This is a genomic window from Streptomyces sp. NPDC016469 (assembly GCF_040632905.1).
Taxonomy (GTDB): domain Bacteria; phylum Actinomycetota; class Actinomycetes; order Streptomycetales; family Streptomycetaceae; genus Streptomyces.
In genome coordinates this window covers 1-48,908 of record NZ_JBEYCQ010000042.1, presented here as the reverse complement: position 1 = coordinate 48,908, position 48,908 = coordinate 1, and the positions used below count along the sequence as shown (strand labels likewise).

The following is a 48,908-nucleotide window of genomic DNA, read 5'->3' as shown; positions in this document are numbered from 1 at the left end:
GGGCCCGGAGGCATCGACGGACCGCTGATGAGGGGCTTGAGCACCGGCTTCACCCGAGCCGGAAGAGCTCTCCGTAACGTGGATGTGGCAGCTCGGTGCCGAGGCAAGGCCGGACGCAAGCGTGATGGAGGGGCCTGCACGTGATCGATACCGGCGACATCGACGTCTTCCTTGGCCTGGACGTCGGCAAGGGCGAACACCACGCCACCGCCGTCACTCCGGCCGGGAAGAAGGCGTTCGACAAGCGCCTGCCCAACACCGAGCCCAAGCTCCGCGAGCTCTTCGCGAAACTGCAGGCCAAGCACGGAACAGTGCTGGTCGTGGTCGACCAGCCGGCCTCGATCGGAGCCCTGCCGCTGGCGGTCGCCCGGGACATGGGCTGCCCGGTCGCCTATCTCCCGGGACTGACGATGCGGCGGATCGCCGACCTCTACCCGGGCGAGGCGAAGACCGATGCGAAGGACGCGTTCATCATCGCCGACGCGGCCCGCGCGATGCCGCACACGTTGCGGGTGATCGGCGGCGAGGACGAGACGATCGCCGAGCTGGAGATGATCGTGGGGTTCGACGACGACCTGGCCGGCGAGGCCACTCGGGTCGCGAACCGGCTCCACGGCCTGCTGACCCAGATCCACCCGTCCCTGGAGCGGGTGTTGGGGCCGCGGTTGCAGCACCCGGCCGTCCTGACACTGCTGGAACGGTTCGGGTCTCCGGCCCAGATACGCAAGGCGGGGAGGCGGCGGCTGGTCACGCTGCTGCGGCCGAAGGCGCCGCGGATGGCCGAGCGGCTCATCGATGAGATCTTCGCCGCGCTGGACGAGCAGACCGTCACCGTTCCGGGGACCGAAGCAGCCGCCTTGATCGTCCCGAGCCTGGCCGGGTCACTCACCGCCGTGCTTGACCAGCGGAAACTGTTGGCCGGGCGGATCGAGGAACTTCTGGAGGACCACCCTCTTTCGAAGGTCCTGACGTCGATGCCGGGCATCGGGGTCAGGACCGGAGCCCGGATCCTGATCGAGGTCGGCGACGGCAGCACCTTCCCGACCGCCGGCCACCTCGCCGCCTACGCCGGTCTCGCCCCGGCGACCCGAAGCTCAGGCTCATCGATCCGCGGCGAACAGCCGTCGCGGCGAGGAAACAAGCAGCTCAAACGGGCCTTCTTCCTGTCCGCGTTCGCAGCCCTGGGGGATCCGGCATCGCGGGCCTACTACGACAAGAAGATCGCCCAGGGCAAGCACCACACCCAGGCCCTGCTCTGCCTCGCCAGACGCCGGGCCGACGTCCTGTTCGCGATGCTCCGTGACGGAACCTTCTACGAGCCCCCACCGGCTGCGGCCAGGTGAGGAGTCCAGACCGCTCGATCAGCCCTCCGGCCGAAGCCGCTGACGAGCGGCCTCAAGCCGCTGGTCATAGTCAGGCGCGAACAACTCGGGAAGGGTCTTGTCGAGGGTTCCGGCGATTCGATGAATCGGTGCCCAGACCGCCGGATCGTCGACAACGCGGCTGAGGTCCGTCATCTGGAGCTTCTCCAGCCAGTGCGACAGCACCAGCGCCTCGTCACTCGTGAGCTTGATCGTCACCTGGCTATCACTCATGCACACCCCTACCGCTCGGCCCGCCCCTGACCACACGAACCTACTGGCCTCGGACCTTGACCAAACACATAGGGGCACCCCCCCGACACTCGGCCCACGCCGGTACCCCCTGCCAGCCCCCTCCGGATCGCGCGACTCGCCGCCGCATCGACCCCGCCACGCGCAGGTCGTCACCTGCTGGACAGGTGACGACCTTCTGTGCGAGGGTCGCCATGCCCTCGGGGCCCGGCACTTCCGTACGGCAGGTGTGAGCGCCATCGCGGGCAGCGCGAGCCGGACAACGTATGAGCACGTACACGTATGACGGAGGGTTTGACATGATCAACAGGCGCACTTTCAGCAAGGCCGTCGGCCTGGGCGCCGGCGCGACCGCGGTCTCGCTGTCGGGCCTGGGGTCCGATGCGTCCGCCTCCACCAGCTCGCACGGGCGGCCGGGCGGCGGCTCGCAGGTTCCCACCGTCCCGGCGATCACCCCGGGCACCCACACGTCCTTCGGCGAGATCAAGCAGGTCAAGGCGGGCGTTCTGAACGTCGGCTATGCCGAGGCCGGTCCCGCCCACGGCCCGGTGGTCATCCTGCTGCACGGCTGGCCGTACGACATCCACAGCTACGTCGACGTCGCCCCGCTCCTCGCCGGCCTGGGCTATCGCGTCATCGTCCCGTACCTGCGCGGACACGGCAGCACCACTTTCCTGTCCGACCGCACTCCGCGCACGGCCGAGCAGTCGGCCATCGCGCTGGACGTCATCGCCCTGATGGACGCCCTGAAGATCGAGAAGGCCGCGCTGGCCGGATTCGACTGGGGCTCACGCACCGCCGACATCATCGCCGCCCTGTGGCCGGAGCGGGTCACCTCCATGGTCTCCACCAGCGGCTACCTCATCACCGACCGCAAGATGCAGGCCGCACCCGCCGACCCGGCCGTCGAGCGCACCTGGTGGTACCAGTGGTACTTCGCCACCCCTCGCGGCAAGGCGGCCATGGAGGTCGAGGAGAGCCGCCTCGCCCTGTGCCGCTACGTGTGGACCCTGGTCTCCCCCGACTGGGACTTCGACGACGCCACTTACCACCGCACGGCGGAGGCGTTCAAGAACCCGGACTACGCGGCCGTCGTGCTCTTCAACTACCGCTGGCGAATCGGCCTGGTCGACACGGACCCCCGGTACGCGCGCCACGAGAAGCTGCTCGCCGCCCAGCCCGCCATCCACGTGCCCACCGTCACCCTCGACGCCGCGCTCGACCCCTTCACCCCGCCGCCGGGCGACGGTTCGGGCTACCGCCTCCACTTCACCGGCCCCTACGCGCACCGCACGATCGCGGACATCGGCCACAACCTGCCGCAGGAGGCGCCCACCGCCTTCGCCCAGGCCGTGGTCGACGCCGGCCGCCTCTGAGCCCGGGGCGCGGGCCGGCGGCCCTCCCTCAAACCGCTCTCGCGGACCCGGTCAGCCCCTCAGCCGGTGGGGGTGGGCCGGGTAGACGCCCAGGATGCGCACCTCGGAGGAGAAGAACCGCAGTTCCTCCAGGGCCAGGGCGACCCGCTGCTCGTCGGGGTGGCCCTCGGCCTCGACGTAAAAGCGGCTGGCGTTCAGCCCCGCGCCGATCTGGTAGCTCTCGATCCTGGTGAGGTTCACGCCGCCGGTGGCGAAGCCGCCGAGGGCCTTGTGCAGCGCGCTCGGGATGTTGCGCACGCTGAAGAACAGGCTCGTCATGGTCGGCTGCCCCGGGTCCGGGGCGGGAGCGGGCGTGCGGGACAGGACGACGAACCGCTGGTGTTCTCCGGGTCGTCCTCGACGCCGGCGCGCAGGACGTCGAGACCGTGCAGCCCGGCCGCGGCGGGGGGTGCGAGTGCCGCGTGCCGCGCGTCGCCCATCTCGGCGACCTCGCGCGCCGCGCCGGCGGTGTCGTCGCAGACCAGGCGTCGCGGTAGCGGTCCCGGAACTGGGCGATGTCGTCGGTGGTCATGGACTCGGCGAGCTGGACGGCCTGCTCGATCTCCGACTCGTCCACCTCCACCTGCTTCGGCGCGAGGGACTCGGGGCTGCGGACCTCGTCGGGCCAGTGCATCGCATGAAGCACGATCGCACCTTCCTTCACCTGCAGGAGCCCCAGCCGCTCACGGCCATGCCACGCCCATTTCGCGATGGCGTTGTTCTGCGATGCCGCTGGTCGGGGTGGTCAGATGCGCCAGGTGCGGATGCGGGCGGCCACCTGGTAGACGTCGCACTTGCCGTCGCGGATGTCGCGGACGAGATCGACCATGGCGCCGATCTCGCGGCGTGGGTGCTCGACTGCGCGGAGAGGGGAACCATCGGAACGTACAACGCGGTCGGCCCGGTCGTGCCCTTTGGGGAGTGGGCCGCGCTGTCGAGGGAGATCGGCGGCCACACCGGACGACGATTGGCTGCTCGGCCAGAAGGTAGTCCAGGCCATGGGCCCGGAGTCGCTCGCTCTGTGGGTGGCGGACCCGGACTGGGCCGGGTTCAGTGCCCGCAACGGCGCTGCGGCCGGCGCGGCCGGTCTTCGACACCGGCCTCGGACGGAGCTGCTGGCGGACACCCTGCGCTGGGAACGAGAGCAGGGTCTGGATCGGCCCCGCCGGGCCGGCCTGAGCGTTGAGCGCGAACGCGAACTCCTGGGGGCACTGCGCAAGGCTTCGTGAGCGCCCTCGCGATACACAGGCGAGATGACCAAGACCGAGCGCCGCCGCCTCCCCCGCGTCGTCGTGCTCAGGACTGCTCTGCGGCGGTCTTGACCAGATCGAGCCAGCGCGTCAGCTCGGCATGCAGCTTCGCCTTGTTGTAGACGAGGCCGAGCAGCGTGCCGGCCATGGACTCCTCGGTGCGCAGGAGCGTGGTGCCGTCCGCGCACGGTGCGAGGAGGTGGCGGTGGACGGCGCGTGAGCCCATCGCGGTGCCGGTCCAGGTGATCTCGCGCAGCGGTTCGACAACCGCGAACCGTGAGGCGATTTTCGCCTTCCCGTTGACCCAGGTGAACCGCGAGTCCACCGCCGCCGTGCCGGCCCCGGCGATGTGCACGTCATGGATGGCCGGGGCGAACGCCGACCAGCCGGCAGGGTCGGCGAGCAGCGCCCATACCCGCTCGACCGGTGCGTTGATGACCACTTCGTGTGTGGAGCGGATGGGCGCGGCCTCGTCGATCCGGTGCTGCTTGGCGTAGTTCTCGTGGAGCTCGTCGAGCGACGGTCCGCGGTAGCGCATCTCCTGGAACATGGTGCCCCTCCCCATTCATGAGCGTGACTTGTGCTCTCGTTAGAGAACAGTAGTCACGTTCCAGCTCAGCCGTCAAGAACACTGTTCTTGTTTCAGATCGCCGTTCTTGTTCTGTGGCATGCTGGAGGCATGGCAGCCATCCCCAACGCCCGCCAGCGGGCCCGCGCAGCACTGATCGACGACATCAAGGCCGAGGCATTCCGTCAGTTGTCGGAGCATGGCTCCGCCGGCTTGACGCTTCGGGCCGTCGCCCGTGAGCTCGGGATGGTGCCCTCGGCGCTCTACCGCTACTTCCCCGGCCGGGAGCAACTGCTCACCGCTCTGATCATCGACTCCTACGGCGACCTCGCCGACCACCTGGACGCCGCGGCGGCTACCAAGGAGGTGCACCGGGAGCGCTGGCTGGCAGTGTGCCGGGGCGTAAGGGACTGGGCGCTGGCCCACCCCCACCAGTACGCACTGCTGTACGGCACGACTGTGCCCGGCTACCAGGCACCCCAGGACACGATCACCCCCGCCGCCAGGATCCCGCTGTTGCTACTGGGCATCGCGTGCGACGCCTGGCGCACCGGACAGCTCACCCAACCTGCCGACGAACCCTGGTCGGACGAGGTTGCCGCGAACGCCGCGACCCTCGCCGAGGCAACAGGCTTCCCCGATGTCCCGCCCTCACTGCTCATGCGCGCCGTCAGCGCCTACACCCAACTCTTCGGAACCATTAGCATGGAACTTTTCGGCCACCTCCACGGCGCGTTCGACAACGACACCGTCTTCTTTGACCACAGCACCACTCTGCTCGCCGGTCTCGTCGGATTCCGCACCTTCTGACCGCAGGAGAGGCGCATGGGTAGCAGAACTGGACATGGGAACAGAGCCGAAGCTGCGCACCGCTATGGGTTCCGACCGCTGGTAGGTGTGGTGGCAGAGCCCGTTCGAGTCCGCAGGCTGACCGATCAGGAGGGGCAGCGGCTGCAGCAGATCGTGCGCCGGGGCAGTACCAGTTCGGTGCGCTATCGGCGGGCGATGATGCTGCTGGCCGCGGCCGGCGGGAACCGCGTGCCGGTGATCGCCCAGCTGGTCCAGGCGGACGAGGACACCGTCCGCCACGTGATCCACCGGTTCAACGAGATCGGCCTGGCCTGGCTGGACCCTCGGTGGGCGGGAGGCCGTCCCCGCCAGCTCAGCGATGACGACGAGGACTTCGTCATCCAGACGGCTACCACCCGCCCGCGCAAGCTCGGCCAGCCCTTCACCCGCTGATCGTTACGCAAACTCGCCGCCTACCTGCGCAAAGTCCACGGCCGGGTGATCCGGATCGGCCGCGAAGCCCTGCGCTGCCTGCTCGCCCGCCAGGGCATCACCTTCCAGCGCACCAAGACCTGGAAGGAGTCCACCGACCCCGCGCGCGACGCCAAGCTCGGCCGCATCGAACACGTCCTGGAGCACTTCCCCGACCGCGATTCGCCTTCGACGAGTTCGATCCGCTGGGCATCCACCCCACCGCCGGGTCCTGCTGGGCGAAGCAGAACCGGCCCGACCGCACCCCGGCGACCTACCACCGCACCCAGGGCGTCACCTACTCCCACGGCTGCTACTCGATCGGCGACGACACCCTGTGGGGCGTCAACCACCGCCACAAAGGCGCCGCGAACTCCCTGGCCGCCCTGAAGTCGAGCTGTGCTTCACCCCGACCAACGCCTCCTGGGCCAACCCCATCGAGGCCCACTTCGGGCCACTGCGGCAGTTCACCCTTGCCAACTCCCACCATGCGAACCACACCGTCCAGACCCGCGAACTGCATGCCTATCTGCGCTGGCGCAACGCCAACGCCCGCCACCTCGACATCCTGGCCGCCCAGCGCAAAGAGCGTGCCCGAATCCGCAGCGAGAAAGGCATCCGCTGGGGCGGCCGATCCATCGCCCCTGCAGCCTGAGGGACAGGTAGACATCACGGACGAGCGGCTACCAGCAGATCAACGACGTAGATCTCTTCTACCACCTCAGCAGGGAAATCTCCCCGCAGTCGGCTGCGCTCCTCGGCAAGAAAGGCACGGCATGCGGCCTGGCCGAGGACGAGGAACGCCGAGCGACTGCTGATATTGGCGAGGTGCGTGTCGAGGGAGACTTCGCGCTGCCAGCGGATCTGTCGGCGCGTGACCTGCAGTCCGCTCAGCCCCGAAAGCCGGACGGCGTCGTTATCGTCGGGACGCACCGCGGAACGCGCGGGAACTCCGCAGTGATGCGCGATGCGCTCGTGCTGGGCATGGATCCACGGCACGTCGAAGGCGGTGGTGTTCCACCAGATTGCCAGCGCACCGCCCGGGCGCAGAACACGCAGCGCCTCAGGGACGGAACGGCTGGTATCGGTCCACTGCCATGACTGCGCGTACGTGATGAGGTCGTGCGAGGAATCGGCAAGCGGCAGGGCGTTGCCGTCACCCCGGACGACCGGCACAGCCGGGAGCACCCGACGAAACTCGACAGCCATCGCGTCCCCAGGCTCGACGGCGATCACGTCAGCACCCCGCTCGCGCAGGAGCCTGGTCAAAATTCCAGTGCCCGCACCGACGTCCGCGACGCGGACACCCGCCAGCGAACGGCTCAGGAACTCCTCAACGACGTCGAAAAGCGCGGGCGGATACGAAGGACGACTCGCCTCATACTGGGCGGGCGCCGAGTTGAACGAAAGAGCACGTGAGCTGGCGGTCATCTCCTCATCATCGTTCCCTGACCCAGCGTTGGGCACCGAGCACCCATGCCGGTGATCGTTTCCGGTCAGAGCACTAAAGGGTGTTGCAGAAGGTCGGGTTTGGGCAGGTCGGAGTGGGGGCTGACCTGCTGTTTCACCGTGTCATGGCGAGGTTGTGCATGGTGGCGACGGCCTGGACCGCGTGGTGGAGGCCGTCTCCTTTCTGGTGGCAGTCGCGGAGGATCTTCCGGTTCTTCATCCGGGCGAAGGTGTGTTCGACGCGGGCTCGGACGCGCCGGTGTTCGGCGTTGTCTTCCTCCTGGCCGCGCAGGAGGGGGCGTCCGGCTCTCTTGCGGTGCGGGACGATCAGGCCGGTGCCGAGGTAGGCGCCGTCCGCGATCACCGTCGTCCCGGCCGCGGTGGCCGGCAGGCCCGACTCCCGCCAGACGTGGGCGTCGGCCTTGTTGCCCGGTGCGGGCCGGGCCGAGGCGATGACCAGGCGGGTGTCCGCGTCGATGATGACCTGCACGTTCGCCGAGAACCGGTAGTTGCGGGACGAGGCGCCCACCTTGCGGTCGCGGACCGGGATCAAGGTTCCGTCCACGATCCACAGCCGGTCCACGTCAGCAACCGGCCGCGGGGCCGCCTCCAGGGCCAGCAGCGGCCGCAGGCGGTGGATGACCCGGCAGACGGTGGCAGCGGAGATCCCGAAGAGCGGGGCGAGCTGCCGCATGGTGAGGTTGGTGCGGTAGTAGACGGCCACCAGCAGGACCCGGTCTGCCAGAGGCAGGCACCACGGCCGGCCACCACCGGGACCGTTCCCGCCCCGCTCCTTCACCACTTTCACGAGCTTCGCGAACCGGTCGATCCGCAAGCCTGTGAACGTCTCGACCCACACCGGCTCAGCCCGCAACACCCCACCCATACAAGGGAAATGCCCGGAACCGAGCCTTCTGCAACACCCTTTAGGCCGTGTATCGGAAGTGCTCTTCGTAGCTGCTGGGGAGGATGGTCCCTGTCGTGTGATGCTGGCGTCATGACTGATCATCGCGAGGTTGTCGTAGTTCGCTGGCGGGGTCAGACCGCTTCGGTTGAGGATGGTTTGGCCGCGTTGCTGGCGGCGTACCACCTTCGGACCGAAGCAGAGAAGGGGGAGGCGGTTGCCGAGGCGAGCGATCTGCCAGACCGGTACCGGGCGGAGATCACCGACCCGTGGACGGCGTTCGCCGACGACGCCGTACTGGTGGCTCTCCGGGGCGACACCGCCGTCGGGTGCCTGGTGGTGGCCTCCCCGTCCGAGGGACGGTCGGAGATCAAACGGCTCTGGACCGACCCTGGCTTCCGCGGCCGGGGCGTCGCCTCCGCCCTGCTCGGCGCCGCGTTCGCCCATGCCGCCGAGAACGGAGTGGAGACCGTCCGACTCTCGGTGTGGGAATGGCGGAGCGATGCCATTGCCCTGTACGAACGGCTCGGCTTCACGGTCACCAAGTCGTGGGAGGAGCGAAAGCAGTTGGTGTGCATGCACCGCGCTGTCTGAGTCGTCACAGCCACTCGTTGATGGCCGCGACAAGGACGGTCGCCTCGTATCGGACCGCGAGTTTGTCGTATCGCGTAGCGACGGCGCGGTGCCTCTTGAGGCGGTTGATCCCGCACTCGACCGCATGACGCTCACGGTGGTCAGCCTTATCGAACTTCGGCGGCCGACCGCCGCAGGAGCCGAGCTTGCGCCGGTTGCGCGCCTGGTCGGTCTTGTCCGGGATGGTGCAGCGGATCCCGCGGCGGCGCAGGTAGGCGCGATTCTGGCGGGAGGCGTACGCCTTGTCGGCCCGCACGCGATCGGGGCGGACGCGTGGCCGGCCCGGCCCGATGCGGGGCACGCGGACTTTCTCCAGCACTGGTTCGAACTGCGGCGAGTCCCCGCGCTGCCCGGCCGTGATCACGATCGACATGGGCTTTTGGCCCTGCTCGACGGCCAGGTGCAGCTTGGTGGTGAACCCGCCGCGCGAACGTCCCAGCCCGTGATCACCGGGCTCGGTGAACACGCCGCCTGGCGGTTCCTTCTGCAAGTCGCCCTGTCTGCGGGCCCCGGCCGCGTGCCGGTGGGCGCGGCACACCGTGGAGTCGACACTCAGGTCCCACACGATCGTGCCCTTTGCGGCGGCCAGGGACTGGAGCCGGGTGAGAATCCGCTGCCAGGTACCGTTCCGCTGCCACCGGCGGAACAGGTCGTAGACCCGGCCCCACGGCCCGTACTCGACGGGCACGTCCCGCCACGACACACCGGTCCGGACCCGGAACCGTATGCCTTCGATCAACTGCCGCCGGGACCAGACCGGTGGCCGCCCCGGCTTCCTCCCCTCCGGCAACAACTGCGCCAGCACCGCCCACTGCTCGTCCGTGAGATCTCCGCGCGCCATGAACCGTGATCATCCACAGCCCAAGATCCACTTTCGATACACGGCCCAGGGCGCGTATCGAGTCGTGATCAATCTGCGGTAATCGCCCTCATTGCAGCCTGGATCGGCAGATCTCCTACATCACGCAACGTAACTGTCCAATCGAGTGGGAGAGCTCAGCGAGTCGTAGCATCCGACGCTGTGGGGTCGGCCGGAAACGGCGGCCCGGACAAGCCGCCTTCCGGTCGCTATAACCACGACCACCTGCATAAACGCCGCACCTCGGGGGCTGGGGCGGGGATCGATGGGGAACCCATGTGAGTAGAGTGGTGTTTGATCGATCATCGATCATTTATTTATCCAGCTCAGAGGAGCGGACATGGTGGAACAGGGAGAGCGGCAGCAGGTGACCGTGGTCACCGGTGGCAGCCGGGGCATCGGCGCGGCGATCTGCCTGCGGCTGGCGGCCGAGGGACACGACGTCGCCGTCGGCTACCGGTCGGACGCCGAGACGGCCAAGAACGTGGCCGAAGGAGTGCGCGCGCTGGGCCGGGCAGCCGTCACGGTCGCGGTCGACACCGCCGACGCGGCGGACGTGGACCGTCTGTTCGACACCGCTGCCGCGCAGCTCGGCCCGGTCACCGGACTGGTGAACAACGCCGGGGTGAGTGGGCCGGTCGGACCACTGGCCAGTGCCGACCCGGAGGGGATGCGGCAGGCCCTGGAGGTCAACATCCTGGGCTACCTGCTGTGCGCCCGCCGGGCCATCGGCGATATGACGGCGGGCGGGGCGATCGTGAACATCTCCTCCGCCGCCGCGACCCTCGGCAGCCCCGGCACCTACGTCCACTACGCGGCAGCGAAGGCCGCCGTGGACGCCATGACGGTCGGACTGTCCAAGGAGGTGGCGGCCGACGGCATCCGGGTCAACTGCGTTGCCCCCGGTACGATCTGGACCGACTTCCACGCCGACCCGCAGCGCCCCGCCAAGATCGCGGCACTCGTCCCCATGGGCCGCGCCGGCCAGCCCGAGGAGATCGCTGGAGCGGTCGCCTGGCTGCTCTCGGACGACGCCTCGTACGCCACCGGCACGGTGATGAGGATCGCCGGCGGAATGTGAGCGCAGGCGGCTCCCCCGTTCGGGGGGCGAGACAGGCATCCGGTCTCGACGGCGGACGGCGACCAGAGGGCAGCGCGCGCTCAGCGGCGGTCAAGGAGGGAATCCCACGAGGTCCCTGATCCGGATCGTCGAGGCGCGAAGGTAGAGCCCGGCCAGGTAACTGCCCGGGGTCTTGTCGTAGCGCGTGGCGATGCCCCGCCACGCAGTGGCCTCTACCATGCCACTGCCACCAGCTGATCCAGCACAGGCAATCGCCGTTGACCCGTAGCGCCGGTACTGGCGGATGGCGGCAGCTCGCGCTGTGGTCCGTGCCCTCACACTGGTCTGCTGAAACCCAGCTACGCATCATGGCGGACCGATCCGACGAGGGCTGCGGCTTCGTGTGCAAGTTCGCCGGCTGCTCAGAGCCGCACCTCGCTCAGGCCACCGCAGCCTCTCGTCGCCACCGGTGTCAACAGCCGGCATGCGTTCCCGCCCAGACGGCGAAGCCAGACCTGGCCCCCCGTGTGGTCGTTCATGGCGCCGCCCCAGGCACGGGGCGAGCGCCAGTTGCCGCGTTGTCAGGCATCACGTCGGTGCATTGCCCACCAACCGGCCACGAGCGCGGCTGCCGCCCACAGCGCAGTCACGGCGAGACCTGTCCAAGGGCCAAGGCCTCCTGCCGGGTCCTGGTGGAGAACTTGCTGTCCGGCACGGTCGGGAAGATAGGACGCGGCGCCCTCGGCGATGCCTCCGACCACGAAGGACACGATCAGGATGAAGGGGATGAGCAGGCTGAGCACTGCGGTGGCGCTGCGCAGCAGGAAAGTGAGTCCTGTAGCGAACAAGGCCATCAGAGCGAGGTAGATCCCCCCGCCGATGCAGGCCCGCAGGGCGCCCGGCTCACCGAGGCCGATCGCGTAGCTTCCTAGGAACGCCTGGCCCGCGAAGAAGGCGGCGAACGCGGTGGCGATTCCTACGGCGAGGGCGGCGGTGGCCACGATTGCCGTCTTGGCCGCGTAGAAGAGACCCCGGCGTGGCAACGCCGACAGGGAGATCTGTAGGGCACCGCTCGTGTACTCGGAGGAGACAGCTGTGGCCCCGAAGGCGATCGCGGCGATCTGCGCGAAGTTGATCGCGTAGAAGGCTCCGAAGACGGGATCCTCGCCGTTTTCCGCCTCCGCGCGGCCTACGGTGGCGTACACGAGCAGGGTGATGGCCAGCGTGGCGGCGAAGACCGCGAGGAGTGATCCGAAGCTCGCCCGGACCGACCTGATTTTGATCCACTCGGAGTGGAGTACCGCGGGGACGGACATGGTCAGGCCTCCTGCGGGGTCGGAAACGCGGGGGCCTCGGCGGCGAATTCCGCGTCGGCGGCCGTGAGAGCGAGGTATGCCTGCTCCAGGGAGGCACGTTCGTCGGTGAGTTCGAGGACGGGGATGCTCTCGCGGGCTGCTGCGGCTCCGATCTGTTCGGCTGTGGCGCCGTCGACGATCCATCGGCCGTCATCGTCTTGCGCGACTGTGTGTCCCTGAGCCAGCAGTGCGGCCCGCAGTCGGCTGGGGGCACTGGTGCGTACGCGTACGCGTGGGTGGCTGTGCTGTTCGATGAAGTCCTGTGTCGGGATGTCGGCGAGGAGTCGTCCCTTGCCGAGGATGACGAGATGGTCGGCGAAGGCTGCGGTCTCGTTCATCAGGTGGCTGGAGACCAGGACTGTGCGGCCTTCGCGGGCGAGCCGGCGCAGCAAGTGGCGGATCCAGATGATCCCTTCCGGGTCGAGGCCGTTGGTGGGCTCGTCCAGCATGAGCACGGGTGGATCCCCGAGGAGTGCGGCGGCGATGCCGAGCCGCTGGCGCATGCCGAGCGAGAAGGTTTTGATACGGCGGTGTGCGACAGCGGTGAGACCGGTGTTCTGAAGGACGTCGTCCACGCGGCGTGCCGGGAGGCGGTTGCTGACGGCGAGGAAGCGTAGATGGTCCCGTGCGGTTCGGGAACCGTGGGCGGCCTGCGCGTCCAGTAGGGAGCCGACGGTGCGCAGGGGTTCGCGCAGCGTCGCATAGGGGTGGCCGCCGACCGTGGTGGTGCCGGAGGTGGGGCGGTCCAGGCCGAGGACGAGGCGCATGGTGGTGGACTTGCCGGCACCGTTGGGCCCGAGGAACCCGGTGACCCGGCCCGGTTCGATGCTGCACGTCAGACGGTCGACAGCCCGGGTACCGCGGTACTCCTTGGTGAGTTCTTTTACGTCGATGCTGGTCATGGCCTCAGCGTGGTCGGGCAAGCGCGGGCAGGCATCCCCCGCCCGGGGGGCACGTCTCCCCCGCACGGGGGAGACGGCGATCCCTGCTGCTCTGTCACGATGTCGGTATGCCTGGCCTCCTGCTGCCGCTGACACGTGCGGTGACCTACACCCGCTGGCTGCACATGCTGGTGGGTGCGATCGTGCCGTTCGCCTGCGCCACGGTCTATCCGGGGCTGAGCAACCCGTCACCGCACCACTTGTTGCTGGTCGCGGTCCTTCCCATCCCCCTGGCTCTGGCCGCCGGCATGGTGCCCTCGGTCCGTCATGCGGAGGGGCTGCAGGCGCGGCTGATGTTGTTTCCCGGGCCGCACGCCCGCGTGAGGCATGACGAGGACCCTGGCGTCTCCACCATTTTCTCCGCCTCGTGGACCGACCGGGCGAGAACCGGTGCCTGGCTGATCCTGCGTCTGGAAACAGGGCTTGCCCTCGCACTGGTGACCAACACCTTGCTGACACTCGCGCTGTCGCTTGCCGGGGCGGCCGCCGGGGAGCCGGGCCTCGCCAACCCGCTGCTGAACGTTTCGGGCGCGGGCTGGGTGTATGTCTTGCTGGCACCGCTGCCCGTGCTGGTGCTGGTCATGGTGGCCGCGGGGGCGGGAGCGCTCATGGCCCAGGCCGCGCGCCGGCTGCTTGGGCCGTCGGTCACGGAGCGGCTGGCCGAGTTGGAGAAGCGTACCGAGCGGCTGCTGGAACGCAACGAAATTGCACGGGAGCTGCACGACACTCTCGGTCACGCGCTGACCTTGGCGGTAGTGCAGGCGGGCGCCGCCCGGGCGGCAGGTGACCCGGATTTCACCGACCGGGCGCTGGAGGCCATCGAGGAGACGGGACGGGCCGCGCTGGAGGATTTGGACCGTGTCCTGCTCGTACTGCGCGATACAGGCCAGCCGGCCGGCGCACGTCCGGCTCTCGACGAGGCGGGCCGCCTGCTGGATTCCGCGCGGTCCTCGGGTGCGCAGGTCGAAGCTGAAGTGACCGGGCCGTTGGAGCACCTTCCGGGACCGGTCTCCCGCGAGGCCTACCGGATGCTTCAGGAAGCGCTCACCAACGTGCTGCGGCACGCCGGCCCTGTCCGCATCGGCGTGCGCATCACCGTCGAGGCAACGCGGCTGCGGCTTGAGGTGCGCAATCCGGCGCCCGATCCGGCAACGGTTGCCAGCACGGGTGGTGGCAGAGGGCTGCGCGGGATCCGTGAGCGTGCCGCGCTGCTCGGGGGCAAGGCCCGGGCGGGACAGCACGGCGGCCACTGGCTGCTGCACGTCGATCTGCCGCTGTAGTTGATCTAGGCTGACCGGATGCCGCTCACCGTTCTCCTGGTCGACGACGAGCCGCTCGTACGGGCCGGACTGCGCGCCGTGCTGGGGGCTCAGCCGGACATCGAAGTGGTTGGCGAGGCCGCCGATGGGGCCGCCGTGATCCCCTTGGTACGGCAACTGCGCCCCAACGTCATCGTCATGGACGTACGTATGCCGCTGATGGACGGCATCGAGGCCACGCGGACGGTGCTGCGCACCGTAGCGGACCCGCCGAAGATCGTGGTGGTGACGACCTTCGAGAACGACGAGTACGTGTACGGGGCGCTGCGCGCGGGAGCCGACGGCTTCCTACTCAAGCGGGCACGACCGGCGGAGATCGTGCACGCCGTACGGCTGGTGGCCGAGGGCGACTCCCTTCTGTTCCCGGCGGCGGTGCGGCAGATGGCTTCCTCCTACGGCCGGGACCACGGCAATACCGCCGCCCGGGCCGCCATGGAACGTGCCGCACTGACCGAGCGCGAAGGGGAGGTGCTGCGTCTCATGGCGCGAGGCCTGTCGAACGCAGAGATCGCCGCGCGCCTGGTCGTGGGGACCGAAACCGTCAAGTCGCACGTCAGCTCCGTACTGGCGAAAGTTGGCGCACGGGACCGCACCCAGGCGGTCATCGCGGCATACGAGTCCGGCTTCGTCTTTCCGGGCTGAAGATCGGGCAGGGCCGCTGACTGTATCGTCCGTGCGTTCGGGGTTGCGGGCGCCGAGCGGGTTGAACACCAGGAGCACCGGTGGGTACGGGTTGCCGCCCCACGTCCTGGGTGGGGTGTTCCAGCGGGTGCGCCACATCGGCTGCGCCTTGCCTGCGGTGTCTTTCACCTTGCGGTGGTAGAAGCGGGCGTACTTCTCCAGCTTGTCCGCGAGCTCTTCCGCAGTGCGAAGTCGTGTGGCAGGTATCGCCATGGGATCCCGATCCGGTCGACGTAGAGGATGGCGTCCATGATCCGGCGCAGGTCGTGTTCGGGTGGCCGCCCGATGCCCAGGCCTCCGTACGGTCAGCACCGCTGCGGCCCTGCCCGCCGCCGACGCCGTGATCGGCACAGCTGCCCGCATCGCCGTCGACGCCCTTAGGAAGCAGGGAGCCATACGCAAGAGGTGGACAGCCGGAGTCGAGACGCGTAAGGCACACCGCCGTTCCGCACGATCCTGGGCCTGTGCTGCGACTGGTCACTCTCAGCAGCGCCTGTGTACTCTCGGCCTCGCGCAACAGCACGTCGCGTCCGCCGGCCAGCGCGGAAACGCCGACGCCTTCCTACACATGTGCCAGCCCGTCCAAGTGCGGGCAGCACGCCGGCGACAGAAGATCCGCACCGCCAAACCTTGCCCCCGCCAAGATTCGGCAGCTCCTGCGGCCCGCGGTCTCGGTCCGGCCCACACTGCGGCCGGAGGATGCGCGTTTCACGTCTCACTATTCTTCTGCAGCAGACAGTCGTACCCCAGTTGGAGCGTGTCGGAGATCGCGAGGACGGTCAGTCCACCGGTCACAGTCCGCGTGGCACGCGGCCACAGCAGGTGGGCTCCGGTCAGGGTGGTCGTCAGCCAGACACTGAGGCAGAAGGGGCAAGTCATCAGTTCACCCACAGTCGACCTGATGGCCCCTCCGCGGGGACTCTCGCTGACCTCGGCCGGGCCCGTCGCAGACTCGTATTGTGTGAACGGTGTTCTGAGTGGGCTGGTAACGGAGCCCTTGCTCAACAGTCGGCTCAGCCGGAATACACTCGCGGCCGTCATCACGAGGTCCCACGGTTCGTGGCGCGCCGGCAGACGCGGCTTCCGCTGCTTGATCACCGCGCCCCAGGCAATCGTGTACGCACCGTATGCGGCCAAGGCGCCGAGATGGCCACCGAGCCGGCGGTCCTCTTGCGGGGCGTACGCTGCGCCAATCCGCCGGATCGCCTTTCGCAGCGTTGAATGGCGCTCTTCCTCAGGCCTATGGTGATTCACGCTGCCTCCGATGGCTAGGTCCCATGATGCAGCTGCTTCTGCACCAAAACGGGTTACGTCTCGTCGTGGCGCGTACGGCGGACTTCTTCAGTCCGTCCCGCGAGCTTGGGGTGATCACGGGATCCACACGCCAGGTTGCTCCGCATGCCTGCCTGCCCAACACGGAAGCGTCCACCGCAGTCTCGCGACAGGTCCGGGCCATTGGGACCGCTGACGCTCGACGCCCCGATAGTCCCCCCCTGATGGATCAGTCGTCCCCCTTACGCAGGAGCCGGCGCCGTAGCGCCCGCCACCCCCGCAATCACCGAACCGCTCGTTCCCCTACCAGGGCGTTGAGGGCAAGCGACGCCGGCCTCCGGGCACCAGCTGCTGCCCGACCGTGTCGGCAGTAGCGGCTGGTCCCTCATCGGAGCCTCCAGAGCGCGAACAAGCATGTGCCCCTCCGGTATCGGCCGCACGACGGCTGTGGATTGCTCCGCTTCTCCACCCATGAGCTCGGTCTCGCGCCAGCCCCGCATCAGGGCTTCGGCTCCAGTCCGCTGCTCGGGGTCGGGGGCATCGGAGTGGTGGTGATCGTCACGACGTGCCGTGGCCTGACTCAGGGCTGATCTGCGGTAACGGCGCCGGGGGGCGTCCGACCCTCGCGGTCGGCTTCGCTGGTCGGCCGGAGGCGGAAGACCTGGTCGAGGCCGACGATACGCAGGACGCGCAGGGTGTGGTCAGGGAGGGTCGTAAGGGCTATGTCGGCTTGGGCGGCGTGGGCGTGGTTGCGGGCGGCGAGAAAGGTGGCGATGCCGCTGGAGTCGCAGAAGGTCATGCCCCCCAGGTCGAGGACCAGGAGCTGGCCCGGCTGCAGGGCAAGGGTGGTGAGGCGGTGTCGCAGTTGACTGACGGTTTCGTAGTCGAGGTCGCCGGTGATCTCCAGAACGGGGCCGTTGGATGTGCTTCGAGTGGTGATCGTGAGCGGGATCATGCGGTGCTCTTCGGCTGGGATCCGGTAGCCGGTACGCCAAGGGCGAGGAGGGCTGTGTCGTCGTCGAGTCCCTCGCCGAAGTCGTCCAGCAGGTGGCTGAGGGCCTCGATGACTGCGTGCGGTGGCTTGCCCGCGTAGCCGGTGGCGAAGGTGCGGAGGGCCTCTTCACCGAACAATGCCGTGCGATCGGCGCCGGTGCGCGCTTCGGTGAGGCCGTCGGTGTAGAGCAACAACGTGTCTCCGGGCGCGAGCGTGGTGGTGGCGGTGGTGAAGGGTGCATCGGGAAGGATGCCGACAAGTAGTCCGCCGGGGGTCGGCAGGAAGTCGGCTGTGCCGTCGGCCCGCAGGACGAGGGCAGGGGGGTGGCCGCCGGAGGCAAGGCACACGAAGGTGTGGCCGGTGGAGAGGTCGGGTTCCAGGGTGCCGAACAGGGCTGTGCAGTAGCGGGGGTCGCCGCCGGTGTAGCTCTCGTGGAGCACCGTGTTGAGGGTGGTCAGGGCGGAGACCGGATCGGGGTGGTGCAGGGCCGCTGCGCGCAGGGTGTAGCGGGTGAGAGAGGTGACGGCGGCCGCCTGGGGACCCTTTCCGCACACGTCGCCGAGGAAGAAGCCGAAGCGTTTGCCCTCAATAGGGAAGAGGTCGTAGAAGTCTCCGCCGAGGCGGTCGGGGGAGGCGGTGCGGTAGTGGGCGCTCGCCTCCACTCCCGGCACGAGGGGCAGCGTGGTGGGTAGCAGCGACTGCTGGAGCACGGCCAGTGCGTCCTGGAGCCGATGCCGGTGGGTCTCTGCCTCCTTGCGGGCTTCCTCGGCCGCCTTGCGGGCGCGTAGGAGTTCGACCTCGTAAGCACGACGGTCACGGGCGTCGAAGACGGTCGTGCGGATGAGCAGCGGTTCTCCGTTGGCGCCATGCTTGACGACGGAAGAGACCAGCACCGGTGCCCGTCCGCCGTCGGCCTGCTTGATGTCCAGGGCTATGCCGCTGATCTTGCCCTGCATCTGCAGCAGAGGCGCGAAGTGTGTTTCGTGGTACAGCTTGCCGCCGATGGTCAGGAAGTCGGTGAACCGCATCCGGCCCACCACTGCCTCGCGCTCCAGACCGAGCCAATCCAGCAGGGTGGTATTGATCTTTGCGATGGTGCCATCCATCAGGGTGGACAGGTATCCGCACGGTGCGCTCTCGTAGAGTTCCTCGGCGCTGTCCTCCAGCAGCGCGGCGAATGCCGCTTCCGTGTTCTTCTCGGAGCCGGTGTCGTGGGGACCGGGCTGCTGTCCGGAGCGGCACATCACCGCAGACTCCTCAGGAACGCGGTGATGGCTTCGTTGGTGGCTTCCGGCGCCGAGAGGTGCGGGCAGTGTCCCGTGGCGTTGAGGGTGACGAGCGACGAACCGGGAATCGCCTGGTGGACGTAGGCGCCGACCTCCCGCGGGGCGATAACGTCGTGGGTGCACTCCAACACAAGTGTCGGCACGCTCACGCCCTTGAGGTCGGTCCGGGAGTCGGACAGGAATGTGGCCCGCGCGAACACCTGCGCCATATCCGGGTCGGTGGCGCAGAAGCTGTTCGTCAGTTCCTCACCGAGCTCAGGCCGATCGGCGTTCCCCATGATCACCGGCGCCATTGCGGCCGACCACCCCAGGTAGTTCGACTCCAGAGACGCCAGGAGCTCGTCGATGTCCTCGGCGCTGAAGCCGCCCCGGTAGTCCTCATCGTCGATGTAGCGCGGAGAAGGCGCGACCATGACCAGCGCCCCGATTCTCTCCGGAGCCGCCTCAGCTGTCAGCACGCCGATCATCGCACTGACGGAATGGCCCACGAACGTAGCATTGCGCAGATCGAATTCTTCGCATACGTCCACTACATCCTGTGCATACCCTCCCAAGGTGCCGTAGCGTTCCACCGAGAAAGCCGCCAAATCCGACGCCCCCGACCCTACGTAATCAAATAGGACCACACGGTAATCATTCGCCAGGGCAGGCACCGTGAGACGCCACATGTTCTGGTCACAACCGAATCCATGAGCCAGCACCACGGCCGGCCCCTGCGGGTTCCCGGTCACAGTGACGTTGTTCCTACGCTCTACAGTCATGCCCCTACCTTCGCAGCTCCCGAGCCCGGTTCGACCACCGACTCCGGCTGTCGCATCCCTCACCCACTGCCCTCACGCCATGCACATACATGCAGGCTCTGCAATTCCCGTTCAGAGCCGCCTTGCAGGGAAGGCCCAGGAGAAGGGCAGGGGTGGAAAATGACGGATAACACCTGTTGACCCTGCGTATTCAGACGGCCATCCATTCAGGCCGCAGACGTCGGCAACCTGTTGCCCGATGCACTGACCGACAAGTCAGCCTCCGTGCGGACCGGGAAGCGATCGAAGGCTTGTTCTGGAGCCACAAAGGGGAATCCTGCGAGCGTTCGGAGCCGACGGCCGAAAGCCCGGGCGCCCGCCCCCGGGCACCACAGCACCTCCGCTCGCCACCGCTGCGCTCGGACCTCACCCGGGCCCGCGTCTGACAGGCCGCGGACGCATTGGCCGAGGCGTACCCGGCTCCATCCAGAGAGCGGAATCACTCCGGTGGTGTGCCCGCCGTACGGCGGGCACGTCCGGTTAGTTTGTCAGGGTGGGCGGCAGGGCGGGCGGGGGCAGCAGCCGGCTCCGGCGGCGCGACCATACGCGGTGGGACCACCGCACGGCGAAGCAGGCACCGCCGGTGATGGTTCCGGCAGCGACCGCCATCCCACTGTGATGCTGGAGGAACTGCCTCACGGCGTCCGCCGCGGCGGCGATCATCACGAGCCACAGGAAGCAGTGCGCGGTCCAGAACACGATCGTGATCACGAGGTCGACGCGTCGCATACGGGCGAGCTGCGAGCGCACGTAGCGTGTGCTCACGTCGTCGAGGACCACAGTGGACATGGCAACTCCCTGTTCAGCGCGCACATGTGGCGGCAGGTGACCGGCCGGGCCGGTGTGCCGGGGATCCGGCTTGCGCACTGTAGGAAGCTCTGGCGTGGTGGTCTGCCTTTTTCCGGCGGGATGTTTTGCCTTTCGCGCTCTGACCTGCGGCATCGGCCGGGCCGAGCGGGAGCGCTTACCCTTTATCCCAGGATAAGTCGCCGGGCGCGGCACGGGAGGGGGAGGCGGTGGGCGATCGTTCGCCGGGTAGGCCGGGTCGTCCGTTCAAGGAGCTGGCGCCCCAGCCCGACGCGAAGCCGCATGTGGTGGATTTCCTCCGCAAGCTGCTCATCGAGTTCGGGCTGCACCAGCAGGACTTGATCGAGCCGCTGGGCATGAGCAGGAACAAACTGTCCGACCGGTTCAACGGCCGCGGCCTGAACAGAAAGTTCGTGCTGAAGGTTGTAGAGGTGTGCACCAAGGACCTCGACTCTCACACGCGGCGCAGGCGGCTCGCCACCGCCGAGCGGCTGTGGGACAGGCCGTCCCCCGGCCTGGACCCGAGGCTGTCGGCCGACGCCAGGAACACAGTCCTCACCGCCACCGCCGTCATCGCCCGCGCCGAGGCCAGCCGGGCCGAGGCGCTGCAGGAGTTGGTGGACAAGCAGCGGCAGCTCGATGAGGCCGAAGCTGCGAGGGTGCTGGCCGAGGAGACACTGCGGGCCGCTAGCGCACTGTCCGCGGTGCTGGCTGTGTGGGTTGTCATTTTGGCCGACGAAGTGCAGCGCCGACACGTGGACCGCAGCGCCATCGCCAGCCGTGCCCCTGTGGATCGCGACGAGCTCATGCGGGTGGAGACTCTGCTGCATCTGACCGTCCGCCAGCACGAGCGCGTGATACGCGGCAAGGAGAAGGCCAGCGGCGACTTCGACCGGGCCTCGTCGGTGCTCGCGGGGCTGATCATCACCGCGCGCCATCTGCACGAGGAGATCGCGCGGCTGCGCGGGGACGAGCCGCCCGGCCCACACGCCCACAGTCCCGGCGCCGGCGCGATCGCCATGGTTCCCTTCGATGCCACACACGAGTTCAGCGCCAACATCGACCAGGCCATCTCCCGCGCGGAGGAGTTCAGCCGCACTATCGGCCGGCAGGTCCAGCAAGCCGCAGGCGTCCTGGCCGGACTCGACCCGCAGGCGGTCCCCGGCAGCACCGCCCAGCCTCAGACACCCGGTGCGCACCACGACGGGTATCTGCCCGGATCCTTCCTCGCCCTCCTCACCCCCAACGACCACGACGACCTGCTGCACATCGGGCGACCGCACCGCACACAGGAACTCGACGGGCTGTCCCACCGACAAGGTGTGGTCCTGGTGCTGTCCGGCACGCTGCTGCGGAAGATCCGCACCAGCGCCGGATCGTTCAACGTCGGCGTGTGCAACGCCGGCGACATCGTGGGCGACGCCTACGCGCTGACGGGCAGGCTCAGCAACGAGTACATGGCGTACTGGAGCAACGGCGACACCGTCGTTGTCCCCCACCAGGAGTTCATCCGGTACATCAACGACCGGCCCTCGGCCGTACGCGCGCTGCTCGCCTCGACCGCACACACCAGCGCCGAGCAGAGCAGGCGCACCGGCAGGGGACCACGCGCCACACTCATCAGAGCTCTCGTCCGCCTCGCGGAGTCCTACAGCGCCACGCTGTCCGGCCCCATCACCCTGGCCGTCTCCGAGGGAACCTTTCACGAGCTCGTACCCCAGGGCCGAGAACAACTCAACGCCCTGGCCGACGAGGGCCTCGTCCGCACCACGAACGACGACCAGATGATCATCCCCGACCTGCGCTCCCTGCGTCTCAGGCTACCGGCAGCCGACGGGGAACCGCCCGACGCAGAGTCCGAAGACGCCAGCACGAACCAGCACGGTCAGCAGAATCAGCAACCGGGCACAGTCAAAGCCCAGACCAACCACTCCCCCACCCCTCACACGCAGGGATGACGCCTACCCGTGTCTGCTATAGGCGCTCTGGTCAACAGCCGTCCCGCACATCCATGGCACAGTCTGCTCCATACGTTGGCACCTGGATCCGGTGCGGGCAGTCGGGGTCCGACAGCGTGGTCCCGCCCGCAGGGGAGTCGAGTCGTGACAACGACTGGCCCGATTGACCCCCATCAAGTACGAGACCATCATGGCCCCACCCGCAGCCCTGGCTGCGTACCACTGTCACCTATCCGTGCAGCAGTCCCGTACACGTACCCAGGACCTTGGCGCGGCAGCCCTCGATAGGCGAGATGCCGTTCAGTGCACGGCAACTGACGTGACGTTTCCCGCTGACCTGCCCCAGTGGCCGGGGTGCCCGGGACGGCTCAGAGGCCGTACGCACATCCCGGCCCTGTCAGAGCCGGCCCGTCCGCGCCTGGTCGGCCTGCGGGGCAGCCCGACGGCGTCGGTAGTAGGCATAGGTCAGGGCAAGCACGATCGGTCCCCACAGCATCACCGGGCTGATACACACCCGCGCCAGGAGCAGCCACCATCCGTTGGTGAAGGCAACTTCGTGAAACCCCAGCAGGCCGAACCAGCCGAGGGGCATGGTGTCCCACAGTGCCACCAGGCCCACGCCGCCCAGGGCAGCCGGGATGATCGCTGCGGGCGGCGGGACCTGCCGTCCGCGGATCAGAGGGACCCACTCCGGGACCCGTTCGCCCCACGCACTCACCAGTCCGGTACACATCAGGGCCAGTGCCTCGGTCAGCACGCTCAGCCCGAGAACGTAAGCCGCCCCCCACCACGGCATGGGTGGTGCCGCCGGGTCATCGACGCCCATGGAGAAGTCGAAGGCGAACGGCAACCGCCAGAGACAGTGCGGCAGGACAACGAACGGCAGGGCCTTTGCGAGCCTCAACGCCCAGTACGGAACCGGACGTTCGGTGCTACCCAGGGAAAGATTGATCAACATGCCTCCACCATCGCCGGGACGCGACGACACGCCATCGACCGTACGTACGATCCCGCTCCCCCACGCGGGGGAGCCGCAGCCGAGACGCCGAGCCAACCCGCCGCAGGTCCTCGCAGTCGCCGTCAGGACGCCGCTCGTACGTCTGCGACAACCAGCCGAGGTAGCCGAGTCGTCCCCCTCCTCGCCGGCCCGGACGGTCGCTGGACCCGCCAGAACCTTCGGATCGCAGGCAGGCCGGACGGGGATCTACCTGAGACACATCGGCGGTGACAAGGCCGGTCGCGAACAGGTTGAGCCAGCAGTCCGCGCGGCAGCATGAAGGGATCCGGTTCTGGGAACCTTGCCGCTTACGCCCACGGGCTGCCCGTTCGAAAATGACTCGGATGTTGAGGGCTGCGACCTCGGCGGCGAGCGCCTGGCTCATGCCCTTGACCAGCCACGAAGTCATGCTCCAGACCATCGCTGCGACCACCAGCCGCACCGGCCGCACCGTCCAAGCCGAACTCGACAGCGGCGAGTACCCCACCAGCATCCGACCGCGTCAGCGACAACGAGATCGCCGCCCTGCCCATCACCCGCCACCGCTTCCACGGCGACTGGAACTACACCCTCCACCCCCAGCGCCCGACGGACACGGCGACCACCACCAGCACACCGGACGAGACCCTGACGAACAGACCGGCCCGCCTCACGCGGCGTTCACTCCACAACCCGGCACTCACCGGGATGACCCACCAGCAGCTCAACGAACTCATCGACATGCTGACTCCAGCAATGGACGTTCAACGCGAGCAAGTGCTCCGCACCCGCAGAGACCACGAGCGCCTAGTGGCCCCTGGCACAGGAGCCAAACCCAAGCTCACCTCAGCCGACCGGGTCCTGGCCACCGTGCTCCACCTGCGGAAACTCGCGACCATGGCCCTCTTGGGCCAGCTCTTCAACACCACCGCCATGACCGTCAGCCGCGCAGCGAAAGACGTCCGCCCGCTCCTGGAAGCCCACGGCATTCACATCCCTGCCTCGACCGCCCGTTTCCGCACACCGACTGACATCGCGAGATACCTCGACCTCGACGAAAACAAGATCAAACCGACGTGTTGATTTCCGGCAAGCCCTGCGGAGTGCTAAAGAATGCGACCCAGGTGATGGGCTGTCGGTTAGCCCGCCTTGGCGGCGGCGGGGATGCATGTACGGTCCAGGACAACCGTATTGCCGAAGTAGGAGCTCTTGCATGCCTGCTGCCTTCACCTCGACTGACGCCCATGACCGCGGCATGTTGGACACCGGGGGCGGCAATCTCGTGTACTGGGAGGTGCGCGGCAATCCAGACGCAAGCCCGCGCTCATCGTCCACGGCGGACCGGGGGCGGGAGTCCGTCCGGCACCCCAAAGGCATTCGACCCGGAGCGCTACCGGATCATCCTGTTCGACCAGCGAGGGTGCGGACGCAGCACGCCGCATGCGAGCGATCCTGCGCCCAACATGCGTCTCAACCCAGCTGAGCTGCTGCTACGCGACATGGAGCAGTTGCGTGCGCACCTGGGGGTTGAACGGTGGTTGCTCTTCGGCGGGTCGTGGGGCTCGGCACTGTCGGTCGCCTACGCCGAACGGCATCCGGAACGAGTGTCTGAGATGGTGCTTCCCGCCTTTTGGATGATGGGCCGTTCAGACGTGGACTGGCTGTACCGCGGAGGGGTCGCGCGGCTCTTTCCCGAGGCGTGGACGCGGTTCAGGAACGGCGTACCCGAAGGCGAGCGCGATGGTGACCTGGTCGCTGCCTATGTGAAACTCTTGGAAGACCCTGACGCGGCGATACGGGCGCAGGCGGCCCTCAACTGGGCAGCCTGGGAGGACGCCGTCCTCTCCTTGGAGCCCAATGGCAAACCAGCTCCCTACAGCGACCACGCCTCGGACGTCGTGCAGGCATTCGCGCGGATCTGTGCCCATTACGCCGCCAGCCACGGAGGGTTGGAAGACGGCGCGCCGTTGCGGGGTGCCGGGCGTTTGGCCGCGATCTCCGGTGTGATCATCCATGGCCGGCACGATCTGAGCTGCCCGCTCGGTGCCGCCTGGGAATTCGCGCGCGCCTGGCCAGGCGCAAAACTGGTGGTCTTCGACGACGCCGGGCACAAGGGCAGCGCCGCCATGAACAGGCACGTGCGTGCTGTGCTCGAGCGATTCGACGGGCGGTGATGGCAGTGATCAGCCTAGGGTCGTCATCGCTGGGCGCCGTACCGACTACACACGCCTACATTGCTCGGTTTGTGTCGGATTTCGCAGGAGAATCGGGTGGGGGCGTCACTGAAACGACGGCTTCAGGCGTCGCCAGCAGATGATCGCGCAGCCCAGGGTGAGGACGGCTTGGTGGATGTCGGCGCGGATCTCCCACCGGATACGCAGTCGGCGAAACCAGTACAGGAGGGCGAATGCTGCTTCCACGCCCCAGCGGTTCTTGCCCAGGCCGCTGCCATGCTCGGTGCCGCGACGGGCGATGAGCGGGCGGATACCGAGCTCGCGAATCCGGCGTCGGTAGATGTCGTGGTCGTAGCCGCGGTCGGCGTAGAGCACGTAAGGGCGGCGGCGGGGTCGTCCGCGCTTGCCGCGAATCGGCGGCACGCGTGGATCAGCGGCTGGAACTGGGTGACGTCGTTGCGGTTGCCGCCGGTCACGGTGGCGGCCAGCGGGATGCCGTTGGCGTCGACGATGACGTGGTGCTTGCTGCCTGTCTTGCCTCGGTCCACCGGCGAGGGCCCGGTGGCGTCTCCGCCCTTCAAGGCCCGCAGGTGGGAGCCGTCGACGGAGACCCGGGACAGGTCGAGCATGTTGTGGCCGCGCAGTTCGGCGAGCAGGAGTTCGTGCAGCTGCTGCCACACGCCCGCCTGGTTCCAGTCACGCAGCCGTCGCCAGCACGTCATCCCCGAGCCGAAGCCCAGCTCCTGCGGCAGGAACTCCCAGGGGATGCCGGTGTACAGCACGAACAGGATCCCGTTGAGCACCCGCCGGTCATCCAGCCGTTTGCGCCCCGGATAACGGGTGCGACGCTCTATCACCGGGGCAGCAGCGGAGCGATCCGCTCCCCACAGCCCGTCATCAACCTCCCACGGCCTTCGCTGGCCCGTGCCCACCCCGATCCATCGGATGTAGGCGCAACTCCGGATGCCGTCCTGTCATTCCAAGGAGCAACCGTTCATTTTGCCAGGGGTCCTTACCGTGCCCGGCATGGGTCCCGCCATCGGCGCCGAGCGCCTCGCCGGCCTGGCCCCCGTCCCCTGGGGCTCCGGAAAAGTCAGCGGCAGCCTGCGCCGCTAACACCACCGCGGCCTTCAACGCGCCCTCTACCTCTCCACCCAGGCCAGCGTGTTCTTCTGCCCGGTCACGAAGGCGTATTACGACCGAAAAGGAAGGAAGGCAAGGGGCACAAGCGGTCGGCAGCCGATGGCGCCGGTTGAGCGCCGGCCGACGGGCACTGCCCGCCCTCCCCCACCTCCGCAACAAGCACCGCTTCAACGGTGTCGTGAGCTGGAACCTGGATACCCGGGAGATCTCCAACGGCGCCGGAAGCGTCGGCGAGGAGAGCCCCTACGTACGCCCGCGGTGGTGGTGGCGCGACTGAGTGGCCCTCCTCGCCGGGGCGGCATCCGGTGTCAGCCGCTGACGCTGGGCAGGCCGTTCTCCAGGTGGCCGACGAACCGCTGCGACCAGGTGGTGTCCGAGGACACGGTGACGGTGTGGTCGTACCAGCCGGAACCGTAGGTGAGCGCCGAGAAGTCGTCCGTCACGGTGCTGCCAGCGGGCACGGTGTACGTCCAGGGCCCGCCGGTGCGGTACCCGTTCGCCTTGATGGTGAACGTCACGGCGGACGCGCCGCGGTTGGTCAGGGTGAAACGGAGCTTGACGGTCCCCGAGACGCTGACGATGGAGGCGGCCACGAGGAGATCCTTGCCCGCCTTGGTGGCGTTGCCCTTGAACCGGCGCATGAACCGATTGGGGCCGAGGACGGTGAGGTCGTACAGGCCGTCGCCGTAGCCGGCACCGCAGTTGTAGAAGTCGCCGGCACTGCCGCCCGCGGCGACCGTGTACTGCCAGGGGCCTCCCGAGCGCTGTGTGCCGTTGGTGTAGACGGCGAAGTGGCAGGCCGCACTGCCCGCGTTGGTCATCTTGATGTTGGCCTGGACGGAACTCCCGGAGGTGGTGAAGGCGGCCAGGTCGGCGGCGGGCTGGTAGGGCAGGGCCCGTGCCTTACGGGTCCCCGATTCCTGGGCGGGCAACTTGTTGGCGACCGGTGCGGGGTTGGGCAGGCCGGTGCACTGCCCCATGTCGACGGCGGTCGCGGTGGCTGGAAGGGCGGGCAGTCCGTAGACCGGGCTGGTGAAGTCGAACATGCTGGTGAGGTCGCCGCAGACCGCGCGTCGCCAGGCGCTGATGTTGGGGCAGGTCGCCGGTTTGCCGATCGCGGCCGTCCACTTCTCCAGGAAGCGGAGTACCGATGTGTGGTCGCTGGTCTGCGAGTTGACGTAACCACCCCGGCTCCACGGGGAGATCGCGATCATCGGTACGCGGAAGCCGAGGCCAATGCTCGTCCCGCCGATGAACTCGTCGGCTGTGCCGGCCGCCGGTGCGGGCGGCGGGACGTGGTCGAAGTAGCCGTCGTTCTCGTCGTAGTTGAGGAAGAGGATGGTGGAGTTGAAGACGTCCGGGTCGGCGTTGAGGGCGTCGATGACCTTGTGGACGAAGTGGGCACCGTTGGCCGGCGTCGCCATGGGGTGCTCGGAGTAGTTCTGGTCGGGGACGATCCACGACACCTGGGGCAGCGTGCCCGCCCGTACGTCGGCGGCGATCGCGTCACAGATGTCGGCGGCCACATCGCCGGGCTCGGTGGTGCCCCGGGGGACCGTCGACATGCCCTTGCTCCGCAGCGGGCTGCCGGCCGGGGCCGAGGTGAACTTGGCGAAGTAAGCGAGCCCGTTGTCGCCGTAGTTGTCCGTCGACTGGTAGATCTTCCAGCTGACAGTGGCCTTCTCCAGCGCTTCCGCGTACGTCTCCCAGGTCAGCCCGGACTCACTGCCGCCGTCCTTGGACGACTCGCTGATCCGTCCGCTCCACAGATAGGTGCGGTTGGGGCCGGTCGCGCTCATCCCGGAGGCGTGGTACGCGTCGCAGACGGTCCAGGTGTCGGCCAGGGCGTAGTGGAAGGGGATGTCCTCGCGGGTCAGGTAGCCCAGGGAGCGCAGACCCTTGGCGGAGACCCAGGAGTCCATCCTTCCGTTGTTCCACGCCGCGTGCTGGCTGGCCCAGTCATGGGCGAGGTCCCCGCTGCACTGGGCGAGCCGTTCGGGGTCGGCGCCGCCGGAGGCCTGAGTGGCGCTGAGTTGCCAGGGGTAGTGGCTGCCGGTGCCGTTCGGCTGGTCGAAGACGCCGTGGCCGCCCGGCAGTTCGACGGTGCTGCGGTCGGAGAAGCCCCGTACGCCCTTGAGCAGCCCGAAGTAGTGGTCGAAGCTGCGGTTCTCCTGCATGAGGATGACGATGTGCTTCGCGTCCTTCAGCGTCCCGGTCGCGGCGGCCTCCCCGGCGGGGGCGTTCCGTGCCTCGGCGGCTGCCGCACGGTCCGCCTGGGGTCCGCTCATCCCGACCGCTGCCGCCGCCGTCGCCGCGGTGAGGGCGATGAAGTCACGTCGATTTGGCTTGCGCATGACACTCCTGAAACGTCGGTATCGGCCGTTGGCTACAGACCCGGGCCCTGGTAGGCGCCACGGTTGGGCTTGGTGGTCGACGAGACCGCGTTGCCCCAGTAGTCGCGGCCACCGTTGTCGGTGACGACGGCACCGTTGCCGAGGGCGGGCGAGGTGGACTTGAGCTTGTAGCCGTCGACCTCGTGGATCGAGCTGCCGCCGGTGCCGGGGGCGACGAACTGCGGGTCTCCGGCGATGCCGTTGGAGGTGGGCCGGGGCACGCCCTGGAAGACGTTCCAGTACCACTGGATACCGGACTTGGCGGGCAACTGGGAGTCGGACGTACCGACGAAGATGTTGTTCTCGACGACACTCGTGCCGGGGAGTGTGACGTTGAACTTCTTGTCCGTGCAGTAGAGGACGTTGTTGTACATGTGCAGCGCCGACCGGCCCGCGCTGTTGCTGCTCATACGGCAGTCGTTCTCGGAGATGTTGTAGCGGATGACCTGCTTGGCGCCGCCGATCGTGCCGCAGCCGTCGCAGTCGAGGAAGAAGCCGCCGATGTTGTCACGGCTGTAGTTGTACTGGATCGTGCAGTAGCCGGTATTCCCCCAGTCGCAGTCGAACGCCTGGCTGTCGGCGGCGGACATCTTGGTGGTGTCATACACGGCGTTCTTCTGGATGGTCGGGTTGTGGTCGCCGAGCACCCAGATCCCGGCGAAGTTGCCGCCCGAGAAGGGGTAGGCGCCGTTGCCGATGCCGGACGCGTCGTTGTACTGGATCATCGGGGAGTCGGCGTAGCTGACGATGACGCCGTCACCGCCGACGTCCTTGACGGTGTTGTACTCCACGAGGACGCCGTTGCCCTTGGTGGCCATGGATCCGGTACGGATCTTCAGGCCGCCGCCACCGGTGTTGCTCACGGTGTTGTGGTGCACGTGTACGTCGTTGAGCGTGGAGTTCGCCCCGGAGGCGCCGGTGACGACGCTTCCCGACTGGACGTAGTCCTCGGTGACCGAACCGGTCTTGTTGGTCTGGCCGGCCACACGCTCGATAACCAAGTTGCCCACGTCGAACCCGGTGTGGGCCTTGCCGTCGGTGGCGGAGATCCGCAGGCCGGTGCGCCGGGCGAGGGAGCCGGCCGGGTTGGTGATCCTGAGGTGACTGATCGTCCAGTGGTCCTGGTCGGTCAGCGAGACGGCGTCCGCGGCTCCGTCGCCGTTCAGGACCGGCAGTTCGCCCGAGCCGTAGCGAGTGAGGGTGATGGGCTGACTCGCGGTGCCGCTGCCCTTGGGGGCGAGCGCGCCCTTGCAGGTGGTGTCGGACGCGAAGGCGAGGGTGTCGCCGGCCGCGTAAGTCTTGCCGTTGGCCTGGGCGATGCTGTTGAAGGGGCTGGCCTCGGTGCCGGTCCCCGCGATGGATCGCGAGCAGTCGACGTAAGTGCTGGAGCCGGCCGCAAGGGCCGACTGGCCGGGCATGACAGCGGTGCCGACGAGGGCGACGGACACGGCGAAGAGCACACGACTGGCTCTGATGCTCATGCGAGAACCTCCTGGGTGGGTGGCCCGAAAGTAGAGGTCACGATTGATCAGGTCAAGAGATTCGCTCAACACTATGACCTATTGATCGAATGATCGATTCGAGGGAGTGAACGATGCATGAACGCTCAAGGCGCGGCCGGTTGTCGGCCCGTTCCGGACGCCACGGGCTGTCAGGCGGAGCGGGCCCGGACACCGATCCATGGCGCAGAGGCTCGCTTCGCGAAGTTCGACGACCGGAAGTCGAGTACATCCGACGCGGTCAGGGCGTCCGAAGAGCCGCCGCCCGGGTGGAGCGCCTCACGGAAAGCAACCGGCCCCGTCTCGCCGGCCGTCATCCCCTCGCGCGTCGCCGTCTCGAAGATCGCCGCGTCGCTCACACCAGTCGTGGACGGCCGCCGTGTAGTCCGGGCGGTCCATCGGGCGCCGGTCGCGGCTGGGGTCCTCGACCTCCACCACGCGGTACGGGCCCTGCGCGTGCTCCTCGATCATCCGGTGGCGCAGGCCGGTCAGGGACGCCTTGTGGGGACCCTTGCCCACGATGAAGAGGGCGTCGGCACGCCGGATCGGCCGCTGTTCCGTACTCATGCGGACAGTCTTCCGAGAACCTTTCCCCGGGCCCGGCCCGGTCCCGCCCATGGGACACACCCGGTCACCGGATCAGGCAGCAGTCACCGCCCTTCGAGCCGGCACACCCTCGAAGCTGCCGAACGGGACCTCTCCGCCGCTGCCGGCTTGAACGCCCTGCCGATCTGACCTGCCCATCACGTGAACCGCACCACCTGACATCGCCCACGGGGCGCATCCGACCGTTCCTGCTCGGGGGCGAGGCGCTCGATGACCAGCAGCCTGCGTCGGACTTGATCCAGAAGGAGATGTGCTCGAAGCCGGGAATGGATCACCGAAGAGCCGAGCAGCTACCAGCTCCTGATGAGCGGATGGCGTTACATGGTGCCTACATCGGGACTGGGTCGCTGGGGGGCGCCGGTGGCGGCCACGGTCGGCGCGCATCCTTGCGTGACACGGGTCAGCGAGCGTAGACGGTGTCGTGCTGGTCGGGGATCACGCTGCCGTCGTTTCGGTGCACCGGCCCCGCGGTCCCGTTGGATGCGATGTAGCCCTCGGTGGCGCACGGGTAGGCGCCTTGCTTGCGGTCTTTCGGCCCGATGAACATGGGGTTGACCAGCCACTTGCCGTCCGCGTCATCGTACGAGCGGCACATCAGCTCGGTCTTGTTGCGGTTCAGGGCCAGCCGCAGCCCTGTCGCGTCTCGCAGCATCGACACATCGGTGTCGGAGTCCCCCGCCGCGAACACCGGTCGCTGGGTGTGCGGTTGTACTCTCGACGCGGCCGCGCCCCGGACGTCGAAGATCTCCTTGTTGATCCAGCAGCGCTTGCCGTCGATGTACGTGATCTGCGTGTCGTCGCCCGTACGCGCGGTGCCGCAGCCGCAGAGGTGTGAGGTGTAGCGGCCCCGTTCGGTGGTGGACCGGATCCCGATCACGTTCCCCGGTGCGATGTCGGCTCCCTGGGCCCAGACTTCGACGACGGGCTGCGGTGATGCTGAGACGATCCACACGTCGAAGCCGGCCCGGCGCAGGGTGTGGATCAGGTCGCGTTGCTGGTCGTAGTAGCGGACGTAACCGGTGGCGTCCGTGGTGCTGCCGACGTTCTGTGTGGCCCCGAGCGGTGCCGCGAGGTTCTCGGTGCGGGCCGCCGCCGCGAAGGAGCGCACCTGCGCGGTCGTCCAGCCGTGTGTCAGCTGCGCCAGCCAGGCGTACGAGGGCTCCATGGTGCGCCGGTCGTGCCCGGCGAAGGCGGCATCGCCGGAGGTGGTCGCCGCCTCGCCGTAGACGGACAGGATCTCGTCGGCGCAGGCCGTGTCTGTCGCGGTCGGCAGGGTGCGGTCCCGTCCGGTGCCGGCCGGGCAGGCGGCGCGCAGTGCTCTCGCGGCGGCGGTGGTGAGGTAGCGGCTGGTGGTGCGCCAGTCGCCGTGGTCGGGTTCGTGTATCCGGGAGTTGCGCAGCAGCCAGTACATGGTGGCGTCGCCGATGTCGTTCTTGATGACGGTGTTGTCCCAGTCGAGCACCGCGACGGGCTTGTTGCGGTCGTGGTGCCGTTGCGGGGCGCACGTGCCGTAGCGGTCGATGAGTTGCTGGATGCGTGCCTGGTTGTTTCCGTACCAGCCTTCGGAGACGGTCAGCCGGGGACAGGAGCGGTCCGGTCCGTGACGGTCGTGGGCCCCGGCGGGCTGGGTCGCAGTGGTGAGGGCCGTCGCCAGGGCGAGCGCGGTGACGGAGAGGCGTACCGCAGGCGGGCGGGAGAGGCGAGAGGGAACAGGCACGTTGGTGGACCTCCTCGGTCTGGACGATCGTCGTGGAGCTCAGGGGCAGTCCGGCGGATCGTGGCCGGGTCCACCGCAGCTGACAGGCACCTCGCCGTGGTGCCGGAACGTCCTGACAGCTCGGCTGTCCAGGCGCTCCGGCACCTTGCGGGGGCACCGCACCGGTACGGCGTCCTCGTCGGCGCCGTTGGCCGCCCGGTGAATGGGCGGCGCGGCCGCCGGCCCGGCTGTGGCGGCCGGTTCGGTCGCCGTGGCGGTGTCCCGCCGGGCTTTGTGCCGGTCGGCTTTACAGAGGCGTGACGTACGCGCCGGAGATTCCGCCGTCGACCAGGAAGTCGGTGGCGTTGACGAAGGACGAGTCGTCGCTCGCGAGGAAGGCGACGGCGGCCGCCATCTCGGTGGGCTCGGCGAACCGGCCGAGCGGGATGTGCACCAGCCGGCGCGCGGCCCGCTCGGGGTCCTTGGCGAACAGTTCCTGGAGCAGCGGGGTGTTGACCGGCCCCGGGCACAGGGCGTTGACGCGGATGCCTTCCCGGGCGAACTGCACTCCCAGTTCCCGTGACATGGCCAGGACGCCGCCCTTGGACGCGGTGTACGAGATCTGCGAGGTCGCCGCCCCCATCCGGGCCACGAAGGACGCGGTGTTGATGATGGAGCCCCTGCCCTGGCGGCGCATGTATGGGATGGCGGCCTTGCAGCACAGGTAGACGGAGGTGAGGTTGACGTCCTGCACCCGGCGCCAGGCGTCGAGGCCGGTCTCCAGGATCGAGTCGTCGTCGGGCGGCGAGATTCCCGCGTTGTTGAAAGCGATGTCGACCGAGCCGTACGTGTCGAACGCGGCCTTGAAAAGCGCCTCGACCTGGTCGGAGTCGGTGACGTCGGTGCGTACGAAGAGTCCTGCGACTTCTTCGGCGGCGGCCTTGCCGTGCTCCTCGTCCACGTCTGCGCAGACGACGTGGGCGCCCTCGGCAGCCAGCCGCCGCACGGTGGCGAGGCCGATGCCGCTGCCGGCTCCGGTGATGACGGCGGTGCGGCCGACCAAGCGGCGGCAGACAGGGGTGGTGTCGGTCATGGTGTTCAGGCCTCCGTGCTGATGAAGACGTTCTTGGTTTCGGTGAAAGCGGTGAGGGCGTCCGGGCCCAGTTCGCGGCCCAGGCCGGACTGTTTGAATCCGCCGAACGGGGTGAAGTACCGGACGCTGGAGTGCGAGTTGACCGAGAGGTTCCCGGCCCGCAGGCCCTGGCTGACCCGTAGCGCGCGGCCCACGTCACGGGTCCAGACGGAGCCGGCCAGACCGTATTGCGTGGCGTTCGCCAGGCGTACGGCGTCCGCTTCGTCGTCGAAGGGAAGCACCACGGCGACCGGGCCGAAGACCTCGTCGACGGCCACCGGCGCGTCCGGCGACACCCCGGCGAGGACTGTCGGCGGGTACCAGAACCCGGGCCCGTCGGGGGCGGAGCCGAGGAGGGTGATGGCTCCCGCCGTCTCGCGGTGCTCGGCCGCACCGTCCACGAAGCCGCGTACCCGGTCGCGCTGGACGGCCGAGATCAGGGGCCCCATCTGAGTCTTCTCGTCCGACGGGTCCCCCACCACGACGGCGGCGAGCGCTGGGGCGAGCAGGTCGAGGAAGCGGTCGTACACGGAGCGTTCGACTAGGATGCGGGTGCGTGCGCAGCAGTCTTGGCCCGCATTGTCCAGGAAGGACATCGGGGTGCTCGCGGCAGCGGCCTCCAGATCGGCGTCGGCGAAGACGACGTTGGGGCTCTTGCCGCCCAGTTCCAGGGTGAGGCGCTTCACGCGTTCGGCGCACCGGGTCATGATCTGCTTGCCGGTCCGGGTCGAGCCAGTGAACACGATCTTGGCCACGCCCGGGTGCTCCACCAGGGCGTTGCCCGCGACCGGTCCCTCGCCGGGCAGTACCTGGAACAGTCCCTCGGGCAGCCCGGCCGCGAGTGCCAGTTCGGCGAGGCGCAGTGCGGTCAGCGGTGTCGTCTCGGCGGGCTTGAGCAGCACGGCGTTGCCGGCGGCGAGCGCGGGTGCCAGGCCCCATGCGGCGATCGGCATCGGGAAGTTCCACGGGGCGATGATCCCGATCACGCCGAGGGGTTCCAGGACGGTGAAGTCGATGCCGCCCGCGACCGGGATCTGCCGGCCCAAGAGGCGTTCGGCTCCGCCGGCGCTGTAGTCGAGGAGGTCGCGCACGTTGCCCGCCTCCCAGCGGGCGTTGCCCAGGGTGTGTCCGGCCTCGCGGACCTCCAGCCGGGCCAGTTCCTCGACGTGGTCGTCGACGACGGCGGCGAAGCGGCGCAGCAGCCGGGCGCGGTCGGCGGGGGCCGCCGCTGCCCAGCCGGGCTGGGCCGCGGTGGCCCGGGTGACGGCTGCGTCGACGTCGCCTGCGGTGGCGGCCGGCACGGTGGCGACGACCTCGGCCGTCGCCGGGTTCAGGACATCCAGGGTGTGCGGTGCGGACTGGTGTGACACGTACGGGCCTCGATCGGGAGTGGGGGCGGGGTGGGAGGTCACAGGCGTTCGAAGGACCGGCGCAGTTCCCAGTCGGTCACGGCGGCGTCGTACGCGGCGAGTTCGACACGTGCCATGTTCAGGTAGTGCGCCACGACCTCCTCGCCGAACGCCTCCTTTGCGATGGGGCTGGCCTCCCACAGGTCCGCCGCCTCGCGCAGGGTGGTCGGCACCTGCTCGTACTCCGAGGTGTAGGCGTTGCCCGTACAGGACTGGGGGAGGCGCAGCTTGTGTCCCACGCCGTACAGTCCGGCGGCGACCAGGCCGGCGGTGGCGAGGTACGGGTTGACGTCGCCGCCGGGCAGCCTGTTCTCGAACCGGCGTGACCGGCCGTGGCCGACCACGCGCAGGGCGCAGGTGCGGTTGTCGTGGCCCCAGGCGACGGCCGTCGGAGCGAAGGAACCGGGCTGGAACCGCTTGTAGGAGTTGATGTTGGGTGCGTACAGCAATGAGAAGTCGCGCAGTGCGGCGAGCTGACCGGCCAGGAAGTGACTCATCAGCTCCGACATGCCTTCGGGGCCGTCGCCCGCCATCGCGTTGTCACCGTTCTCGTCGGTGAGCGAGAGATGGATGTGGCAGGAGTTGCCCTCGCGCTCGTCGTACTTCGCCATGAAGGTGAGCGAGACACCCTCCTGTGCGGCGATCTCCTTGGCACCTGTTTTGTAGATGGCGTGCTGGTCGCAGGTGACGAGCGCCTCGTCGTAGCGGAAGGCGATCTCGTGCTGGCCGAGGTTGCACTCGCCCTTGGCCGACTCGACGGTCAGCCCGGCGGCCTGCATCTCGTTGCGGATGCGGCGCAGCAGGGGCTCGACCCGGCCGGTGCCGAGGATGGAGTAGTCGATGTTGTACTGGTTGGCGGGGGTAAGCCCGCGGTAGTCGCGGTCCCACGCCTCCTCGTAGCTGTCCTTGAAGACGATGAACTCCAACTCGGTACCGACCTGTGCGGTGTAGCCGAGGGAGGCCAGCCGGTCCAGCTGGCGGCGCAGCACCTGGCGCGGTGCGGCGACGACCGGCCGGCCGTCGTTCCACGCGAGATCCGCGACCAGCAGCGCGGTGCCCTCGTGCCAGGGCAGCAGTCGCAGGGTCGCCAGGTCGGGGTGCATGGCGAAGTCGCCGTAGCCGTGTTCCCAGGAGGACATAGCGTAGCCGTCGACCGTGTTCATGTCGGTGTCCACGGCGAGGAGGTAGTTACAGCCCTCGGTACCGTGCTCCAGCACCTCGTCGAGGAAGAATCCGGCGGCGAACCGCTTGCCCTGGAGTCTGCCCTGCATGTCGGGAAAGGCCAGAACGACGGTGTCGATCGAACCGCTCGCCACGAGGGAGCGAAGCTCCTCGACGGCCAGCGGGGGTGTGCGGTCTGCCACGGGATTCCTCCTTGGGTGCACCGGAAGCCATAAGGTATGGCAGAGAACCATTGCTTGGGAAGGGGAAACATCCAGTGGCGAGCAAGAACCCGACCGGCGCCGGCCCGGTAGCCGGGGAGGCGGACGTGGGGGTGCCGGATGCGAGTGCCGCGGAAGAGGCCCCGGCGGACCGGCTGACGCCCGTACTGCGCCCCGTACGCGCCGGAAACGGATTTGAGGAGGCACTGGAGCAGACCCTGCAACTGTTGCGTCTCGGCCTCGTCCCGCCCGGCGAACGACTGCCCTCCGAGCGCGACCTGTCCCACCGCATGCGGATCAGCCGGGTGACCCTGCGCGAGGTCCTCAAGGTGCTCCAGGACCAAGGCATGGTGGAGAGCCGGCGGGGCCGCTACGGCGGTACGTTCGTCCTGCCGCGCGCCGCCGTTCCGGCGGGCGAGCAGGAGCTGCGGCGCCGGGTGGCTGCCGTCGACGTGGAGGACACCCTGCGCTTCCGCGAGGTGCTGGAGGTCGGCGCCGCCGGGCTCTGCGCGCACGGCCTCGAACCCGACGGCGCCGCCCGGCTGCGTTCGGCCCTGGACGCGACGCAGGACGCCCGGTTCGACGACTACCGCCGCCAGGACACCCTGCTCCACCTCACCCTCGCCGAGCTCTCCGGCTCCCGCTCGCTGGCCGCCCAGTACGCCGGCGTGCGCGCGACCCTGAACGACCTCCTGGACTGCATTCCGCTGCTGGTGCGCAACCTGGAACACTCGCAGCAGCAGCACACAGCCCTTGTGGAAGCGGTCCTCGACCGGGACGCGGAGGCGGCGTCGGAGGTCATGCGCGAACACTGCTGCGGCACGGCCGCACTGCTGCGCGGCTTCCTGGCATGACGCGTGGCACGACACGGGCGCCCGCGCACCGCGGTGACCTCCGCCCATCACGCACGAGGGTCCGACCCGTAACCACTGTTTAACGTACGCCCCTTGTATTTCCTCGGACGATCCACAAAGGTGTGGCGACGAACCTTTGATGTAGGCCCCTCTTGCCTCTCACCCCTCGACGCTGCGCCGTCGACACACCTTCGGAGCGCCCCATGGCCCAGGGAACCGACACACACGCCCACCCACCAGGCGACGCGAGCGGGACGGACGCGTACCTGCACCGCCGTACGCTGCGTCGGGGCAGCGCGGGCTGGCTCCTGCTCACCGGACTCGGCGTCGCCTACGTTGTCTCCGGCGACTACTCCGGCTGGAACATCGGACTCTCCAAGGGCGGCTTCGGCGGCCTGGCGGCGGCCACCGTCCTGATGGGAGTGATGTACGCCTGTCTGGTCTTCGCTCTGGCCGAGCTCTCCGCCATCCTGCCCACCGCGGGCGGCGGTTACGGCTTCGCGCGACGCGCGCTCGGCACCTGGGGCGGATTCCTGACCGGCACGGCGATCCTCATCGAGTACATCATCGCCCCCGCCGCCATCGCCCTGTTCATCGGTGACTACGTCGAATCGCTCGGCCTGTTCGGCCTGACCTCCGGCTGGCCCGTCTACCTCGCCTGCTTCGTGATCTTCATCGGCATCCACCTGTGGGGCGTCGGCGAGGCGCTGCGGTTCAGCCTGGTGGTGACGGCGATCGCCGTCGCCGCACTGCTGGTCTTCGCCGTAGGCGCGCTCACCGATTTCGACGCGAACCGTCTCAACGACATCCCGGTGGACACCGGCGCGGTCGGCTCATCCTCCTGGCTGCCCTTCGGCCTGCTCGGCATCTGGGCCGCCTTCCCCTTCGGCATGTGGTTCTTCCTCGGCGTCGAGGGCGTGCCGCTGGCCGCCGAGGAGGCCAAGGACCCGGTCCGCTCCATGCCGAAGGCGCTGGCCATCGCGCTCACCGTGCTCGTCGGCCTCGCGGTCCTCACCTTCCTCGCCGCCACCGGCGCCCAGGGCGCAAAGGCCATCCAGGAAGCGGGCAACCCCCTGGTCGTGGCGTTGGAGGGCAAGGGCGGCCACACCGGGCTGAGCCGGTTCGTCAACTACGCCGGCCTGGCCGGTCTGGTGGCGTCCTTCTTCTCGCTCATCTTCGCCGGTTCCCGCCAGCTCTTCGCCCTGTCCCGGGCCGGCTATCTGCCGCGCTTCCTCTCCCTCACCAACCGGCGCAAGTCCCCCTACCTCGGCCTGCTGATCCCCGGCGCGATCGGCTTCACGCTGGCCGCCTGGGTCGGCAACGGCGGCCGGATGCTCAACGTCGCCGTCTTCGGCGCCACGATCAGCTACGCCCTGATGGCGCTGTCCCACATCGTGCTGCGCCGCCGCGAGCCCGCCCTGGAACGCCCGTACCGCACCCCCGGCGGCGCGGTCACCTCGTCCGTCGCCTTCGTGCTGGCATGCTCGGCACTGGTGGCCACCTTCCTGGTGGACCGCGACGCGGCATTCATCGCACTCGGCGTGTACGTGGTGGCGTTGGCGTACTTCGCCTTCTACAGCCGCCACCACCTCGTGGCGGGCGCCCCGGAAGAGGAGTTCGCCGCGCTCGCCGCGGCGGAGGCCGAACTGTCCAGGGACTGAATGCAGCCCCGCCCCCGAACCCGGGCCCCCTGCCGCACCGTATGCGGCGGGGGGCAGCACCACGACCGCAGCGAATCCGGACGACGAAGACGTGAGGAGGGCCCATGAGCCGGCCCGTCATCGGCATCAGCACCTACCAGGACCCGGCCCGCTGGGGCGTATGGGAGATGCAGTCGGTCCTGCTGCCCGCCGCCTACCCCCGCCTGGTCAGGGCGTCCGGCGGCCTCGCGGTCATGCTGCCGCCGGACGACACCGCCGATGCGGCCCGGGAGACCGTCGCCGCACTGGACGCGGTGGTCATCGCGGGTGGCGCCGACGTCGAGCCCGCCCGCTACGGCACCGTACCCGACCCCCGCACCGGACCACCCGCCCGCGAACGCGACACCTGGGAGCTTGCCCTGATCCACGCCGCGATCGAGGAACACGTACCGCTGCTGGGCATCTGCCGGGGCATGCAACTGCTCAACGTCGCCCTCGGCGGCACCCTGCACCAGCACCTCGACGGCCACACCGGCGGCCACGGCGTCTTCGGCGACCATCCGGTGACACCCGTACCCGGCACCGCGTACGCAACGGCCGTCCCGGAGCCCATCGTCGTACCCGCCTACCACCACCAGGCCGTCGACCGCCTGGGCACGGGCCTGACGGCCAGCGCCCACGCACCCGACGGCACGGTGGAAGCCCTCGAACTCACAGGTCACGACAGCCTGGTGCTGGGCGTCCAGTGGCACCCCGAGATGGGCACGGACACACGCGTGATGACCGCTCTGGTACGGGCGGTGGCCCGGCGCCGCACGACGCGCGCTAACGCGGCGCCCCGCTCGCGGCCGCCGTCCCGCGCGACTCGCTAAGAAGCCATCTCATTTGGCGAGCCTGCGGTAGCAGATGGGGGTGCGGGCGATGCTGGTGAAGGCTAGGAAGTGGTCGGCCTTGCGTTCGTAGCGCCGGTGGAGTCGTCGGCAGCCGGCGAGCCAGGACATGGTGCGTTCGACGGTCCAGCGGTGACGGCCCAGCCGCTGCGAGGACTCGACTCCCTTGCGCGCGATGCGGCGGGTGATGCCACGCTCGCGTCATCACCCGCCGCAGGTGGGCCTATTCGTAGCCCTTCTGGGCGTGGACCTTGCCGGGCTTGCGTCGACGAGGTCCTCGACGGGAGCGGATCGGCGGGATCCCCTTCACGAGCGGGATCAGGGCCTGGCTGTCGTGCAGGTTGGCCCCGCGAATGCCGACGGATATGGGCAGACCGGTTCGTTCGTTGATCAGGTGGATCTTCGAGCCGTACTTACCCCGGTCGGCAGGATTCGGACCTGTCAGGTCCCCCTTTTCAGGGCCCGCACATTCACCGAGTCGATCGCACATCGCGACCAGTCCAGCTCGCCGCGGGCACCGAGTTCGTCGAGGACCAGGCGGTGCAGCTTGGCCCATACCCGAGCCTTCGACCACTCCGAGAACCGCCGGTGGGCGGTCGCTCCCGACGGGCCGAACGACGCCGAAGGCGGCTGCGGCCAGGTACAACCCGACGTAGCCACGAAGCCGATCGCGGCCAACACCTCCCGGTCGCCGTGCCGACGCCGCCCACCACCCTGCGGACGCGACGGCGCCTCCGGCACCACCCGCTGGAACAACTCCCCCAACTCATCCGGCACCAGCCGCTCAACGATCCCCACCAGGACGCACAGAATACCGAAGCATCCAAATGGGATTGCGAACCAGCGGCTGGGTCCAGGCTCTTGGTCCTCGTCCTGGTCGTGGCGCTCGGGACGATGGTGAGTGTCTGGGCCAGCTGTAAGGCAACGAGAGCACGCCGCTTGCACCGGTCGCAGAAGGTGGGGTGGCTCTCCGCCGGAGTTCCCCAGTCCGTGGCCTGGGTCGCCTTCCAGCGTTCGTCGGTGAACTTCGCCGAACAGCGCGCACACGCCGGGCGCACGTTCAGTGGGTGGTGTAGCCACCGTCGACGGGCAGGGCGGCACCGATCACGAAGCTGGCGCCGGGGCTGCACAGCCACAGGGCGGCGGCGACTTCCTCGGCCTGGCCGAAGCGCCCGATGGGCTGGTCGCTCGTGATCGCGGCCATGGCGTCGGCCTGGCCCTTTAGCATGTCGGCGACCAGCTCACTGCCCCATGACGTACGCGACGGTCGGGCCCGTGGTCCAGCCGCCGTCGACTGCGAGTTCAGCCCCGGTGACATAGGACGCGGCGTCCGAGAGCAGGAAGAGGACCGCGCCTGCGATCTCGTCGGCCTCGCCGACCCGGCCCATCGGCGTATTGGGGTACTTGCCCTCGCCCCGCTCGATGCCGGTGGCCGCGGTCATCGGGGTGTATGTCATCCCCGGGTGCACGGAGTTCACGCGGATGCGGGCGGTGCCCAGCTCCACGGCGCCGATCTTCGTGAGCCCGCGGACACCCCACTTGGAGGCGCCGTAACCGGCCGTGAGGGCGAGGCCCATCATGCCCGCCGCGGACGAGATGTTGACTATCGATCCGCCGCCGGCCTCCTTCAGTGCGGGAATCACGGTCTTCATGCCGATGAAGACGCCCGTGAGGTTGATGTCGAGCACCTTGCGGAAGTACTCGACGGACTCGGACTCCAGCAGGCTGCCGGTCGAGATGCCGGCGTTGTTCACCAGGCCGTGCAGCACCCCGAACTCGGCGACGGCGAAGTCGGCGACCCGCCGCCACTCCTCCTGCGAGGTCACGTCGTGGTGCAGGAAGCGGGCGCGGTCGCCGAGTTCGCGGGCCGTACGCTCCCCGTCCTCGTCCAGGACGTCAGCGATCAGGACGTGGGCCCCGGCGGCCACCGCCTGCCGGGCTGTCTCCGCGCCCAGGCCCCGGGCGCCGCCGGTGATGATCAGGTTCTTGCCGGTCAGGTCGTGGTGGGGGGACTCGTACATGGTGTGCTCCATTCCAGGGGCCGGTGGGGTCGCGGGGATCAGAAGTGGGTGCCGCCGTCGACGCGGACCTCGGTGCCGGTGATGAACCGGCCGTCTTCCGACGCCAGCATCGCGACAACCGACGCCACCGTCTCCGGACCGGCGAATCCCTGGCCGAGCGCCGGGGAGAGCTTCGCGAACAGGCTCATGTCGGCGTCCTCAGGCAGGCCCGGGCCGACGCTCTGGCCGCTGGCCCCGCTGCCGTCCGTCATGCCCGAGGAGATGGAGCCGGGCTGCACGGCGGTGAAGCGGATGCCGCGGCTCGCGTATTCGGAGGCCAGCGCGTGGGTCATCGACTGGATGCCGCCCTTGCTCGCGGCGTAGGCCGCCATATAGGGGTGCGCGAAAGCCGCCGAGGTCGAGCTGAAGTTGACGACGGCCGCGCCCTCGCCCTCCAGGAGCGCCGGGATCGCCTCACGGATCACCAAGAACGTGCCGACGAGGTTCACCGTCAGGACACGGGTGAAGTCCGCCAGGCTGGTCTCCTCGGTATGCGAGGAGCGCAGGATGCCGGCCGCGTTGACGAGGACGTCCAGCCCGCCGAGAGCGTCGGTCGCGGCCCGGACGCCCTCACGCACCGATGTCTCGTCCGCGATGTCGACGACGAGCGTGGTGAGCCGGTCCGCGTGGCCCCCGGCCTTCTCCAGGGTGTCCTTCAGGCCCGACTCGCTGACGTCCACCGCAACGACGGTGCCGCCCTCAGCGAGCAGGCGCAGCACGGTGGCCTGGCCTATGCCCGAGCCACCACCGGTGACCAGGGCGCGACGGCCGTCGTAGCGGAGGGAACGGTTCTCGTAACTCATGTGTGCTCTCCTACTCGGCCCGCCGACGACGTCGGCCAGGCCCTTTTCGGCGCCTGTCTCGGCCTGTCCTGGCCGTCGGCGCCCTTGCCTTCCACGTCACCGTACGCCTGGGTGGCACGTTTTGCCAGTACGTCACGACGTGCCTCCGGGTGGTCGCAGGCCGTACGCTTCTGGGGTGAGTACCAAGCCACCGCCCCCGTCGCTGACCGAACGCCGCAAGGCCGCCACACAGCTCGACATCGCGCATGCAGCGGCCGAGCTCTTCGCCACCCTGGGCCCGGAGGCCACGACGGCGGAGGAGATCGCCCGGCGGGCAGGGGTCGCGCTGCGGACCTTCTACCGGTACTTCCGCTCCAAGCAGGACGCCGTCGGCCCACTGCTCACGGTCGGCGCCGACGAGTGGCGCGCGCTGCTGGCCGAGACGCCGCCGGGCACCGCGCTGGGACCGGCTCTGCGCGACGCGGTCGAACAGGCGCTGGCCACACCGGACCCCCTGGCCACGGAGGCGCTCCTGCGCACACGGGGCCTGCTGCGCGCCGCGGCGGACGATCCCGCACTGCGCGCCGTCTGGTACCGCGTGAACCAGGAGTCGGAGGAGTTGCTCGTCCCAGTCATCGCCCGGCTGACGGACGACCGCCGCGACCCGTTGGACGTGCGCCTGGTCGCCGCCGCGGCCACCGATGCCATCCGGATCGCCCTGGAGATCTGGTCCGGCACCGAGGCGGCGACCGAGGGCCCCGGCTCCCCCGCCGACCTGGCGGTGCACTGCCTGCGGCGCCTCCTGGGCGGCACGGTCACGGCGGAGGACGAGGACGACGCCGCCCAGCGGCACTGATCAGGGCAGGCGGGGCGGGCAGGGCCCGGTCACGACCTCCCAGGGCGGCTGCCGCCCCGCATGTGCCCTCGCTGCGGCAAAGGGCGGAGTCCGTTCTACCGGGCTGCGATCGGCGCCGGAAGAGCGAGGGGCGGGAGGCCCCGGACCAGGTCGCGCACCTCATGGGGCCGGTCGCGCAGCGGCGTGCTTCGACCCAGCACCTGCTGTCCAAGCGGCCGGCCACGCAGTTCGCGCACGTGGCGCTCGAAGACCTGCGGGTGAAGAACATGACCCGCACCGCGCGCGGCACCGTTGAGGGGCCGGGGCGGAACGTCGCGGCGAAGGCGGGGCCGAACCGGGCGATCCTGGATGTGGGGTTCGGGGAGATCCGGCGTCAGGTCGAGTACAAGGCGAAGTGGCACGGCGTAACCGTCACCGCGGTCGACCCCGCCCAACCCCGTGAGAGCCGCAGGAGCGGATGGGGCGCGCCGTATGGTCCGGGTGACGGGCCGCGGGGAGGTGACGAAGCGTGCCCGGGTTACCGGACGGCGATCGGGACGACGGTGGCTGCGGGGACGGCCGCGCCGCACGGGGCGAGGGTGAGCGGGGCAACCGTCCGCGGGCGACGGTGCGCGAGGTAGGCCAATGCACCAAGGACCAGAACGGCAACAGGCACCAGGAGCGGCACGACGAGCAGGGCCAGCGAGAACATGGTGGATCTCCGGATTCAAGCGGGGTGGAACGCCCCGGCCGGGCGATGACCACACCACGCGATGGCCGAGGGCCAGCGATGCAACCCTCGGAGCCGAGCAGCGGCCCACGCCCTCGCAACCCCTCGTTCGAGAACGACGGGCGCTGGCCCGAACCCCGTCACCATCACCCTCACCCCATTGGCCCCCCCCGCCCGGACGCGGCGCCAGAGCCTGTCACCCCCGCACACTGCCCAGTTGCACGGCGCTCTCGTCAGTGGCGTGCGTGGCGAGGGAGACGGGTGCGCGCCGCGCATTCGTTGAGGCCGAGGCGAACGCCGGTGCGCACGCCTGTATGTACATGCCATTACATCTGCAGGTGGTGACTCCCTGGTCCGGTCCCGTCAGTCCCGCGAAGCTGATCCCTCGCCCACTGACCTGGTAGTTCTTCGCACGGGTGCTCGGCGTTGGGCTAAAGCTCCCAGGCACCCGTAACGGGGGCACTTCAGGGGCGCGGTCATCCCAGAAGGCTGCTCGGTCAGCGACGCCGGCCCCCGCCGATGCGGCGGTCGTCGGCCAGTGCGGTAAGAGGGCCGAACTCGCAGGCAAGCTGGTTCCACGTCAGCACCTCGCCACAGCGGGCCGGGAACTCCTTCGGGTTGAACTCGGGCATGGTCCAGGTGCCAGTACCCCGGTCCCGCAGCCACAGGTCCCCGTCACCGTCGACCACAGTCGGCGGGACCGGCACGGGCTCGGCCTGATCGGTGGGCTCCCAGGTGATCCGGCCCGGGTGGGAAACGCGGCGCAGCTCGGTGGTGGCCAGCCGAGCGGCCAAGTCACGGGTGGACTCTTCGGCGTCCTTGACCGACGTGAGTCGGAATGCGTCGTCAAGTACGGGCAGGGCTGGATTCTTGCTGCGCTTTGAACTCATACGCTGACTACCTCCGGCGGGGGGGGCATCACATCTGTTATGGCGCCCCGTAGAGGAACACGGTATCCGAGGCGGGAGCCGGGCCGGCTACGACCACTGTCCAGGTGGAGGCGCCGGCACACCGGGCGGTGGGGCTAAAGGGTGTTGTAGAAGGCTGAGTTCCGGGCATTTTGCCTGTATGGGTGGGGCGTTGAGGGCTGAGCCGTTGTGGGTGGAGACGTTCACCGGCTTGCGGATGGACCGGTTCGCGAAGCTGGTGAAGGCGGTACGCGAACGGGGCGGGAACGGGCCCAGCGGTGGCCGGCCGTGGTGTCTGCCGCTACCGGACCGGGTGCTGCTGGTGGCCGTGTACTACCGCACGAACCTCACGATGCGGCAGCTCGCGCCGCTGTTCGGCATCTCGCCGGCGACGGTGTGCCGGGTCATCCAGAGGCTTCGTCCGCTGCTGGCGCTCGAGCGGGCTCCGCGGCCGGTGGCGGACACCGAGCGGCTGTGGATCGTGGACGGCACCCTCATTCCGGTCCGTGACCGCAAGGTCGGTGTCTCGTCCCGCAACTACCGCTTCTCGGCGAACGTGCAGGTCATCATCGACGCGGACACCCGCCTGGTCATCGCGGCGGCCCGGCCGGCGCCAGGTAACAAGGCCGACGCGCATGTCTGGCGGGAGTCGGGCCTGCCCGCTCTGGCGGCGGGCATGACAGTCATCGCGGACGGCGCCTACCTCGGCACCGGCCTGATCGTCCCGCACCGCGAGAGAGCCGGCCGCCCCTCCTGCGCGGGCAGGAGGAGGACAACGCCGAGCACCGAAGGGTGCGAGCCCGTGTCGAGCACACCTTCGCCCGGATGAAGAACTGGAAAGTCCTGCGCGACTGCCGCCAGAAAGGAGACGGCCTTCACCACGCGGTCCAGGCCGTCGCCACCATGCACAACCTCGCCATGACACGGTGAAACAGCAGGTCAGCCACCACTCCGACCTGCCCAAACCCGACCTTCTGCAACACCCTTTAGCAGCCGCTCGCCGTGCCTGCACCGAGGCCGTCAGCCCTTATTACGACGAGACCCTGCAGGAAGGGACGCGAGCCGGCTTCGCGCTCCTGCGGGCACAGGTTCTCCTGGCCAGCTGACCACAGCCACCCATAAGGTGACGGGGACGAGAGAAGAGCATGATGGATCCCCGCATACCCCGCCTGCGTCGCAAGCTGGCCGCGATCCCTTTCCAACCACAGCGCAGCCACTCCTTCGGAGAAGAGCAACACAAGTTCCGCCTCGGTCCGAAGCTGGCAGAAGCACGCATCGCTGCGTTCGAGGCCGAGCACGACATCGCCCTGCCCGACGCCTACCGGCAGTTCCTCACGCACATCGGCGGCTCAGGCGCGGCGCCGTTCTATGGCCTCATGCCGCTGGAGCGGTGTTCCCTGCTGGTCATGAACCCGCGGGAGGAACCGGGGGCACCCCGCGGATTCGGCGACGCAGAACCCAGGGGTTACGAACGCGACCTCTTCCTCCACGTCATCGAAATGGGCTGCACGGACGTCTGTGTCATCGCGGTGACCGGTCCCCTCACCGGCCGCGTCCTCATCGGCAACAGCGACGGATTTTGGGGCCCCAACGCCTCCTCCGCCACCGACTTCCTCGACTGGTACGAACGCTGGCTCAACCACATGAGTGCCGGACGCGACAACCGGACCCTCGAACTCACCTCACCCCAACTTCGTGCCCATCCAAACCGCCATCGCATGACCCCGAAGATCTGACTCTCCGTAACCAGTCCACGGAAAGTGAGCCAGAACCGTCTCGGGTTCTGGCTCAACTTCTGTGGACTTGTTGCGGAGCGTTACTGGTGACGGCCCCGGTGGCGTGCACCGGAGAGCGATCGTGCAAGCTCGACACATGGCCAGTCGCGTTGAGAAGTACCTCGCCCACCTTGATCGACTTTCCGGAGGAAGGGAGCCCCGTTTCTTCCCTGTCGAGTCGACCAAGCAGGGGCTGCGGGGTGTGACGGAGATCGTTTACGACGACCTGCCGGACGGGCTGCTCACCACGCTTACTTACGGCTTGTCGCTGGCAGAACATCCGGATTGGCAGCACGGCTCGCCGGAACTCTGCCTCAGCGTGAACTCGACCAACGTGATCTGGGCCCACGCGGTGGGCTTCCTTGCCGAGCAGCTCCGCGGGACCTGCCCATTCAGCTATGGCAGCACCATCAACTTCGGTGAGCGAATCGTGCCCGAGTCGGAGATGACGGCATTCTGCGTGTTCGCGCCGCTGGTCCTCGACGGAGCCGACTACCTGGGCATCGACGTTGGCGTTCCAGGACACGAGGGTCACGACGTGATCAACATCCAGGGGATGTACCCCATCCACGAGGTGGAGCGGCAGTTCATCAACGAGCACGGGCTTGAAGCCTTCTGGATGAGCGGGTGGGAGCCCACTGACGTGCTGCGTAGCCCCGCGATCTGATTTGGATGCCTTGATGGGCGACATCACGCGAGCAGCACTCGTTTGCGTAGATGTGGGAACCCACCACGGTGGGTCGTCGAACAGACCGACGGAATCTTGATACTGCACCGGCGCCTGGTCCGCGACTACGAGCACCGCCCGTCCTCGTCCGTCTCCCGCGCCTACTGGGCCATGACCCATGTCATGGCCCGCCGTCGCACCGACGCGAACACCCCTACGTGGCGCGACCCGTAGACGGCGGCCGCGTGAACATCCAGCCCCTGCTCGAGGCACTCAGCATCCAGGAGGACGCCGCCCGGGCCCTGGCCGACGACCTCCCCACGCAGATCGGCAAACTGCAGACCCGCCTACGGGAGGCCGAAACCCGTCTCGAGCACCTCGCGATCACTCGGAAGACCGTCACCGGCCTCACCGACCTGCTCCCAGCCGGCCCGCCGGACCTGCCCGAGCACCCGGACTACCCCCGCATCCTCGCCGTCTTCAACGACACGACCGGACCGCTGCAGGCCAAGGACGTCTGCGAATCCCTCGACCACGAACTGCTGCCGAAGAACATCGAAGGCACCCGGGCCAAGCTGAAACACCTGGTCAAGCTCGGCATCCTCACCGAAGCCGACACTGGCATCTTCACCAGGAAGCAGTAGCCGACACCAGCAGCCTTGGCCCAGCCTCGCCCAGAAGCGGACATCAATCCACGAACCTCCTCTCGGGTATCTGTTCTCGGAGTGCAAGGGCACCGGCAGGGGGAGGACGGGCTCGAGTACAGCCTCCTGCCGAGGGCTGCTTGAACCGAGAAGAGCTTTGCGCTGATCGCCCGGATGGGTGCGAGGTCGTGCTCCACAATGTCTCCCTGTGACGAGCACCTGGATGACCACGGCCATTGCGATTGTCGGCACGCTGCTGGGCAGCGCACTGACGGCGTTTGTAACCGCT

At 68.7% G+C, this 48,908-nt stretch carries 41 protein-coding genes and 13 pseudogenes; 24 read left to right on the top strand and 30 right to left on the bottom strand.

Features of this window, described 5'->3' with window-relative positions:
• Positions 1–143 precede the first annotated feature (143 nt).
• Positions 144–1,343 carry an IS110 family transposase gene (locus ABZ565_RS32135; protein ID WP_361034786.1) on the top strand — a complete coding sequence of 400 codons (1,200 nt, stop codon included), beginning with the start codon at positions 144–146 and terminating at the stop codon, positions 1,341–1,343.
• An 18-nt stretch (positions 1,344–1,361) separates the two neighbouring features.
• On the opposite strand, the gene ABZ565_RS32130 is transcribed toward ABZ565_RS32135, so the two are convergent.
• Positions 1,362–1,595: a hypothetical protein gene (locus tag ABZ565_RS32130; protein ID WP_361034768.1), complete on the bottom strand. Its 234-nt coding sequence runs from the start codon at positions 1,593–1,595 to the stop codon at positions 1,362–1,364.
• Between the two features lie 317 nt (positions 1,596–1,912).
• Here ABZ565_RS32130 and ABZ565_RS32125 point away from each other — a divergent pair, with 317 nt between their 5' ends.
• Entirely contained in the window at positions 1,913–2,989 is a 1,077-nt protein-coding gene (locus ABZ565_RS32125) for an alpha/beta hydrolase (RefSeq protein ID WP_361034765.1), read from the top strand.
• 51 nt (positions 2,990–3,040) lie between these two features.
• Here the strand turns inward: ABZ565_RS32125 and ABZ565_RS32120 are convergent.
• Positions 3,041–3,513: pseudogene (locus ABZ565_RS32120) on the bottom strand (prephenate dehydratase domain-containing protein); the annotation flags it as partial.
• Positions 3,513–3,743: pseudogene (locus ABZ565_RS32115) on the bottom strand (Ku protein); the annotation flags it as partial. The pseudogenes ABZ565_RS32115 and ABZ565_RS32120, both read right to left, overlap by 1 nt.
• A 120-nt stretch (positions 3,744–3,863) precedes the next feature.
• Here ABZ565_RS32115 and ABZ565_RS32110 point away from each other — a divergent pair.
• Positions 3,864–4,257 (top strand): annotated as a pseudogene (locus tag ABZ565_RS32110) (oxidoreductase); the annotation flags it as partial.
• A 67-nt stretch (positions 4,258–4,324) separates the two neighbouring features.
• Here the strand turns inward: ABZ565_RS32110 and ABZ565_RS32105 are convergent.
• Positions 4,325–4,828, bottom strand: coding sequence for an SRPBCC family protein (locus tag ABZ565_RS32105; protein ID WP_361034762.1), 504 nt, complete (start codon positions 4,826–4,828; stop codon positions 4,325–4,327).
• Between the two features lie 129 nt (positions 4,829–4,957).
• Between ABZ565_RS32105 and ABZ565_RS32100 the strand changes: the two genes are divergently transcribed.
• The gene (locus ABZ565_RS32100; protein WP_361034759.1) at positions 4,958–5,656 is read left to right on the top strand and encodes a TetR/AcrR family transcriptional regulator; all 699 of its coding nucleotides are present in this window, start codon (positions 4,958–4,960) and stop codon (positions 5,654–5,656) included.
• Positions 5,657–5,746: 90 nt separating this feature from the next.
• Positions 5,747–6,761: pseudogene (locus ABZ565_RS32095) on the top strand (helix-turn-helix domain-containing protein).
• A 14-nt stretch (positions 6,762–6,775) separates the two neighbouring features.
• On the opposite strand, the gene ABZ565_RS32090 reads toward ABZ565_RS32095, so the two are convergent.
• Both ABZ565_RS32090 and ABZ565_RS32085 read right to left on the bottom strand, forming a co-directional pair.
• Complete coding sequence (locus ABZ565_RS32090; RefSeq protein ID WP_361034756.1) at positions 6,776–7,537, bottom strand: class I SAM-dependent methyltransferase; 762 nt, start codon at positions 7,535–7,537, stop codon at positions 6,776–6,778.
• 133 nt (positions 7,538–7,670) lie between these two features.
• Complete coding sequence (locus tag ABZ565_RS32085) at positions 7,671–8,441, bottom strand: transposase (RefSeq protein ID WP_361034753.1); 771 nt, start codon at positions 8,439–8,441, stop codon at positions 7,671–7,673.
• A gap of 111 nt (positions 8,442–8,552) precedes the next feature.
• Here ABZ565_RS32085 and ABZ565_RS32080 point away from each other — a divergent pair, with 111 nt between their 5' ends.
• Positions 8,553–9,053 (top strand): GNAT family N-acetyltransferase, encoded by a 501-nt coding sequence (locus tag ABZ565_RS32080; protein ID WP_361034750.1) that lies wholly within the window; start codon positions 8,553–8,555, stop codon positions 9,051–9,053.
• 4 nt (positions 9,054–9,057) lie between these two features.
• On the opposite strand, the gene ABZ565_RS32075 is transcribed toward ABZ565_RS32080, so the two are convergent.
• The gene (locus ABZ565_RS32075) at positions 9,058–9,933 is read right to left on the bottom strand and encodes an IS5 family transposase (RefSeq protein ID WP_361034747.1); all 876 of its coding nucleotides are present in this window, start codon (positions 9,931–9,933) and stop codon (positions 9,058–9,060) included.
• A 358-nt stretch (positions 9,934–10,291) separates the two neighbouring features.
• On the opposite strand from ABZ565_RS32075, the gene ABZ565_RS32070 reads away from it, so the two are divergent.
• A complete protein-coding gene (locus ABZ565_RS32070; protein WP_361034745.1) occupies positions 10,292–11,032 on the top strand; it encodes an SDR family oxidoreductase in 741 nt (246 codons plus the stop codon).
• Positions 11,033–11,122: 90 nt separating this feature from the next.
• Here the strand turns inward: ABZ565_RS32070 and ABZ565_RS32065 are convergent.
• The 3 genes and pseudogenes from ABZ565_RS32065 to ABZ565_RS32055 form a co-directional block, all read right to left on the bottom strand.
• Positions 11,123–11,251, bottom strand: a pseudogene (locus ABZ565_RS32065) (hypothetical protein); the annotation flags it as partial.
• A 341-nt stretch (positions 11,252–11,592) separates the two neighbouring features.
• Positions 11,593–12,327 carry an ABC transporter permease gene (locus ABZ565_RS32060; protein ID WP_361034742.1) on the bottom strand — a complete coding sequence of 245 codons (735 nt, stop codon included), beginning with the start codon at positions 12,325–12,327 and terminating at the stop codon, positions 11,593–11,595.
• A gap of 2 nt (positions 12,328–12,329) precedes the next feature.
• A complete protein-coding gene (locus ABZ565_RS32055) occupies positions 12,330–13,268 on the bottom strand; it encodes an ATP-binding cassette domain-containing protein (RefSeq protein ID WP_361034739.1) in 939 nt (312 codons plus the stop codon).
• A gap of 107 nt (positions 13,269–13,375) precedes the next feature.
• On the opposite strand from ABZ565_RS32055, the gene ABZ565_RS32050 reads away from it, so the two are divergent.
• Entirely contained in the window at positions 13,376–14,587 is a 1,212-nt protein-coding gene (locus tag ABZ565_RS32050) for a histidine kinase (RefSeq protein ID WP_361034736.1), read from the top strand.
• An 18-nt stretch (positions 14,588–14,605) separates the two neighbouring features.
• Positions 14,606–15,268 (top strand): response regulator transcription factor, encoded by a 663-nt coding sequence (locus ABZ565_RS32045; RefSeq protein ID WP_361034733.1) that lies wholly within the window; start codon positions 14,606–14,608, stop codon positions 15,266–15,268.
• 227 nt (positions 15,269–15,495) lie between these two features.
• Here ABZ565_RS32045 and ABZ565_RS32040 read toward each other — a convergent pair.
• The 6 genes and pseudogenes from ABZ565_RS32040 to ABZ565_RS32015 form a co-directional block, all read right to left on the bottom strand.
• Positions 15,496–15,591, bottom strand: a pseudogene (locus ABZ565_RS32040) (transposase); the annotation flags it as partial.
• A gap of 424 nt (positions 15,592–16,015) precedes the next feature.
• Entirely contained in the window at positions 16,016–16,348 is a 333-nt protein-coding gene (locus ABZ565_RS32035) for a DUF1360 domain-containing protein (RefSeq protein ID WP_361034783.1), read from the bottom strand.
• 811 nt (positions 16,349–17,159) lie between these two features.
• Positions 17,160–17,534: an STAS domain-containing protein gene (locus ABZ565_RS32030; protein ID WP_361034730.1), complete on the bottom strand. Its 375-nt coding sequence runs from the start codon at positions 17,532–17,534 to the stop codon at positions 17,160–17,162.
• Positions 17,531–18,817, bottom strand: a complete 1,287-nt coding sequence (locus tag ABZ565_RS32025) for a SpoIIE family protein phosphatase (protein ID WP_361034727.1) — start codon at positions 18,815–18,817, stop codon at positions 17,531–17,533. The genes ABZ565_RS32030 and ABZ565_RS32025 overlap by 4 nt, the downstream gene beginning before the upstream one ends.
• On the bottom strand, positions 18,817–19,620 hold the full coding sequence (locus ABZ565_RS32020) for an alpha/beta hydrolase (RefSeq protein WP_361034724.1): 804 nt from the start codon (positions 19,618–19,620) through the stop codon (positions 18,817–18,819). The genes ABZ565_RS32025 and ABZ565_RS32020 overlap by 1 nt, the downstream gene beginning before the upstream one ends.
• Before the next feature lie 519 nt (positions 19,621–20,139).
• The gene (locus tag ABZ565_RS32015; RefSeq protein ID WP_361034721.1) at positions 20,140–20,448 is read right to left on the bottom strand and encodes a hypothetical protein; all 309 of its coding nucleotides are present in this window, start codon (positions 20,446–20,448) and stop codon (positions 20,140–20,142) included.
• 227 nt (positions 20,449–20,675) lie between these two features.
• On the opposite strand from ABZ565_RS32015, the gene ABZ565_RS32010 reads away from it, so the two are divergent.
• Positions 20,676–22,424: a hypothetical protein gene (locus tag ABZ565_RS32010; RefSeq protein ID WP_361034718.1), complete on the top strand. Its 1,749-nt coding sequence runs from the start codon at positions 20,676–20,678 to the stop codon at positions 22,422–22,424.
• Positions 22,425–22,821: 397 nt separating this feature from the next.
• On the opposite strand, the gene ABZ565_RS32005 is transcribed toward ABZ565_RS32010, so the two are convergent.
• Positions 22,822–23,382, bottom strand: coding sequence for a hypothetical protein (locus ABZ565_RS32005; protein ID WP_361034715.1), 561 nt, complete (start codon positions 23,380–23,382; stop codon positions 22,822–22,824).
• Positions 23,383–23,807: 425 nt separating this feature from the next.
• On the opposite strand from ABZ565_RS32005, the pseudogene ABZ565_RS32000 reads away from it, so the two are divergent.
• The 3 genes and pseudogenes from ABZ565_RS32000 to pip form a co-directional block, all read left to right on the top strand.
• Positions 23,808–23,994 (top strand): annotated as a pseudogene (locus ABZ565_RS32000) (ISAzo13 family transposase); the annotation flags it as partial.
• A 114-nt stretch (positions 23,995–24,108) separates the two neighbouring features.
• Positions 24,109–24,483, top strand: a complete 375-nt coding sequence (locus ABZ565_RS31995) for a transposase family protein (protein ID WP_361034780.1) — start codon at positions 24,109–24,111, stop codon at positions 24,481–24,483.
• A gap of 130 nt (positions 24,484–24,613) precedes the next feature.
• A pseudogene (gene pip, locus ABZ565_RS31990) lies at positions 24,614–25,574 on the top strand (prolyl aminopeptidase).
• 105 nt (positions 25,575–25,679) lie between these two features.
• Here the strand turns inward: pip and ABZ565_RS31985 are convergent.
• Positions 25,680–26,377, bottom strand: a pseudogene (locus ABZ565_RS31985) (IS5 family transposase).
• Positions 26,378–26,778: 401 nt separating this feature from the next.
• Here ABZ565_RS31985 and ABZ565_RS31980 point away from each other — a divergent pair.
• Positions 26,779–26,886 (top strand): annotated as a pseudogene (locus tag ABZ565_RS31980) (IS5/IS1182 family transposase); the annotation flags it as partial.
• Between the two features lie 139 nt (positions 26,887–27,025).
• Here the strand turns inward: ABZ565_RS31980 and ABZ565_RS31975 are convergent.
• The 7 genes from ABZ565_RS31975 to ABZ565_RS31945 all read right to left on the bottom strand — a co-directional run bounded on the left by ABZ565_RS31975 (position 27,026) and on the right by ABZ565_RS31945 (position 36,816).
• Complete coding sequence (locus ABZ565_RS31975; protein ID WP_361034712.1) at positions 27,026–29,071, bottom strand: phosphocholine-specific phospholipase C; 2,046 nt, start codon at positions 29,069–29,071, stop codon at positions 27,026–27,028.
• 32 nt (positions 29,072–29,103) lie between these two features.
• On the bottom strand, positions 29,104–30,570 hold the full coding sequence (locus ABZ565_RS31970; RefSeq protein WP_361034777.1) for a right-handed parallel beta-helix repeat-containing protein: 1,467 nt from the start codon (positions 30,568–30,570) through the stop codon (positions 29,104–29,106).
• A gap of 318 nt (positions 30,571–30,888) precedes the next feature.
• Positions 30,889–31,176 (bottom strand): hypothetical protein, encoded by a 288-nt coding sequence (locus tag ABZ565_RS31965; RefSeq protein ID WP_361034709.1) that lies wholly within the window; start codon positions 31,174–31,176, stop codon positions 30,889–30,891.
• Between the two features lie 439 nt (positions 31,177–31,615).
• Positions 31,616–32,932, bottom strand: a complete 1,317-nt coding sequence (locus ABZ565_RS31960; protein WP_361034706.1) for a haloacid dehalogenase-like hydrolase — start codon at positions 32,930–32,932, stop codon at positions 31,616–31,618.
• 286 nt (positions 32,933–33,218) lie between these two features.
• Entirely contained in the window at positions 33,219–34,004 is a 786-nt protein-coding gene (locus ABZ565_RS31955) for a 3-oxoacyl-ACP reductase (RefSeq protein ID WP_361034704.1), read from the bottom strand.
• Between the two features lie 5 nt (positions 34,005–34,009).
• Complete coding sequence (locus ABZ565_RS31950) at positions 34,010–35,413, bottom strand: aldehyde dehydrogenase family protein (protein WP_361034701.1); 1,404 nt, start codon at positions 35,411–35,413, stop codon at positions 34,010–34,012.
• A 38-nt stretch (positions 35,414–35,451) separates the two neighbouring features.
• Positions 35,452–36,816 carry a glutamine synthetase family protein gene (locus tag ABZ565_RS31945; protein ID WP_361034698.1) on the bottom strand — a complete coding sequence of 455 codons (1,365 nt, stop codon included), beginning with the start codon at positions 36,814–36,816 and terminating at the stop codon, positions 35,452–35,454.
• Positions 36,817–36,941: 125 nt separating this feature from the next.
• On the opposite strand from ABZ565_RS31945, the gene ABZ565_RS31940 reads away from it, so the two are divergent.
• The 3 genes from ABZ565_RS31940 to ABZ565_RS31930 all read left to right on the top strand — a co-directional run bounded on the left by ABZ565_RS31940 (position 36,942) and on the right by ABZ565_RS31930 (position 40,200).
• Positions 36,942–37,688 (top strand): FCD domain-containing protein, encoded by a 747-nt coding sequence (locus ABZ565_RS31940; RefSeq protein ID WP_361034774.1) that lies wholly within the window; start codon positions 36,942–36,944, stop codon positions 37,686–37,688.
• 203 nt (positions 37,689–37,891) lie between these two features.
• Positions 37,892–39,349, top strand: coding sequence for an ethanolamine permease (eat, locus tag ABZ565_RS31935; RefSeq protein WP_361034695.1), 1,458 nt, complete (start codon positions 37,892–37,894; stop codon positions 39,347–39,349).
• A 104-nt stretch (positions 39,350–39,453) separates the two neighbouring features.
• Positions 39,454–40,200, top strand: a complete 747-nt coding sequence (locus tag ABZ565_RS31930) for a gamma-glutamyl-gamma-aminobutyrate hydrolase family protein (RefSeq protein ID WP_361034692.1) — start codon at positions 39,454–39,456, stop codon at positions 40,198–40,200.
• Positions 40,201–40,209: 9 nt separating this feature from the next.
• On the opposite strand, the pseudogene ABZ565_RS31925 reads toward ABZ565_RS31930, so the two are convergent.
• From ABZ565_RS31925 to ABZ565_RS31910, 4 genes and pseudogenes are all read right to left on the bottom strand, one after another.
• A pseudogene (locus ABZ565_RS31925) lies at positions 40,210–41,028 on the bottom strand (IS5 family transposase).
• Between the two features lie 250 nt (positions 41,029–41,278).
• Positions 41,279–41,446 carry an SDR family oxidoreductase gene (locus ABZ565_RS31920; protein ID WP_361034689.1) on the bottom strand — a complete coding sequence of 56 codons (168 nt, stop codon included), beginning with the start codon at positions 41,444–41,446 and terminating at the stop codon, positions 41,279–41,281.
• Positions 41,447–41,459: 13 nt separating this feature from the next.
• On the bottom strand, positions 41,460–42,239 hold the full coding sequence (locus tag ABZ565_RS31915; protein WP_361034686.1) for a glucose 1-dehydrogenase: 780 nt from the start codon (positions 42,237–42,239) through the stop codon (positions 41,460–41,462).
• Positions 42,240–42,277: 38 nt separating this feature from the next.
• The gene (locus tag ABZ565_RS31910; RefSeq protein ID WP_361034683.1) at positions 42,278–43,081 is read right to left on the bottom strand and encodes an SDR family NAD(P)-dependent oxidoreductase; all 804 of its coding nucleotides are present in this window, start codon (positions 43,079–43,081) and stop codon (positions 42,278–42,280) included.
• A gap of 175 nt (positions 43,082–43,256) precedes the next feature.
• Here ABZ565_RS31910 and ABZ565_RS31905 point away from each other — a divergent pair, with 175 nt between their 5' ends.
• Positions 43,257–43,916: a TetR family transcriptional regulator gene (locus tag ABZ565_RS31905; protein WP_361034680.1), complete on the top strand. Its 660-nt coding sequence runs from the start codon at positions 43,257–43,259 to the stop codon at positions 43,914–43,916.
• Positions 43,917–45,122: 1,206 nt separating this feature from the next.
• Here the strand turns inward: ABZ565_RS31905 and ABZ565_RS31900 are convergent.
• Positions 45,123–45,515: a hypothetical protein gene (locus ABZ565_RS31900; RefSeq protein WP_361034677.1), complete on the bottom strand. Its 393-nt coding sequence runs from the start codon at positions 45,513–45,515 to the stop codon at positions 45,123–45,125.
• Between the two features lie 178 nt (positions 45,516–45,693).
• Here ABZ565_RS31900 and ABZ565_RS31895 point away from each other — a divergent pair.
• The 6 genes and pseudogenes from ABZ565_RS31895 to ABZ565_RS31870 all read left to right on the top strand — a co-directional run bounded on the left by ABZ565_RS31895 (position 45,694) and on the right by ABZ565_RS31870 (position 48,619).
• Positions 45,694–46,463: pseudogene (locus ABZ565_RS31895) on the top strand (transposase family protein).
• Complete coding sequence (locus ABZ565_RS31890) at positions 46,460–46,639, top strand: hypothetical protein (protein ID WP_361034674.1); 180 nt, start codon at positions 46,460–46,462, stop codon at positions 46,637–46,639. Before ABZ565_RS31895 ends, ABZ565_RS31890 begins: the two are co-directional and overlap by 4 nt.
• Positions 46,640–46,681: 42 nt before the next feature.
• Entirely contained in the window at positions 46,682–47,269 is a 588-nt protein-coding gene (locus tag ABZ565_RS31885) for an SMI1/KNR4 family protein (RefSeq protein WP_361034771.1), read from the top strand.
• A 136-nt stretch (positions 47,270–47,405) separates the two neighbouring features.
• Positions 47,406–47,975, top strand: coding sequence for a suppressor of fused domain protein (locus tag ABZ565_RS31880; protein WP_361034671.1), 570 nt, complete (start codon positions 47,406–47,408; stop codon positions 47,973–47,975).
• Positions 47,976–48,035: 60 nt separating this feature from the next.
• A pseudogene (locus ABZ565_RS31875) lies at positions 48,036–48,209 on the top strand (IS5/IS1182 family transposase); the annotation flags it as partial.
• An 11-nt stretch (positions 48,210–48,220) separates the two neighbouring features.
• Positions 48,221–48,619 carry a hypothetical protein gene (locus ABZ565_RS31870; protein ID WP_361034668.1) on the top strand — a complete coding sequence of 133 codons (399 nt, stop codon included), beginning with the start codon at positions 48,221–48,223 and terminating at the stop codon, positions 48,617–48,619.
• Positions 48,620–48,908 lie beyond the last annotated feature (289 nt).

Bases quoted from the DNA above. Each gene is read 5' to 3' on its own strand.
- ABZ565_RS32130 (WP_361034768.1), bottom strand. From the start codon at position 1,595: ATGAGTGATAGCCAGGTGACGATCAAGCTCACGAGTGACGAGGCGCTG.
- ABZ565_RS32125 (WP_361034765.1), top strand. From the start codon at position 1,913: ATGATCAACAGGCGCACTTTCAGCAAGGCCGTCGGCCTGGGCGCCGGC.
- ABZ565_RS32105 (WP_361034762.1), bottom strand. From the start codon at position 4,828: ATGTTCCAGGAGATGCGCTACCGCGGACCGTCGCTCGACGAGCTCCAC.
- ABZ565_RS32100 (WP_361034759.1), top strand. From the start codon at position 4,958: ATGGCAGCCATCCCCAACGCCCGCCAGCGGGCCCGCGCAGCACTGATC.
- ABZ565_RS32090 (WP_361034756.1), bottom strand. From the start codon at position 7,537: ATGACCGCCAGCTCACGTGCTCTTTCGTTCAACTCGGCGCCCGCCCAG.
- ABZ565_RS32085 (WP_361034753.1), bottom strand. From the start codon at position 8,441: ATGGGTGGGGTGTTGCGGGCTGAGCCGGTGTGGGTCGAGACGTTCACA.
- ABZ565_RS32080 (WP_361034750.1), top strand. From the start codon at position 8,553: ATGACTGATCATCGCGAGGTTGTCGTAGTTCGCTGGCGGGGTCAGACC.
- ABZ565_RS32075 (WP_361034747.1), bottom strand. From the start codon at position 9,933: ATGGCGCGCGGAGATCTCACGGACGAGCAGTGGGCGGTGCTGGCGCAG.
- ABZ565_RS32070 (WP_361034745.1), top strand. From the start codon at position 10,292: ATGGTGGAACAGGGAGAGCGGCAGCAGGTGACCGTGGTCACCGGTGGC.
- ABZ565_RS32060 (WP_361034742.1), bottom strand. From the start codon at position 12,327: ATGTCCGTCCCCGCGGTACTCCACTCCGAGTGGATCAAAATCAGGTCG.
- ABZ565_RS32055 (WP_361034739.1), bottom strand. From the start codon at position 13,268: ATGACCAGCATCGACGTAAAAGAACTCACCAAGGAGTACCGCGGTACC.
- ABZ565_RS32050 (WP_361034736.1), top strand. From the start codon at position 13,376: ATGCCTGGCCTCCTGCTGCCGCTGACACGTGCGGTGACCTACACCCGC.
- ABZ565_RS32045 (WP_361034733.1), top strand. From the start codon at position 14,606: ATGCCGCTCACCGTTCTCCTGGTCGACGACGAGCCGCTCGTACGGGCC.
- ABZ565_RS32035 (WP_361034783.1), bottom strand. From the start codon at position 16,348: ATGACGGCCGCGAGTGTATTCCGGCTGAGCCGACTGTTGAGCAAGGGC.
- ABZ565_RS32030 (WP_361034730.1), bottom strand. From the start codon at position 17,534: ATGATCCCGCTCACGATCACCACTCGAAGCACATCCAACGGCCCCGTT.
- ABZ565_RS32025 (WP_361034727.1), bottom strand. From the start codon at position 18,817: ATGTGCCGCTCCGGACAGCAGCCCGGTCCCCACGACACCGGCTCCGAG.
- ABZ565_RS32020 (WP_361034724.1), bottom strand. From the start codon at position 19,620: ATGACTGTAGAGCGTAGGAACAACGTCACTGTGACCGGGAACCCGCAG.
- ABZ565_RS32015 (WP_361034721.1), bottom strand. From the start codon at position 20,448: ATGTCCACTGTGGTCCTCGACGACGTGAGCACACGCTACGTGCGCTCG.
- ABZ565_RS32005 (WP_361034715.1), bottom strand. From the start codon at position 23,382: ATGTTGATCAATCTTTCCCTGGGTAGCACCGAACGTCCGGTTCCGTAC.
- ABZ565_RS31995 (WP_361034780.1), top strand. From the start codon at position 24,109: ATGACCCACCAGCAGCTCAACGAACTCATCGACATGCTGACTCCAGCA.
- ABZ565_RS31975 (WP_361034712.1), bottom strand. From the start codon at position 29,071: ATGCGCAAGCCAAATCGACGTGACTTCATCGCCCTCACCGCGGCGACG.
- ABZ565_RS31965 (WP_361034709.1), bottom strand. From the start codon at position 31,176: ATGAGTACGGAACAGCGGCCGATCCGGCGTGCCGACGCCCTCTTCATC.
- ABZ565_RS31955 (WP_361034704.1), bottom strand. From the start codon at position 34,004: ATGACCGACACCACCCCTGTCTGCCGCCGCTTGGTCGGCCGCACCGCC.
- eat (WP_361034695.1), top strand. From the start codon at position 37,892: ATGGCCCAGGGAACCGACACACACGCCCACCCACCAGGCGACGCGAGC.
- ABZ565_RS31930 (WP_361034692.1), top strand. From the start codon at position 39,454: ATGAGCCGGCCCGTCATCGGCATCAGCACCTACCAGGACCCGGCCCGC.
- ABZ565_RS31920 (WP_361034689.1), bottom strand. From the start codon at position 41,446: ATGCTAAAGGGCCAGGCCGACGCCATGGCCGCGATCACGAGCGACCAG.
- ABZ565_RS31915 (WP_361034686.1), bottom strand. From the start codon at position 42,239: ATGTACGAGTCCCCCCACCACGACCTGACCGGCAAGAACCTGATCATC.
- ABZ565_RS31910 (WP_361034683.1), bottom strand. From the start codon at position 43,081: ATGAGTTACGAGAACCGTTCCCTCCGCTACGACGGCCGTCGCGCCCTG.
- ABZ565_RS31900 (WP_361034677.1), bottom strand. From the start codon at position 45,515: ATGAGTTCAAAGCGCAGCAAGAATCCAGCCCTGCCCGTACTTGACGAC.
- ABZ565_RS31885 (WP_361034771.1), top strand. From the start codon at position 46,682: ATGGATCCCCGCATACCCCGCCTGCGTCGCAAGCTGGCCGCGATCCCT.
- ABZ565_RS31880 (WP_361034671.1), top strand. From the start codon at position 47,406: ATGGCCAGTCGCGTTGAGAAGTACCTCGCCCACCTTGATCGACTTTCC.